The 54,965-nt window shown below is 67.1% G+C and carries 56 protein-coding genes and 2 tRNA genes; 33 read left to right on the forward strand and 25 right to left on the reverse strand.

What is annotated here, in order from left to right; all coding sequences use genetic code 11:
- Nucleotides 1-296: 296 nt before the first annotated feature.
- Both WDC87_RS07900 and WDC87_RS07905 read right to left on the reverse strand, forming a co-directional pair.
- Nucleotides 297-2,402: a phosphoglycerol transferase I gene (locus WDC87_RS07900; RefSeq protein WP_252744854.1), complete on the reverse strand. Its 2,106-nt coding sequence runs from the start codon at nt 2,400-2,402 to the stop codon at nt 297-299.
- A gap of 244 nt (nt 2,403-2,646) precedes the next feature.
- Complete coding sequence (locus tag WDC87_RS07905) at nt 2,647-4,338, reverse strand: AarF/UbiB family protein (protein ID WP_069138724.1); 1,692 nt, start codon at nt 4,336-4,338, stop codon at nt 2,647-2,649.
- A gap of 162 nt (nt 4,339-4,500) precedes the next feature.
- On the opposite strand from WDC87_RS07905, the gene WDC87_RS07910 reads away from it, so the two are divergent.
- The gene (locus WDC87_RS07910; protein WP_111008320.1) at nt 4,501-5,427 is read left to right on the forward strand and encodes a DUF808 domain-containing protein; all 927 of its coding nucleotides are present in this window, start codon (nt 4,501-4,503) and stop codon (nt 5,425-5,427) included.
- 95 nt (nt 5,428-5,522) lie between these two features.
- Here WDC87_RS07910 and WDC87_RS07915 read toward each other — a convergent pair whose 3' ends face one another.
- Complete coding sequence (locus WDC87_RS07915) at nt 5,523-7,061, reverse strand: GGDEF domain-containing protein (protein ID WP_072168894.1); 1,539 nt, start codon at nt 7,059-7,061, stop codon at nt 5,523-5,525.
- Nucleotides 7,062-7,166: 105 nt separating this feature from the next.
- Here WDC87_RS07915 and WDC87_RS07920 point away from each other — a divergent pair, with 105 nt between their 5' ends.
- From WDC87_RS07920 to WDC87_RS07930, 3 genes are all read left to right on the forward strand, one after another.
- Entirely contained in the window at nt 7,167-7,802 is a 636-nt protein-coding gene (locus WDC87_RS07920) for an NAD-dependent dehydratase (RefSeq protein WP_172412147.1), read from the forward strand.
- Entirely contained in the window at nt 7,802-8,509 is a 708-nt protein-coding gene (locus WDC87_RS07925; protein WP_072168896.1) for a YafY family protein, read from the forward strand. Before WDC87_RS07920 ends, WDC87_RS07925 begins: the two co-directional genes overlap by 1 nt.
- A gap of 117 nt (nt 8,510-8,626) precedes the next feature.
- Nucleotides 8,627-9,013: a VOC family protein gene (locus WDC87_RS07930; RefSeq protein ID WP_072168897.1), complete on the forward strand. Its 387-nt coding sequence runs from the start codon at nt 8,627-8,629 to the stop codon at nt 9,011-9,013.
- A gap of 170 nt (nt 9,014-9,183) precedes the next feature.
- On the opposite strand, the gene WDC87_RS07935 is transcribed toward WDC87_RS07930, so the two are convergent.
- The 4 genes from WDC87_RS07935 to pdhA are packed head-to-tail and all read right to left on the reverse strand — an operon-like array spanning nt 9,184 to nt 13,060.
- Nucleotides 9,184-10,566, reverse strand: coding sequence for a dihydrolipoamide acetyltransferase family protein (locus tag WDC87_RS07935; protein ID WP_111008322.1), 1,383 nt, complete (start codon nt 10,564-10,566; stop codon nt 9,184-9,186).
- The gene (locus tag WDC87_RS07940) at nt 10,563-10,916 is read right to left on the reverse strand and encodes an SH3 domain-containing protein (RefSeq protein WP_005411349.1); all 354 of its coding nucleotides are present in this window, start codon (nt 10,914-10,916) and stop codon (nt 10,563-10,565) included. The genes WDC87_RS07935 and WDC87_RS07940 overlap by 4 nt, the downstream gene beginning before the upstream one ends.
- Nucleotide 10,917: 1 nt before the next feature.
- Nucleotides 10,918-11,985: an alpha-ketoacid dehydrogenase subunit beta gene (locus WDC87_RS07945; RefSeq protein ID WP_005419896.1), complete on the reverse strand. Its 1,068-nt coding sequence runs from the start codon at nt 11,983-11,985 to the stop codon at nt 10,918-10,920.
- Nucleotides 11,978-13,060 carry a pyruvate dehydrogenase (acetyl-transferring) E1 component subunit alpha gene (gene pdhA / locus WDC87_RS07950; RefSeq protein ID WP_010482685.1) on the reverse strand — a complete coding sequence of 361 codons (1,083 nt, stop codon included), beginning with the start codon at nt 13,058-13,060 and terminating at the stop codon, nt 11,978-11,980. Before pdhA ends, WDC87_RS07945 begins: the two co-directional genes overlap by 8 nt.
- Nucleotides 13,061-13,397: 337 nt before the next feature.
- On the opposite strand from pdhA, the gene WDC87_RS07955 reads away from it, so the two are divergent.
- The 4 genes from WDC87_RS07955 to WDC87_RS07970 all read left to right on the forward strand — a co-directional run bounded on the left by WDC87_RS07955 (nt 13,398) and on the right by WDC87_RS07970 (nt 17,910).
- Nucleotides 13,398-14,273: a tryptophan 2,3-dioxygenase family protein gene (locus tag WDC87_RS07955; protein WP_061480234.1), complete on the forward strand. Its 876-nt coding sequence runs from the start codon at nt 13,398-13,400 to the stop codon at nt 14,271-14,273.
- 181 nt (nt 14,274-14,454) lie between these two features.
- On the forward strand, nt 14,455-15,954 hold the full coding sequence (locus WDC87_RS07960) for an oligopeptide:H+ symporter (protein ID WP_252744855.1): 1,500 nt from the start codon (nt 14,455-14,457) through the stop codon (nt 15,952-15,954).
- 19 nt (nt 15,955-15,973) lie between these two features.
- The gene (locus tag WDC87_RS07965; protein WP_252744856.1) at nt 15,974-16,573 is read left to right on the forward strand and encodes a thioredoxin family protein; all 600 of its coding nucleotides are present in this window, start codon (nt 15,974-15,976) and stop codon (nt 16,571-16,573) included.
- A gap of 197 nt (nt 16,574-16,770) precedes the next feature.
- Nucleotides 16,771-17,910: a hypothetical protein gene (locus WDC87_RS07970; protein WP_072168900.1), complete on the forward strand. Its 1,140-nt coding sequence runs from the start codon at nt 16,771-16,773 to the stop codon at nt 17,908-17,910.
- Nucleotides 17,911-17,991: 81 nt separating this feature from the next.
- On the opposite strand, the gene WDC87_RS07975 is transcribed toward WDC87_RS07970, so the two are convergent.
- Nucleotides 17,992-18,486 (reverse strand): MarR family winged helix-turn-helix transcriptional regulator, encoded by a 495-nt coding sequence (locus WDC87_RS07975; RefSeq protein WP_252744857.1) that lies wholly within the window; start codon nt 18,484-18,486, stop codon nt 17,992-17,994.
- Between the two features lie 129 nt (nt 18,487-18,615).
- Between WDC87_RS07975 and hppD the strand changes: the two genes are divergently transcribed.
- Both hppD and hmgA read left to right on the forward strand, forming a co-directional pair.
- A complete protein-coding gene (gene hppD / locus WDC87_RS07980; protein WP_172412146.1) occupies nt 18,616-19,728 on the forward strand; it encodes a 4-hydroxyphenylpyruvate dioxygenase in 1,113 nt (370 codons plus the stop codon).
- A 103-nt stretch (nt 19,729-19,831) separates the two neighbouring features.
- Nucleotides 19,832-21,130, forward strand: a complete 1,299-nt coding sequence (gene hmgA, locus WDC87_RS07985; protein WP_072168902.1) for a homogentisate 1,2-dioxygenase — start codon at nt 19,832-19,834, stop codon at nt 21,128-21,130.
- Between the two features lie 84 nt (nt 21,131-21,214).
- Here hmgA and WDC87_RS07990 read toward each other — a convergent pair whose 3' ends face one another.
- Entirely contained in the window at nt 21,215-21,748 is a 534-nt protein-coding gene (locus WDC87_RS07990; RefSeq protein WP_072168903.1) for a hypothetical protein, read from the reverse strand.
- Between the two features lie 125 nt (nt 21,749-21,873).
- Here WDC87_RS07990 and WDC87_RS07995 point away from each other — a divergent pair, with 125 nt between their 5' ends.
- Together WDC87_RS07995 and WDC87_RS08000 are read left to right on the forward strand one after the other, a co-directional pair.
- On the forward strand, nt 21,874-22,530 hold the full coding sequence (locus tag WDC87_RS07995) for a hypothetical protein (protein WP_072168904.1): 657 nt from the start codon (nt 21,874-21,876) through the stop codon (nt 22,528-22,530).
- 72 nt (nt 22,531-22,602) lie between these two features.
- Nucleotides 22,603-23,568, forward strand: coding sequence for a sodium:calcium antiporter (locus WDC87_RS08000; RefSeq protein WP_049415459.1), 966 nt, complete (start codon nt 22,603-22,605; stop codon nt 23,566-23,568).
- 83 nt (nt 23,569-23,651) lie between these two features.
- Here WDC87_RS08000 and WDC87_RS08005 read toward each other — a convergent pair whose 3' ends face one another.
- From WDC87_RS08005 to WDC87_RS08040, 8 genes are all read right to left on the reverse strand, one after another.
- Entirely contained in the window at nt 23,652-24,041 is a 390-nt protein-coding gene (locus tag WDC87_RS08005; RefSeq protein ID WP_005419868.1) for a Na+/H+ antiporter subunit G, read from the reverse strand.
- Complete coding sequence (locus WDC87_RS08010) at nt 24,038-24,322, reverse strand: K+/H+ antiporter subunit F (protein ID WP_005411334.1); 285 nt, start codon at nt 24,320-24,322, stop codon at nt 24,038-24,040. Before WDC87_RS08010 ends, WDC87_RS08005 begins: the two co-directional genes overlap by 4 nt.
- Entirely contained in the window at nt 24,319-24,825 is a 507-nt protein-coding gene (locus WDC87_RS08015; protein WP_005419867.1) for a Na+/H+ antiporter subunit E, read from the reverse strand. Before WDC87_RS08015 ends, WDC87_RS08010 begins: the two co-directional genes overlap by 4 nt.
- On the reverse strand, nt 24,822-26,357 hold the full coding sequence (locus WDC87_RS08020) for a monovalent cation/H+ antiporter subunit D (protein ID WP_072168905.1): 1,536 nt from the start codon (nt 26,355-26,357) through the stop codon (nt 24,822-24,824). Before WDC87_RS08020 ends, WDC87_RS08015 begins: the two co-directional genes overlap by 4 nt.
- The gene (locus WDC87_RS08025; RefSeq protein WP_005419863.1) at nt 26,354-26,746 is read right to left on the reverse strand and encodes a Na+/H+ antiporter subunit C; all 393 of its coding nucleotides are present in this window, start codon (nt 26,744-26,746) and stop codon (nt 26,354-26,356) included. Before WDC87_RS08025 ends, WDC87_RS08020 begins: the two co-directional genes overlap by 4 nt.
- Nucleotides 26,746-29,574: a monovalent cation/H+ antiporter subunit A gene (locus tag WDC87_RS08030; RefSeq protein WP_072168907.1), complete on the reverse strand. Its 2,829-nt coding sequence runs from the start codon at nt 29,572-29,574 to the stop codon at nt 26,746-26,748. The genes WDC87_RS08025 and WDC87_RS08030 overlap by 1 nt, the downstream gene beginning before the upstream one ends.
- A 331-nt stretch (nt 29,575-29,905) precedes the next feature.
- The gene (locus tag WDC87_RS08035) at nt 29,906-30,391 is read right to left on the reverse strand and encodes an Mpo1-like protein (RefSeq protein WP_053497697.1); all 486 of its coding nucleotides are present in this window, start codon (nt 30,389-30,391) and stop codon (nt 29,906-29,908) included.
- Nucleotides 30,392-30,590: 199 nt separating this feature from the next.
- Nucleotides 30,591-31,517, reverse strand: a complete 927-nt coding sequence (locus tag WDC87_RS08040) for a phosphoribosylaminoimidazolesuccinocarboxamide synthase (protein ID WP_171956169.1) — start codon at nt 31,515-31,517, stop codon at nt 30,591-30,593.
- 144 nt (nt 31,518-31,661) lie between these two features.
- Here WDC87_RS08040 and WDC87_RS08045 point away from each other — a divergent pair, with 144 nt between their 5' ends.
- The 10 genes from WDC87_RS08045 (at nt 31,662) to WDC87_RS08090 (ending at nt 40,127) form a co-directional block, all read left to right on the forward strand.
- Entirely contained in the window at nt 31,662-31,991 is a 330-nt protein-coding gene (locus WDC87_RS08045) for a DnaJ domain-containing protein (RefSeq protein WP_252744858.1), read from the forward strand.
- 30 nt (nt 31,992-32,021) lie between these two features.
- Nucleotides 32,022-32,699, forward strand: a complete 678-nt coding sequence (rpe, locus tag WDC87_RS08050) for a ribulose-phosphate 3-epimerase (RefSeq protein ID WP_072168909.1) — start codon at nt 32,022-32,024, stop codon at nt 32,697-32,699.
- 12 nt (nt 32,700-32,711) lie between these two features.
- Nucleotides 32,712-33,194: a GNAT family N-acetyltransferase gene (locus WDC87_RS08055; RefSeq protein ID WP_065178874.1), complete on the forward strand. Its 483-nt coding sequence runs from the start codon at nt 32,712-32,714 to the stop codon at nt 33,192-33,194.
- A gap of 254 nt (nt 33,195-33,448) precedes the next feature.
- Nucleotides 33,449-34,384, forward strand: coding sequence for a lipid kinase YegS (gene yegS, locus WDC87_RS08060; RefSeq protein WP_252744859.1), 936 nt, complete (start codon nt 33,449-33,451; stop codon nt 34,382-34,384).
- A gap of 200 nt (nt 34,385-34,584) precedes the next feature.
- Complete coding sequence (gene trpE, locus WDC87_RS08065) at nt 34,585-36,060, forward strand: anthranilate synthase component I (protein WP_065178876.1); 1,476 nt, start codon at nt 34,585-34,587, stop codon at nt 36,058-36,060.
- A gap of 67 nt (nt 36,061-36,127) precedes the next feature.
- Nucleotides 36,128-36,907 carry an SIMPL domain-containing protein gene (locus WDC87_RS08070; RefSeq protein ID WP_088497354.1) on the forward strand — a complete coding sequence of 260 codons (780 nt, stop codon included), beginning with the start codon at nt 36,128-36,130 and terminating at the stop codon, nt 36,905-36,907.
- Between the two features lie 2 nt (nt 36,908-36,909).
- Nucleotides 36,910-37,497 carry an aminodeoxychorismate/anthranilate synthase component II gene (locus WDC87_RS08075; RefSeq protein WP_005419831.1) on the forward strand — a complete coding sequence of 196 codons (588 nt, stop codon included), beginning with the start codon at nt 36,910-36,912 and terminating at the stop codon, nt 37,495-37,497.
- Nucleotides 37,498-37,513: 16 nt separating this feature from the next.
- Complete coding sequence (gene trpD / locus WDC87_RS08080) at nt 37,514-38,545, forward strand: anthranilate phosphoribosyltransferase (protein ID WP_049443905.1); 1,032 nt, start codon at nt 37,514-37,516, stop codon at nt 38,543-38,545.
- A 74-nt stretch (nt 38,546-38,619) separates the two neighbouring features.
- Complete coding sequence (gene trpC / locus WDC87_RS08085; protein WP_005419828.1) at nt 38,620-39,414, forward strand: indole-3-glycerol phosphate synthase TrpC; 795 nt, start codon at nt 38,620-38,622, stop codon at nt 39,412-39,414.
- Entirely contained in the window at nt 39,411-40,127 is a 717-nt protein-coding gene (locus tag WDC87_RS08090; protein WP_005419826.1) for a haloacid dehalogenase-like hydrolase, read from the forward strand. Before trpC ends, WDC87_RS08090 begins: the two co-directional genes overlap by 4 nt.
- A gap of 97 nt (nt 40,128-40,224) precedes the next feature.
- On the opposite strand, the gene WDC87_RS08095 is transcribed toward WDC87_RS08090, so the two are convergent.
- Both WDC87_RS08095 and crp read right to left on the reverse strand, forming a co-directional pair.
- Nucleotides 40,225-40,986, reverse strand: coding sequence for a sulfite exporter TauE/SafE family protein (locus tag WDC87_RS08095; protein ID WP_072168911.1), 762 nt, complete (start codon nt 40,984-40,986; stop codon nt 40,225-40,227).
- Nucleotides 40,987-41,120: 134 nt separating this feature from the next.
- Nucleotides 41,121-41,810 carry a cAMP-activated global transcriptional regulator CRP gene (crp, locus tag WDC87_RS08100; protein WP_010482649.1) on the reverse strand — a complete coding sequence of 230 codons (690 nt, stop codon included), beginning with the start codon at nt 41,808-41,810 and terminating at the stop codon, nt 41,121-41,123.
- 149 nt (nt 41,811-41,959) lie between these two features.
- On the opposite strand from crp, the gene speD reads away from it, so the two are divergent.
- A complete protein-coding gene (speD, locus tag WDC87_RS08105; protein WP_005411315.1) occupies nt 41,960-42,754 on the forward strand; it encodes an adenosylmethionine decarboxylase in 795 nt (264 codons plus the stop codon).
- Nucleotides 42,755-42,922: 168 nt separating this feature from the next.
- On the forward strand, nt 42,923-43,243 hold the full coding sequence (gene sugE, locus WDC87_RS08110) for a quaternary ammonium compound efflux SMR transporter SugE (RefSeq protein ID WP_005419816.1): 321 nt from the start codon (nt 42,923-42,925) through the stop codon (nt 43,241-43,243).
- 83 nt (nt 43,244-43,326) lie between these two features.
- On the opposite strand, the gene coq7 is transcribed toward sugE, so the two are convergent.
- Nucleotides 43,327-43,971, reverse strand: a complete 645-nt coding sequence (gene coq7, locus WDC87_RS08115; protein WP_111202298.1) for a 2-polyprenyl-3-methyl-6-methoxy-1,4-benzoquinone monooxygenase — start codon at nt 43,969-43,971, stop codon at nt 43,327-43,329.
- 196 nt (nt 43,972-44,167) lie between these two features.
- On the opposite strand from coq7, the gene rplM reads away from it, so the two are divergent.
- Entirely contained in the window at nt 44,168-44,596 is a 429-nt protein-coding gene (gene rplM, locus WDC87_RS08120) for a 50S ribosomal protein L13 (RefSeq protein ID WP_005414692.1), read from the forward strand.
- A 2-nt stretch (nt 44,597-44,598) separates the two neighbouring features.
- Nucleotides 44,599-44,991, forward strand: a complete 393-nt coding sequence (rpsI, locus tag WDC87_RS08125; RefSeq protein ID WP_005411311.1) for a 30S ribosomal protein S9 — start codon at nt 44,599-44,601, stop codon at nt 44,989-44,991.
- A 327-nt stretch (nt 44,992-45,318) separates the two neighbouring features.
- Here the strand turns inward: rpsI and WDC87_RS08130 are convergent.
- Nucleotides 45,319-45,393: transfer RNA gene (locus WDC87_RS08130), tRNA-Gln, on the reverse strand.
- Nucleotides 45,394-45,448: 55 nt separating this feature from the next.
- Nucleotides 45,449-45,525: transfer RNA gene (locus WDC87_RS08135), tRNA-Met, on the reverse strand.
- A gap of 121 nt (nt 45,526-45,646) precedes the next feature.
- Between WDC87_RS08135 and WDC87_RS08140 the strand changes: the two genes are divergently transcribed.
- The 3 genes from WDC87_RS08140 to bfr all read left to right on the forward strand — a co-directional run bounded on the left by WDC87_RS08140 (nt 45,647) and on the right by bfr (nt 47,296).
- Nucleotides 45,647-46,270: an RNA pyrophosphohydrolase gene (locus WDC87_RS08140; protein WP_252744860.1), complete on the forward strand. Its 624-nt coding sequence runs from the start codon at nt 45,647-45,649 to the stop codon at nt 46,268-46,270.
- A gap of 203 nt (nt 46,271-46,473) precedes the next feature.
- Nucleotides 46,474-46,683, forward strand: a complete 210-nt coding sequence (locus WDC87_RS08145) for a bacterioferritin-associated ferredoxin (RefSeq protein ID WP_005411309.1) — start codon at nt 46,474-46,476, stop codon at nt 46,681-46,683.
- A 142-nt stretch (nt 46,684-46,825) separates the two neighbouring features.
- Nucleotides 46,826-47,296 carry a bacterioferritin gene (bfr, locus tag WDC87_RS08150; RefSeq protein ID WP_005419804.1) on the forward strand — a complete coding sequence of 157 codons (471 nt, stop codon included), beginning with the start codon at nt 46,826-46,828 and terminating at the stop codon, nt 47,294-47,296.
- Between the two features lies 1 nt (nt 47,297).
- Here bfr and WDC87_RS08155 read toward each other — a convergent pair whose 3' ends face one another.
- From WDC87_RS08155 to WDC87_RS08165, 3 genes are read right to left on the reverse strand one after another with little or no spacing between them, the layout of a single operon-like run.
- Nucleotides 47,298-49,532, reverse strand: coding sequence for an ATP-binding protein (locus WDC87_RS08155; RefSeq protein WP_088497352.1), 2,235 nt, complete (start codon nt 49,530-49,532; stop codon nt 47,298-47,300).
- 1 nt (nt 49,533) lies between these two features.
- Entirely contained in the window at nt 49,534-51,423 is a 1,890-nt protein-coding gene (locus tag WDC87_RS08160) for an EAL domain-containing protein (RefSeq protein WP_252744861.1), read from the reverse strand.
- Nucleotides 51,424-51,467: 44 nt separating this feature from the next.
- Nucleotides 51,468-52,085: a DUF4126 domain-containing protein gene (locus WDC87_RS08165; RefSeq protein WP_252744862.1), complete on the reverse strand. Its 618-nt coding sequence runs from the start codon at nt 52,083-52,085 to the stop codon at nt 51,468-51,470.
- A 179-nt stretch (nt 52,086-52,264) separates the two neighbouring features.
- Between WDC87_RS08165 and WDC87_RS08170 the strand changes: the two genes are divergently transcribed.
- From WDC87_RS08170 to nudC, 4 genes are all read left to right on the forward strand, one after another.
- On the forward strand, nt 52,265-53,008 hold the full coding sequence (locus WDC87_RS08170) for a DUF6776 family protein (protein WP_005419791.1): 744 nt from the start codon (nt 52,265-52,267) through the stop codon (nt 53,006-53,008).
- A gap of 4 nt (nt 53,009-53,012) precedes the next feature.
- Nucleotides 53,013-53,477 (forward strand): polymer-forming cytoskeletal protein, encoded by a 465-nt coding sequence (locus WDC87_RS08175; protein ID WP_053497672.1) that lies wholly within the window; start codon nt 53,013-53,015, stop codon nt 53,475-53,477.
- A gap of 31 nt (nt 53,478-53,508) precedes the next feature.
- Nucleotides 53,509-53,901: an iron-sulfur cluster insertion protein ErpA gene (erpA, locus tag WDC87_RS08180; protein ID WP_252744863.1), complete on the forward strand. Its 393-nt coding sequence runs from the start codon at nt 53,509-53,511 to the stop codon at nt 53,899-53,901.
- Between the two features lie 119 nt (nt 53,902-54,020).
- Nucleotides 54,021-54,926, forward strand: coding sequence for an NAD(+) diphosphatase (gene nudC / locus WDC87_RS08185; protein ID WP_088497350.1), 906 nt, complete (start codon nt 54,021-54,023; stop codon nt 54,924-54,926).
- The last annotated feature ends 39 nt before the right edge of the window (nt 54,927-54,965 follow it).

Raw genomic sequence — 54,965 nt, forward strand, 5'->3', positions numbered from 1 at the left:
TTTTTTATTAATGTTTACTTAAATATAAATAATAAATATTTTTTATTTTTTATAATCATTATATATTATTGAGGACACGGGCCCCCCCACCCGGACCCCCGCAGACTGCGTCGGGGGGGGGGGGGGGGGGGGGGGGGGGGGGGGGGGCGGGGGGCGGGGGGCGCCCCCCCCACGCCGCGGGGCCGCCCCCCCCCCCCCCCCCCCCCCCCCCCCCCCCCCCCGCCCAACCACGGAATGCACGCTGTTGCCGTTGCTCCGGTTTGTAGCGGGTGCAGGGCGCAGCCCTGCAAATAGCCCTACCCCCGCGGTCGGCTGCGCGAGGGCACCAGTGCGAATGTATCCACCGCCAGCTTCTCGGCGTGGTTCAACCACGCGCGGATCTCCAGATCGTCCACTTCGTGATCCAGCCCGAACGACACATTGATCTTGCCGTTGGCATCGGGCTGCACCCACTGCTGGGCCAGCACCACCTTGCGCTGCGAGGACACCGCTTCGATCCAGAAGCCGCGGTCCGGGCGCGTGCTCGCCACCAGTTGCAGCATGTACTGGCCGGCACGCGTACGGCGTCCCTTCTGGGTGATCATGTGTGCCTGGCGTACGCTCGGGCGCGGGCCCTGGAGCGTATCCAGCGGTGCATCCACCGCGATGCCACCGCGCAGGTCGTTGTCGCGGTACAGCTTGATGCCATTGTCGCGGTTGACGAGCAGGGCGCACCAGTCGCCGTCGGCCGAGCCGTCCTCGAACGCGGTGCAACGGTCGACGTAGGCCAGGGTGTTGTCCGGGTTGGCATCATCGAACTGGCGCGAGGTGTTTTCCAGATACACGGACTTCAGGCCCCAATCCTTGTCGTACTCCAGCAGCACCGGCGGTTGCACGTGCTGCAGGCCAACGACCACCTGGTCATCGCCATCGATCTTCAGCTCGCGGGTCGGCTGGCCCAGCCACAGCGAACGGGCGAAGGCCAGGTACTGCGGGTAGTCGCGGCCATCATCGCGGCGTGCGGCCACGCTGGCGCTGGGCGCGCGCTGCGGGTCGATCAGCGAACGGCCAAAGCCCATCGTCTTCAGGTTCGGGTCCAGCAGGCTGAGCAGGGTCGCACCGGAATCCAGGGTGGTGCCAGCGTCGGCACTGAGCTGCTGCGGGGCAATGTCGTCGCCGAGGAACAGCAGCAGGTTCTCGCGCTTCTGCTTGGCCAGCACGTGGCTGAGATCGTTGGGCATCGCCAGGTGGTCGGAGGCGATCACGATCAGCGTGTCCTTCCCATACGGGCTGGCCTGGATTCGCTCGACCAGCTGTGAGATCAGGCGGTCGGTGCACTTGAGTGCATTGAGCAGGCCGATGTTGCCGTACCCGCTCCGGTAGCGCTCGCCCTTGCACGACACCGGCAGGTGGCCCGCCGGGTGGTGGGTGTCCATGGTCAGCGTGGTCAGCATGAACGGTGAACCGGCGCGCGAGAGCTGCTCGAAGCGCTGGTAGGCGGTGTCCAGCAGCACGTCGTCGTGCACGCCCCAGGCCGAGTAGTGGATGCGGCCGATCTTCTTCTGCTGCTTGAACCATGCCAGGTCATGCACTTCGTCAAAGCCATGGCTGGCCAGGAACTGGCCCTTGCCGGCGAACTGGCCGTTGGCGCCGCCCAGGTAATGGTTGGTGTAGCCCTGCTGCTTCAGGTAGTCGCCCAGGCACACCGCCTTGGGCAGGAAACTGCCCATGCGGTCCATGCTGTTCTCGTCGCCCTGCGAGGTGGTCAGCGGCACGCCGCACATTGACGACACCAGGCCGGCGATGGTCCAACCGCTGCCTTCGGCCGAGGCCAGGCCACGCACGTCAAGCGACTTGGACGCCAGGCGGTTGAGGTTGGGCATCAGGCCGGGAAACACGGCCTCGTCCAGATAGGTGCGTTCCAGGCTTTCACCGTAGATCCATACGATGTTGCGCGGGCGCTGCAGCGGTTGAGTCGGCACCTGGTACTCGGGGGCGATACGGGCGAAATCGACCGGGCGCAGCTGCTGGTAGAGGCGTTGGCCGTCACGGGCCAGCGGGCTGATCAGGATCGTGGCCACCCACACGGTCGCGAAGCCGGCGAACAGCGCGCCACCGTGGCCGGGCCGGCGCCAGCGCTTCACCCGCGTGGCAAACAGCGGCAGCAGCGAGACCAGCGCCAGCACGATGAAGCCGGCGATGTAGCCCTTGAAGTCGGAGACACCAGCGCCTTCCATGTCGGCGCCGAGGTGATAAAGCGTGGCGGCGTTGAGCCCATCACCGGACAGCTTGTCGATCAGCCACCACGCGCTGAGCATCAGCAACAGCAGCGAGAATGCACCGGCCTTCCACCACACCCACTTGTCGGACGCGAGGAACAGCCAGCACAGCAGCAACAACGACAACAGCAGTATCCAGAGCATAGGCAGCTTCGGCAGTGACGGGGTGGTGGCGATGGACGTCGTACCGACGCGTGTCCATCCGACCGGCGCTGCTGCAAGCACATCCACATGACAGGCCGATGACCCGATAGTGCATGCACGAAGCTGACTGAAATGTTTGTTGAAAGGATGCGCGTGCAATCACGCCGCGAAGGTAAAACGAGCGTGAAAGGCTTCGTTGGATTGCATTAAAAACCGCATGAATACGCGGCTTTTCGCCAATGCATCAGCGGTGCCCGCGTTCCTCGCGCGCCCGCGCGCGACGATCGAACAGCAATGCACTGGTAACGATGCCCAGCCCCAGCACCACGCCGATCAACAGCAGTATCAGTGCGATGAGGGGATAGCCAAACAGGTGCCAGCCGGTGTCGATCTTCATCATCATTGCCGCAGCCATGATCAACGCGGCGCTGATGATGCCGGCCGCCACGCGGTTGGCGATCTTCTGCAGGTTCTCCATCAGGCGTGATTCTTCCAGCCCGGTCACCTTCATCTGCAGGCGGTTCTCGGCCAGCAGCGCCATGATGTCCGACAGCTTGCGCGGCCCGTCGCGCAGCAGCTGCTGCAGCTCCATCGCCTCGCTGGCGATGTTGGCCGCCGACAGGGATTTCTTCAGGCGCGCGCGCATCACGTGCTGCAGTTGGCGCTCGACGATGCGGCGCGTGTCCAGCTCCGGCGCCAGCAGCCGGCACACGGTTTCCAGGTTGAGCAGGGCCTTGCCCAGCAGGCTCAGTTCCGGCGGCGTGCGCAGCCCGCAGGCAGTGGCGATGCGCACCATGTCCAGCACCACGCGGCCTTCGGAGAAACTGCCACTGGCGGCGTAGCGCGCGATCAGCTGGCCGGTCTCGCGCAGGTAGCGCTCTTCGTCGAAGGCCTCCAGCCGCGTACTGATGCTGATCAGATCGTCGGCCACTTCTTCGCCGCGGCCATCGACGGCGGCGAACAGGATCTTCAGCAGCCGCTCGCGCAGGCGCGGCGGCATGTGCGCGACCATGCCCAGGTCGAAGATCGCCAGCCGGCCATCGGGCATCACCCGCAGGTTGCCCGGGTGCGGGTCGGCATGGATCTCGCCATGCACGAAGATCTGGTCCAGGTAGCCGCGGATCAGCGCCGCTGCCAGCGGATCCATGTCCTGCTCGGTGCGGCGCACGCCAGAGATCGCATCCACACGCACGCCGGTGGCGAGCTCCATGGTCAGCACGCGCTGGCTGCTGTAGTCCCAGATCGGCTGCGGTACCCACAGGCGGCGGAAGGGCCGCAGATGCCGTCCGAAGCGGGCCAGGTTCTCGGCCTCGGTGTGGTAGTCCAGCTCCTGCATCAGGGTCTTGGCGAACTCGTTGAGCCAGTCGCGCAGGCGCACGCGGCGGCCCACCTGGGTCAGATGATCGGCGGCCAGCGCAAAGCTGCGCAGCGCTTCCAGGTCCGAGCGCAGCTGCGCGGCCACTTCAGGCTTCTGCACTTTCACTGCCACCTGGCGGCCATCGTGCAGCACCGCGCGATGTACCTGCGCGATCGACGCACAACCCAACGGCTCGGGATCGAACGAGGCAAACAGCTTGTTCACCCCCACCCCCAGCTCCTGCTCGATGATGGCGTGGATGCGCTCGACCGGGATCGGCGCCACCTTTTCCTGCATGCGTTCCAGGGCGGTGGCGAACTCCACCGGCACCATGTCCGGGCGGGTGGACAGCATCTGGCCCAGCTTGACGAAGGTCGGCCCCAGGGCCTCCAGGTCACTGACGAACTGTTCCGGGTTGCCATCGGCGGGCACGTCGGCCTGGTTGCTGGCGGCGTCCAGATTCATGCCGGAGAACACGCCCGAATGGCGGTAGCGCAGCAGCAGGCGCAGGATCTGGCTGCGCCGGTTCATGCCTTTGACCAGCGGAGGATTGCCATTGGCGGTGGGCGGATTGCTCAAGCGGAACTCCCATGCGGCAAGGACGGTAGTGCCGGCCGCTGGCCGGCTATGTCCGGATTCGGCAGTGTCGCCGGGGGAAGGTGGGCATGCGGTGAACCCCGCAGCTATCGCAGAGGCCGGCGGATCGGTCAGAATCCGCTCATTCCCATTCTTGGACGCCCCATGGCCGGTGCCAGCCTGTTTGCCCTGCTCGACGATATCGCCTCCCTGCTCGACGATGTCTCGGTCCTGACCAAGGTCGCGGCGAAGAAGACCGCCGGTGTGCTGGGCGACGATCTGGCGCTGAACGCGCAGCAGGTGACCGGAGTCAACGCCAACCGCGAACTGCCGGTGGTCTGGGCGGTGGCCAAGGGCTCGCTGGTCAACAAGGTCATCCTGGTGCCGGCGGCGCTGGCGATCAGTGCGCTGGAAGCCTGGCTGCACAGCCGCGGCTGGAACGTGCCGCTGATCGTGCCGCTGATGATGATCGGCGGTGCCTTCCTGTGCTTCGAAGGCGTGGAGAAGCTGGCGCACCGCTTCCTGCATTCCTCCGATGACGATGCCGAGCGCCAGGCCGAACGCCGCAAGGCGCTGGCTGACGCGCAGGTAGACATGGTCGCGTGGGAGAAGGACAAGGTGAAGGGCGCGATCCGCACCGACTTCATCCTTTCGGCCGAGATCATCGTGCTCACCCTGGGCGTGGTCGCCACTGCGTCGTTCACCAACCAGATCCTCACGCTGAGCGTGGTCGCACTGGCGATGACCCTGTTCGTCTATGGGCTGGTGGCGGGCATCGTCAAGCTCGATGACGTTGGGCTGTACCTGTCGCGCAAGGGCGGTGCCATTGCCGCCTTCGGTCGCGGGCTGGTGGCGTCGGCGCCGTGGCTGATGAAGTTCCTGTCGGTGGCCGGCACCATCGCCATGTTCCTGGTCGGCGGCGGCATCCTGGTGCACAACGTGCCGGCCCTGCACCACGCGGTGCAGGCGCTGGGCGGCGAAGGGCAGTGGGGCTGGCTGGTGAGCGCGGTGGGCAACATGGTGGTCGGCATCATCGCCGGCGCCATCGTGCTGGCAGCGGTGACCGGGTTCCAGAAGCTGCGCGGGAAATGATCTGTAGAGCCGAGCCCACGCTCGGCTGCTCTACGGCGCTGCGCGCCGCCGCCTGAGCATGGGCTCGGGCGCTACAGCGTCTGCACGCTGGATCATCAGCCCGCCTGCACGCGGTTCTTGCCCTGCCGCTTGGCCGCATACAGCGCGTCATCGGCGCGCCGCAGCAGGGTTTCGGTATCGTCACCGGGCTGCCACTGCGCCAGCCCGGCGCTGAAATGCACCGGCACGCGCTGCTCCTGCACGGTCAGCACGCGATGGGCCAGCGAGCGCTGCAGGCGCTGCACGGTGGCCATGCTGTCGGCGCCCTGGGTTTCCGGCAGCACCAGCACGAACTCGTCGCCGCCCAGCCGTGCGATGCCGTCGGTGGCGCGCAGCAGCAGCTTGCACACGGCCACCAGGTGCTGCAGCAACGCATCGCCACCGGCATGCCCGTGCGCGTCGTTGGTCTGGTGGAAATCATCCAGGTCGATCACCGCTACGCCCAGCGGTGAGTTGTTGCGCGCGGCTCGGGCTAGCTCGCGCTCCAGCAGTTCGTCCAGGCCACGGCGGTTCAGCGCCTGGGTCAGTGGATCGATGCGTGCCAGGTCACCAGCGGCGCGCAGTTCCTGCTCCAGCTCGGCAATGCGCTGCTCTGCACGCTCCACTTCCTGCCGCGCATTGGCCAGGTGATCGCGGGCCTGTGCGGCCTGCTGCTGCACTTTGCCGGTATCGCGCATCACCTCCTGCAGCAGCTGGTTGAGGTCGGCGATGCTGCGCGCCTCGCGCAGCTGCAATGCGTAGCTGCCAATGCGGTCGTGATACTCGCCGGTACTGGTCGCCATGCCGTCCATGCGCTCGATGAACTCGCCCATCAGCCCACGCATCGCCGCCTTCGAATCGTCGATGCCCTGGCGCAGCAGACCCTGCTTGTAGATCACTTCGCGCAACTCGGCGCGGGTGCGCTCGACTGCCTCGGCTTCCAACGGACCGTCCAGCAACTGGCGCACCGCCGCGATCTGGCCCTGCAGCCAGCTGCGGTCATCCAGCAGCTCGCTGACGTTCTCCAGCAGCAGCGCGAACAGCTCCAGCAGCAGCGCCTGCTGCTCCTGCCAGCTTTCGGCACGCACGCCGACCTGGTGGCCAAGTTCGCGCACGCCCTGTTCGATTGGTTCCAGGGCCGTGCCCGGCTGCCATTGGCGCAGGCGCAGGGCCAGCGCCTGCGCCTGCTCGCGCAGGTCCGGGTCGTGCTGCAGCAGGGCCACCACCGCACCGCCCAGCAGCAGCCGCAGCTGCTCGGACAGGCGCAGGCTTTCCGGCTGCCCGTCCGGCGAATGCTGCTCGATGGTACGGATGTACTTGTCGATCAGCTGCCGCATCGCGCGCCCATAGCGCGGCCAATCGGCGCTGGCCTGTGCCGACTGCAGGCGGTCGCCCATGTCGCCCAGTTCGCCGGGCAGGGTGGCCATGCCGTTGGCGAACGCTGCCAGCAGCGGTTCCGGCGCATCGGCGCCCGCGAACAGCTGCTGCAGGGCCACGCCACCGCCGCCCTGCAGCACCACGCGGTCACCCCGCCCATCGTCCACGACCGCGCGCACGCGTGCCGGCGGCCCAAGGGCGGTACCGGGGGCAGGGCGGTGGTCGGGCTGGTCCGTCATGGAGCGAATCCTGGGGCTGGCAGGGACTGGTTCGAGCATATCGGCGCGGCCGCCGAGGGCTTGAACGGCTAGGATGGGCGATAGGATGCCGCAGTGGAGGTGGTGATGCGCGTGATGTTGCTGGGGGCGACCGGCCTGGTCGGTGGGCTGACCCTGCGCAGGCTGCTGGACGACCCGCGCTGCGGCGCCGTGGTTGCCCCGACCCGCCGCCCCCTGGCGTTGACTCACGGGAAGCTGGAGAACCCGGTGCTGGCATTCGAAGCGTTGCCCACTTCGCCAGAATGGGCGCGCGTTGACGCGGTCATCTGCGCGCTGGGCAGCACCATCGCCCAGGCCGGCAGCCGCGAGGCCTTCCATCGCATCGATCATGACTACCCGTTGGCGTTCGCACGCCTGGCAAAAGCACAGGGGGCGCAGACCTATGTGCTGAATTCCGCAGCCGGCGCCAACCCACAGTCGTCGATCTTCTACAGCCGGGTGAAGGGGGAGCTGGAGCGGGACCTGCGCGCGCTGGGCTTCAATTCGTTGACCCTGGTCCGCCCAGGGCTGATCGGGGGCGAGCGCAACGAGGTGCGTCGTGGCGAGCGCCTGGCGCTGACGGTGCTGGGCGCTTTGGGGCCGGTCTTGCCGCGTGCGTGGCGGATCAATCCGGCCACCGAGATTGCCAGGGCGCTGGTCGAGGCTGCGTTGGCCCCGCAGCCGGGCGAGCACGTGGTGGCGTCGCGCACGCTGGTCGGCTGATGTCGCGAGCGCTGCGCCTGACCCAGCTGCTGCAGCTGCTGCGCCGTCATCGACGGCCGGTGGCCGGGCAGGCGCTGGCCGAAGCGCTGGGCATCAGCCTGCGCACGCTGTACCGCGATATCGAGACCCTGCGCGAGCAGGGCGCCGACCTGCGTGGCGAGGCCGGCGTCGGTTACCAGCTGGCACCCAGCGATACCTTGCCTCCCATGACCCTGCCACCGGCCGAGATCGACGCGCTGGTGCTGGGCCTGCGCTGGGTCGCCGCGCGCACCGAGCCGGCGCTGGCCGAGGCCGCACGTGATGCCCTGGCGCGTATCGCCCATGTGTTGCCTGCGGCACGCCGCGAGGCATTGCGTGACAGTGGCCTGCGCGTGGGACCTTCGCGTGCTGCGGCCAAGGTGCCGGCAGCACGCCTGCAGGCTGTGCGCGAAGCCGTGGGATCGCAGCAGCGCCTGAAGTTCGCTTACGAGGATGCGCACGGCCAGCGCAGCGCGCGCGTCGTCTGGCCGTTCGCGCTGGGCTACTTCGATGAGGTGCCGATGCTGGCGGCGTGGTGCGAGAGCCGCGAGGATTTCCGCCATTTCCGGCTGGATCGCATCCGCCAGGTGCGTGTGCTGGAGGACTGCTACCGCGTGCCGCGCGCCACCCTGCTGCGGCGCTGGCAGAAGGCCCAGGGCATCGCGCCGGACTGGCTGGATCGCTCATAACCACAGCAACAGCCGAGAGCGGGGGGTAGAGTCGACTCTACCGGTAGTCCCCTCTACTGACAGAATGTGTCAGCAGGCCCATACCACCATGAATGCTCCCAACAACGGAGCTTCCCCATGTTCACGCCCAGCACCCTGCTGCAGTACGTGCACGACGTCGCCACCAGCGCAACCTTCTACAGTGGCATCCTCGGCAAACCACCGGTTGAACAGTCGCCCGGCTTTGCGCTGTTCCTGCTCGGTGATGGTGCCGCACTCGGCCTGTGGCAGCGCGATGACGTGCAGCCTCCGGTGTCCGCGCAGGCCGGTGCCGCCGAACTGGCGATGGTGGTCTCCAACCCCGACGCCGTGCAGCAGATGCACGATGCGTGGCGCGCGCTGGGCGTGCAGATCCTGCAGGCACCAACAACGCTGGAATTCGGCCACACCTTCGTCGGCGCCGATCCGGATGGTCATCGCCTGCGTGTGTACAGCCGTGCCGAGGGTATGGTCGCGCGCGATTGATCGCAGGCGATCTGTAGCCGAGCCCATGCTCGGCTTGCTTCTTGCCTTCATCCACGCATGACGTGGATACATTGCAACGCAGCCGAGCATGGCTCGGCTCTACAGTAGAGCGGCACAAAAAAACGCCGGGCATTGCCCGGCGTTCCTTGTGCTTCAGAGGTGGTGGCCGATCAGCTGGCCAGCGCCAGGTCGTCCATCATCGCGCGCAGGAAGCGGGCGGCTTCGCCGCCGGTCGCCGCGCGGTGGTCGAAGGTGACCGACAGCGGGATTACCTTGTGCGCTTCCACGCCGCCCATCACCGGGGTCATCTGGTGGCGGGCACGGCCGGCACCGACGATGGCCACGCACGGCGGCACCACGACCGGGGTCGCGTAGCGGCCGGCGAACATGCCGAAGTTGGACAGCGAGATGGTGTAGCCGCTCAGTTCCGAGGCGGCGATCGAACGCGATTCCACCTGCTCGCGCAGGCGGTTGACGCCTTCGCGGATGCCGCGTGCGTCGAGCATGTCGGCATTGCGCAGGGCCGGCACGAACAGGCCGTCGTCGGTGTCCACGGCGATGCCGATGTCTACCTGCGCGTGCAGGGTGCGGGTCAGTGCTTCACCGTCGAACCAGGCGTTCATGGCCGGCACCTTCTGCGCGGCAACGACAATGGCGCGCACCAGGCGGGCGGTGACGTCGTTGCCCGGCAGCCAGGCGTGGATGTCGGCGTCGTCGTTCAGCGTGGTCGGCACGACCTTGCTGTGCGCATCGGCCATCACGCGGGCCATGTTGCGGCGCACGCCCTTCAGCGGTTCCGGCTGGCCCTTGGCGACCACGCCCGGCGGCTGGGTGCGCATCGGCTTGCCGGCGGCGGACAGCGGGGTGCGGGCTTCGCTCTGCACCGGAGCAGACACCTGCGCCGGGGCCGGCGCGGCATACGCGGCAGCAACCGGTGCCGGGGCGGCGCCGAGTTTGGCGGTGCCGTTGGCGGCGGCCTGCTTGACGTCGGCCATGGTCACCGCGCCATCGGTGCCGGTAGCGGCCACGCGGCTCAGGTCCACGCCCAGCTTGCGCGCCATCGCACGCACGGCCGGCACGGCCTTGACGCCACCGACGGCCAGTGCTTGTTCGGCGTGCACGGCGTTGGAGCTCTGCATCGCGCCGACCACGGTACCGGCGTCGTCACGCTCGGCAGCGGCGGGCTTGGCTTCTTCCGCGACCACCGGTGCGGCTGCGGCAGGCAGCGGCGGCGGGGTCGGCGCCGACGGTGCGGCGTGGCCATGGCTGTGGCCGGTGTCCTGGCCATCGGCACGCTGCGGCAGGTTCGGGTCCAGTTCGAAGCTGGCCAGCACCGAGCCGGTCGGGATGATGTCGCCGGCGCCGCCGGACAGCTTCAGCACCTTGCCGGAGAACGGCGAGGGCACTTCCACCACGGCCTTGGCGGTCTCCATCGACACCAGCGGCTCGTCCAGCTTGATCACATCGCCTTCCTTGACGAACCACTCGACGATGGTCGCGTCCGGCAGGCCTTCGCCCAGGTCGGGCAGGTTGAAGTTCTTGGTCTGGCTCATTTGCAGTTCTCTTCCAGCAGTTCCAGTTCGCGGGCCGGCAGCCAACCCGTCGCGCCATTGGCGCGCTCGGACCACCACCACCCGCCGTGTTCGTGATGAAGCTTCACCATCTCGCCGCTTTCCACATCCAGCTCGCGGGCGTCGTAGTCGCACAGGGCTTCGGCGCGACCCTCGTCCAGCAGCTGCAACCAGGCAATGGGCGCCCATCCAGCGCGCCCATCGTTGGTGCGTACCCAGGCAAACGCCGGCCATTCCTCGTCACGTACACCTACTTCGACGATCTGGCCGGTGTGGAACCGGAGCGGGTTGGGATACTGGCTGCGGTAAGCCCCCAGAAGGCGGGCCCGCATGTCAGCCGGCCGCCACCGCGCGCTTGGCCGCCGCCACGATCCGCTCAACGCTCGGCAGGTACTTCATTTCCAGGCGGAACAGCGGAATGTGGGTGTCGTAGCCAGTAACGCGCTCGACCGGGGCCAGCAGGTCGTAGATCGATTCCTCGGCCAGGCGCGCGGCGATCTCGGCGCCGAAGCCTGCGGTCTTCGGGGCCTCCTGCACGATCACGCAGCGGCCGGTCTTGGCCACCGATTCGGCGATGGTGGCGAAGTCCAGCGGGCGCAGCGTGGCCACGTCGATGACTTCGGCACTGATGCCTTCGCCGGCCAGCTTGTCGGCCGCCTCCAGGGCTTCCTTCACCTGCGCGCCCCAGGTCACCAGGGTCACGTCGGTGCCATCGCGCAGCACGAAGCAGACGTCCAGCGGCAACGCTTCGCCGTCGTTGACGACCACTTCCTTGTACTGGCGATAGATGCGCTTGGGCTCCATGTAGATCACCGGATCCGGCTCGCGGATCGCAGCCAGCAGCAGGCCGTAGGCACGCTGCGGCGACGACGGCAGCACCACGCGCAGGCCCGGCACGTTGGTGAAGATCGCCTCGTTGGCTTCGCTGTGGTGTTCCGGCGCGCGGATGCCACCGCCCCACGGCACGCGCAGCACCATCGGGCAGTGCAGACGGCCACGCGTGCGGTAACGCAGGCGTGCGGCATGGCAGACGATATGGTCGACCATCGGGTACATGAAGCCGTCGAACTGGGCTTCGGCCACCGGCTTCATGCCCTGTGCGGCCAGGCCGATGGTCAGGCCGGCGATGGTGGTTTCGTCCAGCGGGGTGTCGAGGATGCGGTCCGAGCCGAAGCGCTGCTGCAGGCCGGCAGTGGCGCGGAACACGCCGCCGTTGACGCCCACGTCTTCGCCCAGCACCAGCACCGACGGGTCGTGTTCCAGCTCCCAGGCCAGGGCCTGGGTGATGGCTTCGATGAGGGTGATCGGGGTGGTGGTCATGCTGTCATCTCCGCGCGCGACCGCAGCGCTGTCGGCGGCGTTGGTGTGCGCGCCGGGCGCGCCGTTCTTGATCTCATCCATGGCGCTTCTCCAGGGCGATCGCCTGGGCACGCTGGGCCAGCAGGTCCGGCGGCGGATCGGCATACAGGAAGTCGAACATCGCCTCGACCGGCTGCACCGGCGTGTTGAGGTACAGGTTCACTTCCTCGTCCACGCGCGTGCCGCACTCGGCGACCCAGGCGGTTTCCTCTTCTTCGCTCCACACACCGGCGTTGATCAGGTACTTGCGCAGGCGCAGCATCGGCTCGCGCTGCCAGGCATCCTTCACTTCGGCGTCGTCGCGGTAGCGGCGCGCGTCATCGGCGGTGGTGTGGTCGGACAGGCGGTAGGTCATCAGTTCCAGCACGGTGCCACCGTCGCCGGCCAGCGCACGTTCGCGCGCCTGTTCCATTGCCGCCAGCACCGCGATCAGGTCGTTGCCGTCCACCTGCAGGCAGTGCAGGCCGCCCGCCAGGCCCTTCTGCGCCAGCGTTTCGGCACCGGTCTGGGCCGAGCGCGGCACCGAGATGGCCCAGCCGTTGTTGACGATGCACAGAATCAGCGGCAGCTTGTAGGCGCCGGCCGAGTTCAGTGCCGCGTAGAAGTCGGTCTTGGAGCTGCCGCCGTCGCCGCACACCGCCACGGCGATCTGCGGTTCCTTGTTGAGCTTGAACTTCAGCGCAGCACCTGCCGCATGCAGGCACTGGGTGGAAATCGGCACGCAGAACGGGAAGTCCCTGGCCGCGTTGCCGCCGTAATCGTTGCCGCGTTCGTCGCCGCCCCAGTACATCAGCACGTCGTGCGGGCGTACGCCACGCATGAACATCGCGCCATACTCGCGGTACGAAGGCGCGAACACGTCGTCCTTCTGCATCGCCGCGCCGATACCCACGTGCGCGGCTTCATGGCCCAGGCAGGCGGCATACGTGCCGAGCTTGCCGGTGCGCTGCAGCGCGATGGATTTGCTGTCGAACGTACGTACGAACAGCATCTGCTTGAACAGCGGTACCAGCACCTTGGGGTCGCGCAGCGACGCGGGCAGGTCGTCACGGACGAGCGTGCCGTCCGTGTCCAGGTACTGCAGGTATTCGATCTTGAATTCAGCGGCAACCGTCATTGCGTACTGCACCTTCGACAGAGAAGTTACAAATGATATGAATCGCCATGTTAAGGAACGCGTACGGAATAGCCTTCCTGCGCCGCAACACGGAGATTCCCCGTTTTACCCCTGCCGGCGGGTGGGGGGCCAATAACAACAACGTATTCAGTCGTTGCTGCAAAGCATCAGAATACGCCTCTGGCTGACCGCTGGCGCAACGACCCGATCGGTTCCACGCGCAGGGCCCGCATCGGCCAATGCTCCACGGGGCACCGCACGCCCCGGTAATGGACGGCGCGGCTGCCCGCGCGGCTGGCAACGCGCTACCCTTGCCGCCCCCGATCTGGCCGCACCCATGTCCGTCGACAACAACCAACGCGATCTCGAAGCTGGTATCCACACCGACCTGCAGGGGCGCCTGACCTACGGCGGCTACCTGCGGCTGGACCAGCTGCTCAGCGCGCAGCAGCCGCTGTCCAGCCCGCCGCACCATGACGAGATGCTCTTCATCATCCAGCACCAGACCTCGGAGCTGTGGCTGAAGCTGCTGGGCCACGAACTGCGTGCCGCGATCGGCTTCCTGCAGCGCGATGAAGTCTGGCAGTGCCGCAAGGTGCTGGCGCGCAGCAAGCAGGTGCTGCGCCAGCTGACCGAGCAGTGGTCGGTGCTGGAAACGCTGACCCCGTCCGAATACATGGGCTTCCGCGACGTGCTGGGCCCGTCGTCGGGCTTCCAGTCGCTGCAGTACCGCTACATCGAGTTCCTGCTGGGCAACAAGAACGCGCAGATGCTGCAGGTGTTCGAGCACGACCCGGCCGGGCAGGCGCAGCTGCGCACCGTGCTGGAGGCGCCCAGCCTGTACGAGGAATTCCTGAAGTACCTGGCCCGCTTCGGCCATGCAGTGCCGGCGGTCTACGAGGCCCACGACTGGACCCAGCCGCACGTGGCCGACGACGCATTGCAGCCGGTCTTCGAGCGCATCTACCAGGACACCGACCGCTACTGGCGCGAGTACGCGCTGTGCGAGGACCTGGTGGACCTGGAGACGGCCTTCCAGCTGTGGCGATTCCGACACATGCGCACCGTGATGCGGGTGATCGGCTTCAAGCGCGGCACCGGCGGTTCGTCCGGCGTGGGCTTCCTGGCCAAGGCGCTGGAACTGACCTTCTTCCCCGAGCTGTTCCAGGTGCGCACCAGCCTGCAGGCCGTGCCCCCGGCAGCGCTGGGCTGATCCCCATTCAGCTTGGTTCCCGGCCCGCGGCTGGATCGTTTCAGATGCAAGTTCAGGGAGCAGGCTGCCACCTGCCTCAAACGGCGTGTATTTGACGTGAACGCCAGAAGTCGGTGATCCTCGCGCGTTGCTCCAACTGCACAGCGGACGTGCTCGTCATCCACCGAACCAGGAAATCCGCATGAGCGTAAACGCCACTGCGAACACCCCAGAGCCGGCACTGCCGGACTTCAAGACCACGCTGGGCCACCCGCGCCCGTTGTGGATGCTGTTCATGACCGAGTTCTGGGAACGCTTTGCGTTCTACGGCATCCGCTGGGCGTTGGTGCTCTACATCGTTGCCCAGTTCTACAACGGCAGCGCTGCCGGTGAAGGCGACGCCAGCCGCATCTATGGCGCCTACCTGGCCCTGGTGTACGCCGCGGCCATCTTCGGCGGCTACGTGGCCGACCGGGTACTGGGCTACCAGCGCTCGATCCTGACCGGCGCGATCATCATGGCCGCCGGCCTGTTCATGATCTCGCTGCCGCAGGAGCACATCTTCAAGCTCGGCCTGGCCACGATCATCGTCGGCAACGGCCTGTTCAAGCCCAACATCTCGACCATGGTCGGCAAGCTGTACGGCCTGAAGGACGAGCGCCGCGATTCGGGCTTCACCATCTTCTACATGGGCATCAACATCGGCGCGATGATCGCCCCGGTGCTGACCGAGTTCCTGGCCCGCAAGGTGTTCGGTACCGATGCGATGCCGTCCTACAAGGTCGTGTTCATCGCCTCGGGCGTGGGCATGCTGATCTCGCTGGTGTGGTTCTACATCGGTCGTGCCGGCCTGAAGGGCATCGGCGCACCGCCGGCCGGCGCTGAAGGCTTCGGCCGCATCATCATGGTGCTGGCCGGTGCCGTGGTCGCCATCCCGGTCGCGTACTTCCTGCTGGCCACCGGCGCCACCGCGCTGGCCTGGATCCTGGGCGCGATGTTCACGGCCCTGGCCGTGCTGCTGCTGGTCGAGGGCATCCGCGAGGGCAAGGTGCAGCGCGACCGCGTGATCGCGATGCTGATCATCTTCGCCTTCAACGTGATGTTCTGGATGTTCTTCGAACAGGCCGGCAGCTCGTTCACCTTCCTGGCCGAGAACATCGTCAACCGCCAGTTCGGCGACTGGACCTTCCCGACCGCGTGGTTCCAGTCGGTCAACTCGGTGGCCATCATCACCCTGGCCCCGGTCATCGCCTGGATCTGGGTGGCGATGGGCCGCGCCAATCCGTCCATTCCGCGCAAGTTCGGCCTGGGCCTGCTGTTCAACGGCGCCGCCTTCGCGCTGCTGATGTTCGCCCTGTCGCAGATGGTCGTGGACGGCAAGATCCCGTTCTGGACCCTGTTCATGGTCTACGTCATCCAGTCCGTGGGTGAGCTGTGCCTGTCGCCGATCGGCCTGTCGATGGTGACCAAGCTGGCCCCGGTGCGCCTGGTCGGCTTCGGCATGGGTGGCTGGTTCCTGTCCACCGGCATCGGCAACAACCTGTCGGGCATCTTCGCTGGCGTGGTCAGTGGTGAAGGCGGCATGACGGTCGAGTCGGCCCTGAAGGGGTATACCTTCGGGTTCTGGGCCCTGATCGGCTCCGGCGTGGTGCTGTTCCTGATCGCCCCGCTGATCAACAAGCTGATGCACGGCGTCAAGTAATGATCAGAGGGTAGAAGGCATGCGCAGCAAGCTCGGTGGTGCAATGGTGGTGGTCTGTGCGGCGCTGATCGGCGCCTGTTCCCAACCGCAACCGCCTGCCACCGCCGAGCCCACGCAGCCGCTGGATACCCGACCCACCGAGCCACCGGTCGCTGACCCCAGCGAACCGGTGGCCTCGGGCAACACCCCGGTGGCGGCAGATATCGCCGCCATCGCCGGGCTCGGTGCGCAGTTCGACCCGGCCCGCAACCCCGCCGATGACCTGGCCACCGCCAAGGTGGAAGCCCAGCGCGGCAAGAAGCGCATCCTGCTCGAGATCGGCAACGCCGCCTGCGATCGCTGCCGGGCGCTGGACGAAATGGTCGAGGGCAACGGAGACCTGCGCCGCTTCCGCGACGCCCATTACGTGTGGGTGAAGGTCAACGCCAGCGACGAACAGCCCAACACGGCCTTCTTCGCCCAGTTCCCGGTGATGGAGCGCGACTACCCGCACCTGCTGGTACTGGACGCCGATGGCAGCCTGCTGGTCTCGCAGGCCACTGCTGAGCTGCGCAAGGGCGAAGCCTTCCAGCCTGCGCGGGTGAGCACGTTCCTCAAGCAGTGGGCACCTGACCGGTAGTGCCGGCCGCTGGCCGGCAGGGTGGGGAGGGGCCGGCCGCTGGCCGGCACTGATGCCGGGTCGCATCCACGCATGGCGTGGCTCTACTGCGCGCGCCGTCACACTCCCTGAATCGGCATCTCAACTTCGCAACGCGCTCGCCGTTACCGGCAAGGACCTCAGTCGACATCCCGTCGATGCTACCTACCGGAACGCCCATGCACAGCGACCACGCCGAACGATTGCCCGAACCTGCCAGCCACCTGGCCGAGGGTGGGGCAGGCGAGGGCGTGACTTTGCCGGCGCAGGAAACCCTGTTGGACGACGCCGGCACCGGCGAGGACACCGTCGAACTGGCCCCGCCGCGCCATCGCCTGCCGCAGATCGCGCTGCCCGATAACGTGGTGCTGAAGGGTGCGGTGCAGAAACTGGTCGAGCAGAAGGCGCGGCTTGATGCGCTGGCCGCCGAAGGCCAGCTGGCCGGGCTGCTGCCGCCGGAATGGCAGGGCCATGGCGCGCGCGCGATCGAGCTGTCCACCTTCATCCAGGGCGTGCTGCCGTTCCTGCAGACCGGGGAGCGTGGCGAAACCGCGCCTGCCCGTCTGCCGGTGCGGCACGTGCTGGGGGATGACAGCCGATGGGGCCTGGAGGATGTCACCGAGCCGAAGTCGTTGGCGTGGTACCTGGCCAGTGACGAGCGCGCCACGGCGGGCAGCAAGGACGTGGCGGAGGCGTACCTGGTGGGTGCGCTGGGCCTGGCGTGGATGCAGGAAGGGCGCAGCCGCCCGGGCTTCCTGCGTGCGATGGGCCAGGACAGTCTGGCGGCGCGGGTGACCATGCTGGGTTATCCGCCCGCCAACGAACTGGCGCTGTACAACGTCACCGCGCAGGGACAGCCGCAGATCTGGTGCGTGCATGGCCGCCGCCGCATGCGCCCGCTGGTGGCGCCGTGGCTGAGCGTGCCGCTGCTGACCGCTTACGGCGTGCCGGCCCCGGTGGCGTGGCCGTCCAGCTTCCCACCGGTGGAGGCCGTGGCCGAACTGCTGGCGACCGCCCGCCTGGGGCGCGCGCTGCCGGAAGTGGATCTGGGCAAGGTGGTGGCGAAGATCGCCGAGGATGCCGCGTCCGACGCCTGGCAACCGGTCAGCCTGCTGCAGCTCAATACCTGGTCACCGCGCTGGCATTTCTTCCTGGGCACCTTCGTCGGCCTGCCGTCGCTGCTGCTGGTGGCTGCGGCGCTGGCGCTGCCCGGGGCCGTCGAAGCCGCCACGGTTGCCGCCTCGCTGGGCTTCGCCGGCGGCGCCATCGCAGCACTGGCCGTGCCGTGGATCCACGCACGGCGCAAGCACTTGAGCTGAAAAAAGGGGACGGAGGGGATTAAGTCGTTTCAGGCACACCTGTGCTCATTACGACTTAATCACCTCCGTCCCCTTTTTCGTTCAGACCCCTTCGCCCATCCGCTCCAGACCTTCGCCGGCCAGGCGCAGGATCAGCTTTTCCAGCAGTTGCTCTTCCTCGTCGCTCAGGACCGACATCAGCTTGCGGGTGATCTCGATCACCATCGGCGCGATGGTCTCGTACACTTCGAAACCGGCGGCCGACAGCGCCAATACCGAGCGGCGGCGGTCGTCGCCATGCGTCTCGCGCTTGATGAAGCCGCGCTCCAGCAGGCGGGCCACGGCGCGGCTGACCGCCACCTTGTCCATCGCCGTGCGGTCGGAGACCTCGCTGGCCGAGGAGCCCGGGTACAGCGCCAGGATGGTGATCACCCGCCACTCGGGGATCGACAGACCGTAACGATCGCCGTATAGCTTGGCGATGTTGCCGCTGACCCGGTTGGACAGCACGCTCAGCCGGTACGGCAGGAACTGTTCCAGGTCGAGCAGGACGTGCGAGGCACGCAGGCGGGTCGAGGCAGGATCGGCGGGGCTCATGTTGCGGTGCACCTTGCTGGTGGTTTCAAGTGTAACTATAAGGGGTGGGTCCAGACCCTGCATTCTCGCCGGGTCCCTACCTGCCCGCACCTGGTTTGTACCGATGCGGTACCGATTCGGAGCCACGCCATGAATACCGCAGTCCCGACCGCCTCGCATCCCAACCCCGGCATGCAGGTCACCACCTTCGAGAACCCGATGGGCATCGACGGCTTCGAGTTCGTCGAATTCGCCGCCCCGGCCGGCCGTGGCCAGGAGCTGCACGAGTACTTCCGGAAGATGGGCTTCAGCGCGGTGCTCAAGCACAAGCAGCGTCCGATTACCGTCTATCGCCAGGGCGACGTCAACTTCCTGGTCAATGAAGACCCCGCTTCGTTCGCCGCCGACTTCGCCGAAAAGCACGGTCCGTGCGCCTGCGGCTTCGCCATCCGCTTCAAGAAGCCGGGCCAGGAGGTCTACCAGGCCGCGCTGGGCAACGGCGCCGAAGCCATCGCCTTCAAGCCGGACAGCAAGGCGGTCAGCGCGCCGGTCATCAAGGGGATCGGCGATTGCATGCTGTACCTGGTCGATCGCTACGGCGCGGCCGGCAGCATCTACGACGGCGACTACGAGCCGATCGCCGGTGCCGACCTGCACCCGGTGGGCTTCGGCCTGACTTTCATCGACCACCTGACCCACAACCTGTACTTCGGCAACATGCAGCAGTGGTCGGACTACTACGAGCGCCTGTTCAACTTCCGCGAGATCCGCTACTTCGACATCAAGGGCCTGAAGACCGGCCTGGTGTCCAAGGCGATGACCGCGCCGGACGGCATCGTGCGCATCCCGCTGAACGAATCGTCCGACCCGAAGAGCCAGATCAACGAGTACCTGGACGCGTACAAGGGCGAGGGCATCCAGCACATCGCCTGCTTCACCGAGAACATCTACGACACGGTCGAAGCGATGCGCGCGCAGGGCGTGGACTTCCTCGACACGCCGGAGACCTACTTCGACGTGATCGACCAGCGCGTGCCAAACCACGGTGAAGACGTGCCGCGCCTGGCCAGGAACAAGATCCTGATCGATGCCGATCCGGAAACCCACCAGCGCAAGCTGCTGCAGATCTTCACCCAGAACTGCATCGGCCCGATCTTCTTCGAGATCATCCAGCGCAAGGGCAACGAGGGCTTCGGCGAAGGCAACTTCACCGCGCTGTTCGAGAGCATCGAGCGCGACCAGATCCGCCGCGGCGTGCTGTAAGGTCCTGGGCAGCGCCGGGTCACGCCCGGCGCCTGCTTGCCTGTAGAGCCGAGCCATGCTCGGCTGCTTTCCGTTCCGGTCTTGCCGTTTTTCAGGAGCCCCCATGTCCCCCGCCCTCACCGCCCGCGGCTACCAGTCCGGCTTCGGCAACGAATTCGCCACCGAGGCCGTCGCCGGCGCGCTGCCGGTCGGGCAGAACTCGCCGCAGAAGGTGGCCCACGGCCTGTACGCCGAACAGTTGACCGGCACCGCCTTCACCGCGCCGCGCGGCAGCAACCGCCGCAGCTGGCTGTACCGGATCCGTCCGGCGGTGACCCATGGCGAGTTCACCCCGTTCGCGCAGTCGCAGCTGCAATGTGATTTCGGCGCACAACCGGCCTCGCCGAACCAGCTGCGCTGGAGTCCGCTGCCGCTGCCGGAGCTGCCGACCGACTTCGTCGAAGGCCTGTACACGATGGGGGGCAACGGTTCGCCCGATGCGCATGCTGGCGTGGGCATCCACCTCTACGCTGCCAACCGCGACATGGTCGGCCGCTACTTCTACGATGCCGACGGTGAGCTGCTGATCGTGCCGCAGCTGGGCGCGCTGCGCCTGCTGACCGAGCTGGGCGTGATCGAGATCGAGCCGCAGCAGATCGCGGTGATCCCGCGCGGCGTGCGGTTCCGCGTTGAACTGCCCGATGGCCCGAGCCGCGGCTACATCTGCGAGAACTACGGTGCGCTGCTGAAGCTGCCCGACCTTGGCCCGATCGGTTCCAACGGCCTGGCCAATCCGCGCGACTTCGAAACCCCGCACGCGGCGTTCGAGGATGTCGATGGCGATTTCGAGCTGATCGCCAAATTCGAGGGCCGCCTGTGGCGTGCGCCGATCGACCATTCGCCGCTGGACGTGGTGGCCTGGCACGGCAACTACGCGCCGTACCGCTACGACCTGCGCCGCTTCAACACCATTGGCTCGATCAGCTACGACCACCCGGATCCGTCGATCTTCCTGGTGCTGCATTCGCCCAGCGACACGCCGGGAACCAGCAACATGGATTTTGCGATCTTCCCGCCGCGCTGGCTGGTGGCGCAGAACACGTTCCGCCCGCCGTGGTTCCACCGCAACATCGCCAGCGAATTCATGGGCCTGGTGCACGGTGCCTACGATGCCAAGGCCGAAGGCTTCGTGCCGGGCGGCGCATCGCTGCACAACTGCATGAGCGGCCACGGCCCGGACGCACCGACCTTCGACAAGGCGTCCAATGCCGATCTGTCCAAGGCGGACGTGATCAAGGACACGATGGCCTTCATGTTCGAGACCCGCGCGGTGATCCGCCCGACCGCACAGGCCCTGGCCGCCGGCCACCGTCAGGGCGACTACCAGCAGTGCTGGAACGGCCTGCGCAACAACTTCCGCTGACCCGAAAAAGGGGACGGAGGGGATTAAGTCGTTTCAAGCACACGTGTGCTGATTGCGACTTAATCCCCTCCGTCCCCTTTTTCTTCAGGCCACCTCGGCGAACGCGTCGCAGTGCTCCAACGGCAGCGCCTCCAGCAGGCGTTGGCGTACACGCTGGCAATAGCCCACCGAAGTCAGTCCGGGCAGCATCTGCATCGCCGAGTGCAGCACCTGTAGTACGTCGCTTTCCGCGCGGGCCTGCTGCAGGTCGCGGAACAAGGCCGCCGCCTGCGGGTGGCGTTGCATTTCCAGGATGCCCAGCACGTAGATGCGCGCAGCCACCAGCGAGCGGCGGCGTTCGACTGCTGTGGCCGCGGCTGCGGCAGGTGTTGCGGGCTGCGGCGCTACCGTGGCTGCCGGCGGCGGTGGCGGGGCTGCGGCACCGGTACCGGTGCTCAGGTAGCCGGCCTGCACCAGCTGGATGACCATCGCGGGCGCATCCTGGCCGAGCAGGCCGGTCAGGTCGGTGATGCTGCGTTGGCCGTCGCACAGGATCAGCAACCGGCGCTGGCGCATGTCCAGCGGCGCGCGATGGGCCTGCAGCGCGGTTCGGGCGAGTTCAGTCTTGCGCGGTTGCATGGAAGGGACAGCCAGGTCGGTGCACGCCGAGCCTGAACGAGGGCGATGAAACCGCGATGACAATGCAGCATCTGCACGCGCGCTGCGCTAGCGTGCAGCTACCTTCGTGCCAGGGAACCGCACCGATGAAGCACCTCCCGATTGCTGGTCTGTTGCTCCTTTCGCTCGCCGCCTGCAGTGGCGGCCCCGACAAGCAGGGCGCCGCCGGCAGCGGCAGCGACACCCCGGCGGAAACCGCCTCGGCGACCGGTCCGGCCCAATCGACGGATCCTGATCTGGCGGCCCGCCCGGCGAACGACCTCCGCAAGGACAGCCCGGCGCGCCTGGATGGCTTCGGCGGCGTCACGCTGGGCGCCAGCATCGCCGAGGTCCGCAGCGGCTTCGGCACGCCGCTGCAGGGGCTGGGCACCGATGCCGCCGGCAAGCCGCTGCCCGCGGACGACGGCAACGACGGCTGCTACTTCCTGCGCCCGCAGGATGCCGAGGACCCGCGGTTGATGATCGAAGGCCGCAAGCTGGTGCGCTACGACGTGCGCAGCGCCGCCATCACTGCACCGGGCGGCGGCAAGGTCGGCATGACCCTGGGCGAGCTGCAGGTGCTGTATCCCGAGCGCGCTGACGTCGGTCCCGACAAGTACGACGAGAAGGCCCAGCACCTGCGCGTGCGGCCGGTGCAGGAGGGCGGGGCAGTGATCGACTTCGCGCTCGGTGCCGATGGCCGGGTGGGGGCCTGGCGGGTCGGGCAGACCCCGCAGGTCGACTATGCGGAAGGCTGTGGCTGATCCTTGATCCACCGCCCAGCCATGCGCTCGGGCCAAGCGTAGAATCGCGCCACCACTGCTGGGAAGTGCTCGATGATCGCCATTGCCATTGCCTGGTTCCTGCTCGGCCTGCTGCTGCTGGCACTGGGCGGGGACTCCATCGTCAAGGCCGTCTCTGGCCTGGCCCAGCGCTTCGGGGCCAGCCCGTTCACTGCCGGGTTGCTGCTGCTCGGCGTGACCACCTCGTTGCCGGAACTGGCGGTCAACGCACGTGCGCTGGCGGTCGGCCAACCGGAGCTGGCGCTGGGCAATGCAGTGGGCAGCAGCATCGTCAATCTGGGCTTGACCCTGGCGGTGGCCGCCATCGCCGCCCCCCTGCTGCTGCGCGCGCGCCTGCAGGCGGTGCTGTGGTGGTCGCTGCTGGCGGCCGGCGTGCTGCTGATCCTGTTCGGCCTGGATGGTCGCCTGGTGCGCTGGGAAGGCGGCGTGCTGGTGGCGGGCTTCATCGTCATGCAGGTGCTGCTGCTGCGCCGCGGCCGCGTCGAGAGCGCCGAGGTGCAGGCAGCCATCGCCGAATCCGCGCTGAGCCGCACCAGCCTGCCGTTGAACGTGCTGCGCGTGCTGATCGCCGCACTGACCCTGTACTGGGGCGCGCGCCTGGTGGTGGGTGCTGCGGCCGACTTCGGTGCCGCACTGGGCTGGACGCCGTTGCTGGTCGGCCTGTTGCCGGTGGCGATCGGCACCGCACTGCCCGAGGTGGCCACCGCCATTGCCGCCTCGCGTCGCGGGCATGGTGACATGGTGCTCGGCCACGTACTGGGTTCCAGCGTGGTCAACCTGCTGCTGGTGATCGGTGCGATGGCGGTGTTGCAGCCGTTGGCCTTGCCGGCCTCGTTCGTGCGCCTGGAACTGCCGGCGCTGTTGGCGTTTGCGCTGGTGCTGTACCCGATGCTGCGCGGCGACCTGAAGATCAGTCGTGGCGAAGGCGGGATCCTGCTGGTCGCGTTCGTAGGCTGGTTCGTGCTGGAGCTGCTGCTGGTCGGCGCACCGGCGCTGTAGAGCCGAGCCCATGCTCGGCTGCTGTTCGTGCCGACCAGCGGTCGGCACCTACCGGGCGTCACATTGCCGGCCAGCGGCCGGCACTACCGGTTCTGCGTGGTTTCTTCTTCCCGCACCGGTTCCGGCGGCGGCAGCTGCTCCTCGGCGGCCGGCTCGTTGCCCGGCAGGCTGGGGCGGGTCTCCATCAGCAGCGACAACGCCGCCTTGGCCATCATGTGCGCGCTGATCGGTGCGGTGATGAACAGGAACACGGTGATCAGCAGCTCGCGTGGCTGCGGGTCCTGGCCGAGGAAGATGTGGTAGCACACCGAGCACACCAGCACGCAGCCCACGCCCAGCGTGCTGGCCTTGGTCGGTGCGTGCAGGCGCTTGAAGAAGGTGGACAGCTTCACCAGGCCCAGTGCGCCGACCAGGATGAAGAAGCAGCCGAACAGCAGCAGGATCGACAGGACGATCTGGATCGCGGTGATCATTCGACGATGTCCCGGCGCAGCACGAACTTGCTCAGCACCACGGTGCTGCCGAAGCCGAGCATGGCGATGATCAGCGCCGCCTCGAAGTAGATCGGTGAGTTGAGGTACATGCCGAACAGCATCAGCTCAGCGATCGCGGTCACCGACAGCGTGTCCAGCGCGAGGATGCGGTCGGGCACGGTCGGCCCGCGCAACAGCCGCCAGGTGGCCAGCAGCATCGCCAGGCCGACCACGTGCATGCACACCACCAGGGTGGTCTGGATGACTTCAAAACCGGTCATGGGAAGATCTCCATCAACGGCGCCTCGTAACGGCGCTTGATCGTATCGATCAGGTCCTGCGGGTCCTCCAGGTGCAGCACGTGCACCAGCAGGTACTTGCGGTCGTCGCTGAGCGCGGCCGAGACCGTGCCCGGGGTCAGCGTGATCATGCTGGTCAGCGCAGCGATGCCATGGATGTTGGCGATGTCCAGCGGCAGCCAGATGAAACCGGGGTGGATGTTCTTCTCCGGCCCCAGTACCTGCAGGGCGACACGGATGTTGGACATCAGGATGTCCCACAGGGTCACGCACAGCAGTTTCGGCAACGGGCGCAGGGTGCCGATGCGGGCGAACTCGCGGTCCAGGCGTGCGGCGAACAGCGGCACCACCACGCCCAGCAGCAGGCCCAGCACGATCTGGCCGAGGGTGAAGCTGTCGGACATCAGCAGCCAGAACGCCACCACCATGATGCTCAGCATCGGCGACGGAATCAGGCGACGGAACAGGGAGCGCTGGGCGGTCATGGCTGGCGGATCTCCGGTGCAGTCGCACGCAGCTGCTGCACGTACTCGCTGGGGTGCAGCAGCTGCGCGGCGGTGGCGTCGGTGTAGCGCATCAGCGGTGCTGCGGCCAGGGTCATGCCGATGCCGTAGGCCAGCAGGATGCAGGCCGCGTACAGCTCGACCCGGCGCAGCCGCGCCTTGCGCGGTACCGGCGCTTCCGGATCGACCGGCGGCACGCGCCAGAACAGGCGGATGCCCCCCCGGGTCAGGCCCATGATCACCAGCAGGCTGCTGACCAGCACAGCGGTCCAGACCGGGGCGGTGTACTGCACCGGCATGCCGGCCAGCAGCGCAGCCTTGGCCAGGAAGCCGGACAGCGGCGGCAGGCCGGCCACCGACACCGCGCCGATCAGGAACAACACGGCGGGCGTCTCCTTGCCCGGCATCGGCGCGACCACTTCCTTGCGGTCGCTGGCGCTACCGCGACGGCGGCGGATCAGATCGGCAACCAGGAACAGCGCGGCAGCGACGAAGCTGCTGTGCGGCAGGTAGTACAGGCCAGCCGAGAGCACCTGGGGCGTGCCCACCGAGAAGGCGATGAACAGCGTGGCCGCCGACACGATCACCAGGTAGGAGATCAGCACGCGCAGGCGGGTGGCGGCCAGTGCGCCGAGGCCGCCCAGCACCAGCGTCGCGACGCCCGCCCACAACATCCAGTCGCGGCCATAGCCGGCCATCGCGCCGGCATCGTCGCCGAACCACAGCATCTGGATGCGCAGCACCGAGTACAGGCCGACCTTGGTCATGATCGCGAACAGCGCAGCCACGGCCGCCGGTGCGCGCGAATAGGCTTCCGGCAGCCACAGGTACAGCGGCATCAGCGCGGCCTTGGCGCAGAACACCAGCAGCAACAGGCCCATGGTCGCCTTCACCAGGGTCAGCTGTGCCGGCGGTACCTCGGCGATGCGCTGCGACAGCTCGGCCATGTTCAATGAGCCCAGCGAGGCATACAGCAGGCCCAGCGCGACCAGGAACAGGGTCGAGGCGGTGACGTTGAACACCACGTAGTGCAGGCCGATGCGCATGCGCAGGCCGCGGCCGCCACTGAGCAGCAGGCCGTAGGAGGCGATCAGCATCACCTCGAAGAACACAAACAGGTTGAAGATGTCGCCGGTCAGGAACGCGCCGTTGAGGCCGACCAGCTGGAACTGGAACAGCGCATGGAAGTGCGGCGCGCGGCGGTCCCAGCCCGAGCAGGCGTGCAGCAGGCAGGGAATGGCCAGCAGCAGGGTGGTCAGCAGCATCCACGCCGACAGCCGGTCGGCCACCAGTGCGATGCCCAGCCGCGACGGCCAGTCGCCAAGCAGGTAGACGTTGATTTCACCGCTGGCCGTGGTGGCAAACAGCAGCCCGACCGCCAGCGCCAGCGCCGACAGCGCGGTCCAGGCCACCGCCCGCTGCACCCTGGGGCCATAGCGGCGGTGTTCGACGAACAGCGACAGCGCCGCACCCAGCAGCGGAATCAGGATCGGCAGGATCACCAGGTGGTTCATGCGCGGTCCTCGCCCTGGCGCGGCGGCACGCGCTCATCCTGCAGGTCGTCATCCGGCTCGTGGGCATCCACGTGGTCGCTGTGGTTGTCGCTGCGGCTGCGCATGGCCAGCACAATGCTCACCGCGGTCATCGCAAAGGCGATCACGATAGCGGTCAGCACCAGCGCCTGTGGCAGCGGGTCGGTGTAGTTGCCCAGGTGGCTGTCCACGCCTTCCTGCAGCACCGGCGCCTTGCCCAGTACCACGCGGCCGCCGGCGAAGATCAGCAGGTTGGTGGCGTAGGACAGGAAGGTCATGCCGAGGATCACATCGAAGCTGCGCGCACGCAGCAGCAGGTAGATGCCGATGGCGGTCAGCACGCCGATCGCGGTAGCCAGGGCCAGTTCCATCAGTGCATCTCCCCGGTGCGTGCCGAGCGGCGTTGCAGGTCGATCTCACCCTTGCGGGCGGTGCGGGTTCGCGACGGCTTGATCGTGCCCATCATCGACAGCATCAGCATGGCGCCGCCGAACACCACCAGATAGACGCCGATGTCAAAGCCGATCGCGCTGGCCAGCGGTACGTCGCCGATCAGCGGCAGGTGCAGGTCGAGATGGCCGCTGGTCAGGAACGGCACGCCGAACAGCATCGAGGCGCTGCCGCTGAGCAGGGCGATCAGCAGGCCCATGCCGATGCAGCGGATGTAGTCGAAGCCGAAGCGCGACTCCACCGATGCAGTGCCCTGGATCACGTACTGGATCAGCAGCGGCACTGCCAATACCAGGCCGGCGATGAAGCCGCCACCCGGTGCGTTGTGCCCGCGCAGGAACAGGAAGATCGACACGGTCAGCGTCAGCGGGAACATGATCTGCGCCAGGTCGGCCGGCACCGGCAGCTTGATCGGCGGGCCGGGCATGATCTGCTCCGGTGCCATCCGCGTACGCCGCAGCAGCGCATGCACCACCAGCGCGGCGATGCCGAACACGGTGATCTCGCCGAAGGTATCGAAGCCGCGGAAGTCGACCAGGATCACGTTGACCACGTTCTGGCCGTAGGCCTCGGGCAACGCGCGGGCGAGCAGCTCGCCGGCCATGGTGTTCGGCGGCAGGGTCATCGCCGAATAGGCCAGCGCGCCAAGCCCGGCACCGGCGATGATCGCGATCACCGCGTCGCGGCGCTTGCGCCAGCGCGGCCGCTCAGGCCCGGACTGCGCAGGCAGGTAGTTCATGCCCAGCAGCATCAGCACCAGCGTCACCATCTCCACCAGCAGCTGGGTGAGGGCCAGGTCGGGCGCGGACAGGAACACGAAGGTCAGCGCCACCATCAGGCCGACGCCGCCGACCAGCAGCACCGCCAGCAGGCGCTGCTTGTAGATGCGCAGGGTGGCGACCGCGCAGGCCATCATCACCAGCCACAGGGCCCAGCCCAGCAGCGGAATCGGCTGCGGCGCGGTCCAGTTCGGCGAGGCTGGGTTGGCCACGAACGGCGCAGCGGCAACCACGATCGCCACCAGCACCAGGCCCAGCAGCATGCGCTGCAGGCTGCCATTGGCGATGCCGCTGGTCAGGCGCATGGCCAGCGCGGACACGGCGTCCAGCTGGGCGTGGAACACATTGCGGCCCGTGCTGACATTGGTCACGGCATGCAGGTTGATCAGCCTGCGCAGGCCGAAGTACAGCGCCACGCCACCGACCACGCCGATCGCGCTCATCGCCAGCGGCAGGTTGAAGCCATGCCACACCGCCAGGCTGTATTCGGGCATGGCGGTGCCGAGGATCGAGGCCGCAGCGGCGTGCAGCACCGGCGCGACGGTCAGTGCGGGTGCCACGCCCACCGCCACACAGATCACCACCAGCAGCTCCACCGGCACCTTCATCCAGCGCGGCGGCTCGTGGGGCACGCGGTCCAGGTCGTGCGGGCCAGTGCCGAAGAAGGTGTCGTGCACGAAGCGCAGGCTGTACGCCACGCCGAACACGCCTGCCAGCAACGCAGCGATCGACACCGCCGTGCGCATGATGCCCGGGCCGCCGGCCGTAATCGCTTCGGCGAACAGCATTTCCTTGGACAGGAAGCCGTTGAGCAGCGGGATCCCGGCCATCGCCAGCGAGGCGATGATCGCCAGCGCGCTGGTGAACGGCATCAGCCTGCGCAGCCCCCCCAGCTTGCGCATGTCGCGGGTGCCGGTTTCGTGGTCGATGATGCCGGCGGCCATGAACAGCGAGGCCTTGAAGGTGGCGTGGTTGAGGATGTGGAACACGCCGGCGACCACCGCCATCGGCGTGGACAGGCCGAACAGCAGGGTGATCAGGCCCAGGTGGGAAATGGTCGAGTACGCCAGCAGGCCTTTCAGGTCGTGCTGGAAGATCGCGTTCCAGGCACCGATCAGCAGGGTCAGCGCGCCGATGCCGCTGACCGTATAGAAGAACAGGTCGCTGCCGGCCAGCGCCGGATGCAGCCGCGCCAGCAGGAACACGCCGGCCTTCACCATGGTGGCCGAGTGCAGGTAGGCCGAGACCGGGGTCGGCGCTGCCATCGCGTGCGGCAGCCAGAAGTGGAACGGGAACTGCGCGCTCTTGGTGAAGATGCCGGCCAGCACCAGGAACAGGGCGTACGGATACAGCGTGCTGGCGCGGATCTGCTCGCCGGCGGCCAGCACCACATCCAGGTCGAAGCTGCCGACGATACGGCCGATCAACAGCACGCCACCGAGCAGGGCCAGGCCGCCGCCGCCGGTGATCACCAGCGCCATGCGCGCGCCTTCGCGTGCGTCCTGGCGGTGCGACCAGAAGCCGATCAGCAGGAACGAGCTGATGCTGGTCATTTCCCAGAAGATCATCAGCAACAGCAGGTTGCCCGACAGCACCATCCCCAGCATCGCGCCCATGAACAGCAGCAGGTAGCAGTAGAAGCGGTGCGCGTTGTCCTGCTGGCTCAGGTAGTAGCGCGCATACAGCACCACCAGGGCGCCGATGCCCAGCACCAGCCCGGCGAACATCCAGGCCAGCCCGTCCAGGCGCAGGGTGAAGTCCAGGCCGATCTGTGGAAGCCAGGGGACCAGGGTGCGGACCACCTGGCCATCGAGCACCGCCGGGGTCAGCCAGCCGAGGATGGCCAGCCCGCCCAACGGCGCCAGTGCCGCCAGCCAGGCAGCAGCCGAGCGCGAACTACGGGGGAAGGCCGCAACAGCCGCTGCCATCAGGAACGGCAGGGCCAGCAGCAGGGGCAGGCTGGAGAGCATGCAGGGAATCCATGATTCACGAGCAGGTCAGGGAGAATAACAGGCTGCGAAATGTCGCCGAAACCCATCAAACAGCGATCAATTGCATGTAACGTTCGCTGATTCATTTTTTCTGCGCCGCAACATCACGTTCCTGCGGTCCCTTCCGGTTGCCCTCGGGGGACACCCTACGCCCACGAAGGGACACCGCAGGCCCTGTCGCACAGGGGCTGCCGTCAATGGACGGAAGGCGGGGAGCGGGTCACCGGCGCAGGCTGGCAGGGCCGCCGTGGAGTGTGGGTGATGGAATTCGCCCGTTCAGGAAACGACGGCCGCTGTCGGCCGCCGGCGATCAGTAGCGCCAGTCGAGCTTGCGATAGAACTTGGCCATCACCCAGGCCGGGCCGATCAGCAGGTAGGTCAGGTCGGTCAGGAAGCTGGGCTTGCGGCCCTCGAACGTGTGGCCGATGAACTGCGCGATCCAGGCCACCACGAACACGCCCACCGCCAGCCAGCGCAGCGCATGCAGGCCGATCTCGGCCTCCAGCAGGCGGCACAGGCAGCCGAATACGAAGAACTGGACGAGCATGCCGATGCCCAGGGGGCGCGACAGCTTGTTGTAGAAGCACCAGGCGCTGAACATCGCGAACGCCGACCAGATGCCGTACTGGAACCAGGTGATCAGCGGCGGCAGGCACCACAGCAGGGCCACCACCGACCACAGGATCGCCGGCACCGCCACCACGTGGATGCGCTGGTTGATCACGTTGCGGTGGTCGTCGGAGTAGCTGGCGAAATAGCGGTCGATCGGCCGCGCAAGCTCGGTGGATGTCTGCATGCTGCGTCGATTCCTCGGACAACGGTAGTGCCGCCCGCGGGCCGGCAAACCAGAGCATAGCCGAGTTCGCGACGTCGCCGGCCAGCGGCCGGCACTACCAGGACCAGGCCATGCCTGGTTGCAGGTTCACCGAAGCGCCGGCCAGCGGCCGGCACTACCGAACGCGCCCCCCGCCTTTCCGGCCAGGGGCGCAGGCGGATCAGTCGACGCTGATCCCGGCCAGGCGCTGCAGCGCCTCGGCGTACTTGGCGCGGGTGCGCTCGATGATGTCGGCCGGGATGTTCGGACCCGGGGCGGTCTTGCCCCAGTCCAGCGTCTCCAGGTAATCGCGCACGAACTGCTTGTCATAGCTCGGCGGGCTGGTGCCCACTTCGTACTCGTCGGCCGGCCAGTAACGCGAGGAATCCGGCGTCAGCATCTCGTCCATGATGTACAGCCGGCCATCGGCGTCGGTACCGAACTCGAACTTGGTGTCGGCCAGTATGATGCCGCGCTCGCGGGCGTAATCGGCGGCGAACTTGTAGATGCGCAGGGTGGCGTCGCGCACCCGCTCGGCCAGTTCCGCACCGACCTGCTTCACCATCGCGTCGAAATCGATGTTCTCGTCATGGTCGCCGACTGCGGCCTTGGTCGAGGGTGTGAAGATCGGCTCGGGCAGCTGTTCGGCCTGGCGCAGGCCGTCGGGCAGGTCGATGCCGCTGACCTTGCCGGTGCGCTGGTAATCCTTCCAGCCGCTGCCGATCAGGTAGCCGCGGGCGATCGCTTCCACCGGCACCGGCTTCAGCTTGCGGGTGACCACCGCGCGCTTGGCGTACAGCGCCGGGTCCACGCCTTCGGGCAGCACGTTGGCCACGTCGATGCCGGTCAGGTGGTTGGGCATCAGGTGCGCGGTCTTGGCAAACCAGAAGTTGGAGACCTGGCAGAGCATCTCGCCCTTGCCGGGGATCGGGTCGGGCAGGACCACGTCGAACGCCGACAGGCGATCGGTGGCCACCATCAGCAGGTAGTCGCCCGGCGGGGTTCCGGCTGGCAGCCGCTCGCGCGGGATATCGAACACATCACGCACCTTGCCGCGATGGCGCAAGGGCAGGCCGGGGAGATCGGATTGCAACAGCGTGGTTGGCACGGGCACTCCTGGGGCGTTGTCGATACGGCTGCTGCCCAACGGACCCGGCGGGCCCGCTGACCAGCGGGCGGCCTAGTGTAAAGCCGTCCGGGCCCGCTGTGACGTAAAATGAGCGTCCATTTCGTCGGTCGACCCCGGAGCGCCATGCGCTGGTACGGAAAACTGCTCGGATTCATCGCCGGCGCCCTGCTGTTCCGGCCCAATCCGCTGTTCGGCGCGGTGGTCGGCCTGCTGATTGGCCACGCCTTCGATTCGGACTGGTTCCGCCTGAACAAGGAGAACCCGTACCGGGAGCTGGGGCTGACCTCCGAGGCCACCGATGCCGAGACCGAGCGCGCCTACCGCAAGCTGATCTCGCAGTACCACCCCGACAAGCTTGGCGGCGCCGCCCCCGAGCTGCAGCAGCAGGCCGAGCAGAAGTCGCGGCGGATCAATGCCGCCTACGACCGCATCAAGACCCTGCGCAAGCGCTGACCCACTTTCCCCTCGTTGCAAGGCCCGGCCATGTCCCACTGCCTCATCGCCCCCTCCATCCTGTCCGCCAACTTCGCCCGCCTCGGCGAGGAAGTCGACAACGTCCTCGCTGCCGGTGCGGACTGGGTCCACTTCGACGTGATGGACAACCACTACGTGCCGAACCTGACCATCGGCCCGATGGTCTGCCAGGCCCTGCGCAAGCACGGCGTCACCGCGCCGATCGACGTGCACCTGATGGTCGAGCCGGTGGACCGCATCATCCCGGACTTCGCCGAGGCCGGTGCCACCTACATCAGCTTCCACCCGGAGGCGAGCCGGCACGTGCACCGCACCATCCAGCTGATCCGCTCGCTGGGCTGCAAGCCGGGCATCGTGCTCAATCCGGCCACCCCGGTGGACATCCTCGACTGGGTGCTGGATGACCTGGACCTGGTGCTGCTGATGTCGGTCAACCCGGGCTTCGGCGGCCAGGCCTTCATCCCCTCGGCGCTGGACAAGCTGAAGGTGGTGCGCAAGATGATCGATGCCAGCGGCAAGGACATCCGCCTGGAGATCGACGGTGGCGTGAAGGCCGACAACATCGGTGAGATCGCCGCCGCCGGCGCCGACACCTTCGTTGCCGGTTCGGCCATTTTCAACGCCAGGACCAGCTACCAGGACGTGATCGCGCAGATGCGCGCCAACGTCGCTGCGGCACGGGGCTGAGCCATGAGTACGGTGGCCGTGTTGAACATTCGCCCGGCCACCGTGGCCGATGCTGGCCTGATCCTGCATTTCATCCGCGAGCTGGCGATCTACGAGAAGGCCGAGCATTCGGTGCAGACCGATGAGATCGGCATCGCCGAGAGCCTGTTCGGCGCCGACGCCACCGCCCGCGCGCTGATCTGCGAGGCCGACGGCGAGGCCATCGGCTATGCGGTGTACTTCTACAACTACTCCACCTGGCTGGGCCGCAAGGGCATCTACCTGGAAGACCTGTACGTCAGCCAGGAAAAGCGCGGTGCCGGTGCCGGCAAAGCGTTGCTGAAGTACATCGCACGCCAGGCCGTGGCCGAAGGCTGCGGCCGTTTCGAATGGTCGGTGCTGGACTGGAACACTCCGGCCATCGAGTTCTACACCGCCGCCGGTGCCAAACCGCAGGACGAGTGGACCGTGTACCGGCTGCAGGGGCAGGCGCTGCACGATTTCGCCAACGGGTGAGGCGTGTGGTGGGTGCGAACCGCAACCCGGTGGGTGCGAACCCTGGTTCGCACTCCCTGCGCCCCCCCCCAAAAAAAAAAGCCACGCCAATCACTGGCGTGGCCTCGCTGCATGCGTGGGAGGCTGATCCTGCCTCCATCCGTCGTCCCTGCTATGGCCTTCCATTCTCCAGCAGCTGAATGACACCTGCGTGACATTCACTGCGGACAAACAGTGCATTGCTAGCCTGTGCCGCCCTGACCTGGAAGTACCGCATGACCACCTCGCGCTGGCGCCTGATCCTCAACGGCAAATCGGCTGGCAACGATGAACTGCGCGACGCCGTGGGCCATTGGCGCGGGCAGGGCGTGCAGCTGGAGGTGCGGGTGACCTGGGAAGACGGTGACGCTGAACGCTACGTTGCCGAGGCCATCAATCATGGCGTGGACGTGATCGTGGCGGCCGGTGGCGATGGCACGCTCAGCGCGGTGGCCGAGACGTTGGCCCATCGTGAGGAACCGGCAGAAGCGCTGCCTTCGCTGGCGTTGATTCCGATGGGGACCGCCAACGACTTCGCCACGTCGGCAGGCATTCCCACCGAGCCCGGCGATGCCCTCGCGCTGATCGGCCAGGTGCCGGCACGGCCCATCGACCTGTTGCGCGTGGATGCCGATGGCACGCCCTGGTGGTGCGCCAACCTCGCCAGTGGTGGCTTCGGCACGCAGGTGACGGTGGAGACCGATGCCGGCTTGAAGAAGATGCTCGGTGGGCTGGCCTACGTGATCACCGGCATCGCCAAGCTGGGCCGCATCGAGCCGATCGCCGCGCGGCTGTCCGGCCCGGATTTCGCGTGGGAAGGTGACTTCATCGCGCTCGGCATCGGCAACGGGCGGCACGCCGGCGGTGGCCAGCAGCTGTGCCCGCAGGCACTGATCGATGATGGACTGCTGGATGTGACCGTGCTTCCGGAACTGGAAGGGGAGGTCACCGCCACCCTCGGCCAGATGCTGAAGTCCGGTACCCAGGCCGCACTGGAACAGCTGGCCACACGGGCGCGGTTGCCGTGGCTGCAGGTGGAATCCGAGCGTCCGTTGACGCTCAACCTGGACGGCGAACCGGTGCAGGCCCGTCACTTCCTCGTCGAGTGCGTGCCGGGCAGGGTGCGGATGCACCTGCCGGTCGGTTGCCCGTTGCTGGACGGGCAGGGGTAGAGTCATCGGTCCCCGCGGCCGCTGCGGGCGTCCCGTGGTTCAGTTTCCCAGGGTTCCCCTGCCGCGCAAGCTGCGATACAGTCAAGGGGTGTCCAGCCTGACGACCCCGCATACTCTTTCTTCCGCACGCCGTTGGTGGCGATGGTGGCCCGTTGCCGTCGTCCGCCCCCATAACGCTGTGTCCCGGAAGGAAAGTCGTCTTGAACTCGCACGCTCAGTTTCAGCAGCAGGCCGCTGAAGGCCACACCCACATTCCCGTCGTCCGCGAAGTGCTGTCCGACCTGGACACGCCGCTCTCGGTCTATCTGAAGCTCGCCGACGGCCCCAATACCTACCTGTTTGAATCCGTCGAAGGCGGCGAGCGCTTTGGTCGTTACTCGATCATCGGCCTGCCGGCGCGCCGCGTGTATGCCTTCCACGGCCACACGCTGACCGTGCGCGAAGACGGCCAGGTGGTGGACACCCGCGAGGTAGCCGATCCCTTCGCCGAAGTCGAGGCGCTGCGCAGCGCCCACTCGGTGCCCAAGCTGGAAGGCCTGCCGGGCTTCACCGGCGGCCTGGTCGGCTGGTTTGGCTTCGAGTGCATCGGCTACATCGAGCCGCGCCTGGCCCCGCCGGCCGGCCGTGATGAGCTGGGCACGCCGGACATCCTGCTGCTGGACTCCAACGAGCTGGCGGTATTCGACAATCTCAAGGGCCGGCTGTACCTGATCGTGCACGCCGACCCGCGTGTCGACGGTGCCTTCGAACAGGCGCAGGCGCGCCTGGACGCACTGACTGCGAAGCTGCGTGCACCGGGCGCCGGCTATCCGGCACCGCTCAACAGCGACGTGCTGGACGAATCGGATTTCGTCTCCGGCTTCACCCGCGAAGGCTTCGTCGATGCGGTCCAGCGCAGCAAGGAATACATCCGCGCCGGTGACATCTTCCAGGTAGTGCTCAGCCAGCGCCTGAGCGTGCCGTTCAAGGCGCGCCCGGTGGATGTGTACCGCGCGCTGCGCGCGTTGAATCCCTCGCCGTACATGTATTTCCTCGATGTCGGCGACCTGCAGGTGGTCGGTTCCTCGCCGGAGATCCTGGTACGCCTTCAGGATGGCGAAGTCACCGTGCGCCCGATCGCCGGCACCCGCCCGCGTGGCGCCACGCCCGAGCTGGACCTGGCACTGGAAGCCGAGCTGCTGGCCGACCCCAAGGAACGCGCCGAGCACCTGATGCTGATCGACCTCGGCCGCAACGATGCCGGGCGCGTCTCCAGGGCCGGTACCGTGGAAGTGGGCGAGCAGTTCGTGATCGAACGCTACAGCCATGTCATGCACATCGTCAGCGAAGTGACCGGGCAGCTGCAGCCGGGCCTGAGCTATGCCGACGTGCTGCGCGCCACGTTCCCGGCCGGCACGGTCAGCGGCGCGCCAAAGATCCGCGCGCTGGAAGTGATCCGCGAACTGGAACCGATCAAGCGCAACGTCTACGCCGGCAGCATCGGCTACATCGGCTGGCACGGCGATGCCGATACCGCGATCGCGATCCGCACTGCGGTCATCAAGGATGGCCGCCTGTACGTGCAGGCCGGCGCCGGCATCGTCTACGACTCGGACCCGGACAAGGAATGGGACGAGACGATGAACAAGGGCCGTGCGCTGTTCCGCGCCGTCGCCCAGGCCGCCAAGGGCCTGTGACGCTCCCCGTGCCGTGGCCTGCGCCGCGGCATCTTCCGCTGTTCCCATTGAAGACAAGGAGTACCGCATGAAGCTGCTGAGCGCATTGCTGTGGTCGTCGCTGCTGGCCACGATGGCCCCGTCCGCGTGGGCGCAGGCCAATACCATCCCCTCGCAGCCGCATCTGCTGGTGAAGGGGCAGGGTACCCGCACGGTGATGCCCGACCGCTTCGGCCTGCAGTTGAACATCGAAGAGACCGACATGGACGCCGACGCCGCGCGCCGCCGCGTGCAGGACAACGTGGCGCGCGCGCTGGCGCTGTTCAAGCAGCACAAGGCGGTGGACGGCAGCGTGCGTGCGGACAACCTGCGGATCGGCCCGGCGACGCGCTATGAGCAGAACCGGCAGGTCTTCATCGGTACCCGCGTATCGCGCCAGCTGCGTGCGAGCTTCGCCAGCGTGAAGGCGATGCAGGATGTGCTGGGTGCGTTGAAGGCCGACGAGAACGTACAGGTGAGCAGCCTGGCGCCAACCTATTCGGGTGAAGTGGCGCTGCGCCGCGAACTCAAGGGTGAGGCGGCGGCCCGGACCCGCGAGTCCGCGCAGGGCCTGGCCAAGGCCTACGGCACCCGGCTGCGCGGCCTGTACAGCATTTCCGACGTAGCGCCGAACTTTGCTTATGGCATCCAGGCCGGCAGTTGGCCGAGCAGTGGGGATCTGGTGACGCCGCCTTCGCCGCCCGCGCCCGAGGCACCGATGAACAGCATCGAGACCACGGGCTCCCGCCTGCCCGAGTCGGTCGAAGCCGGCCCCATCACCTACACCGAAAACGTGTACGCCATTTTCCTGATAAGCGACGGAACCTGACCATGTTGTGGATGATCGACAACTACGACAGCTTCACCTACAACCTCGTGCAGTACCTGCAGACGCTGGGCGCCGAGGTGAAGGTGGTGCGCAACGATGCGATGAGCGTGGACGAGATCGCCGCGCAGAAGCCCGAGCGCATCGTCATCTCGCCCGGCCCGTGCACGCCCAACGAAGCGGGCGTGTCGCTGGAGCTGATCCAGCGGCTGGGCCCGACCACGCCGATCCTCGGCGTGTGCCTGGGCCACCAGGGCATCGGCCAGGTCTACGGCGGCACCGTGATCCGCGCCGGCAACATCATGCACGGCAAGACCTCGCCGATCCGCCACGAAGGCAAGGGCGTGTTCGCCGGCCTGCCGGACCGCTACCAGGCCACCCGCTACCACTCGCTGGTGGTGGACAAGAACAGTCTGCCGGACTGCCTGGAAGTGACCGCCTGGACCGAGAACGAGGACGGCTCGATCGAAGAGATCATGGGCCTGCGCCACCGCCAGTTCCCGGTGGAAGGCGTGCAGTTCCACCCCGAATCCATCCTCACCGAACACGGCCACGCCCTGCTGCGCAATTTCCTGCAGCGCCCGGCGGCCTGATCCAAGGAGCATTCCCATGAGCTTCTCCCCCCAGGAAGCCCTGCAACGCACCATCGAGCACCGCGAGATCTTCTTCGACGAGATGGTCGACCTGATGCGGCAGATCATGCGCGGCGACGTGTCGCCGATGATGACCGCCGCCATCCTCACCGGCCTGCGGGTGAAGAAGGAGACCATCGACGAGATCGCCGCCGCCGCCACGGTCATGCGCGAATTCGCGCTGGCGGTGCCGGTGGCCGACAGCACCCACCTGGTCGACATCGTCGGCACCGGTGGCGATGGCTCGCACACCTTCAACATCTCCACCTGCGCGATGTTCGTGGCGGCTGCGGCCGGTGCGCGCGTGGCCAAGCACGGCAACCGCAGCGTGTCGTCCAAGTCCGGCAGCGCCGATGCGGTCGAGGCGCTGGGCGCGGCCATCGAGCTGCAGCCAGCGCAGGTGGCCGCTGCCATCGAGCAGACCGGCATCGGCTTCATGTTCGCGCCGATCCATCATCCGTCGATGAAGGTCGTCGCGCCGGTCCGCCGCGAGATGGGCGTGCGCACCATCTTCAACATCCTTGGTCCGCTGACCAACCCCGCCAGCGCGCCGTCGGTGCTGATGGGCGTGTTCCATCCTGATCTGGTGGGTATCCAGGCGCGCGTGCTGCGCGAGCTGGGCACCGAGCGCGCCATGGTGGTCTGGGGCCGCGACAACATGGATGAGATCTCGCTCGGCGCCGGCACCCTGGTGGGCGAGTTGCGCGACGGCAAGGTGCGCGAGTACGAGATCCACCCGGAGGACTTCGGCATCGCCATGTCGGCCAGCCGCAACCTGCGCGTGGACAGCCCGGAGCAGTCCATCCAGATGCTGCGCGCGGTGCTGGACAACGAGCCCGGCCCGGCGCTGGACATCGTCGCGCTCAATGCCGGCGCCGCGCTGTATGTGGCCGGCGTGGCCAGCGACATCGGTGATGGCCTGGCCCGTGCCCGTGCTGCCATCGCCAATGGCAGCGCCCGCCAGCGCCTGCAACAGTATGTGGAGACCACCCGCGCGCTGGTTGCCTGAGCGCGCGGTTCAGCCTGACCCCGTCGATGGCCGATAATGGCCGTCCTCAGCGCCCCCGCACCGAATCGAAGACGATGAGCGACATCCTGCAGACGATCCTGGCCCGCAAGGCCGAAGAAGTGGCCCAGCGCCGCGCCCAGCGCCCGCTCGAGGAGCTGCAGGCCGCCGTGGCCAGCGCCCCGCCGGTACGTGGCTTCGTACGCGCGTTGCAGGCGGCCGTGGCCAACGGCGACCCGGCGGTGATTGCCGAGGTGAAGAAGGCCAGCCCGTCCAAGGGCGTCATCCGCCCCGATTTCCGGCCGGCTGACATCGCGGTCAGCTACGAGTTCGGTGGTGCCAGCTGCCTGTCGGTGCTGACCGACGTGGACTTCTTCCAGGGCGCCGATACCTACCTGCAGCAGGCCCGTGAAGCCTGCACGCTGCCGGTGCTGCGCAAGGACTTCGTGATCGACGCCTACCAGGTGTACGAGGCGCGCGTGCTGGGCGCCGACTGCATCCTGCTGATCGTCGCCGCGCTGGACGACACCCAGCTGGCCACGCTGTCGGAACTGGCGCTGTCGCTGGGCATGGACGTGCTGGTGGAAGTGCACGACATCGACGAGCTGGAGCGCGCGCTGCAGGTGCCGGCGCCGATGATCGGCATCAACAACCGCAACCTGCGCACCTTCGAGGTGTCGCTGCAGACCACGCTGGACATGCAGCAGGCGGTGCCGCGTGACCGCCTGCTGGTCACCGAGAGCGGCATCCTCGGCCCGCAGGACGTGGCGCTGATGCGCGATGCAGGCATCCATGCCTTCCTGGTCGGCGAGGCCTTCATGCGCGTGGAAGAGCCGGGCGAGGGCCTGCGTCAGCTATTCTTCGCAACATGACAACGCACTATCCGACGCCGCGCGAGGATGCGCCGCTGGTGGTCTTCGACTTCGACCACACCCTCTACGACGGCGATTCGGGTACCCACCTGTTCGCCTCGCTGATCAAGCGCAACCCGTTGCGCATGCTGGCGGCGCTGCTGGTCACGCCGATTGCCGGGCCGATGGTGGCGATGCTGCCGACCCGTCGCGCGGGCATCTCGGTCTATGTGTGGATCGGCAGCTTCGGCCTGCACCGTGCGCGCGATTTCAACAAGGTGATCGACGCCTACGTGCTGCGCAACCAGGCGCAGATGCGCGCCAAGCTGCTGCCGCAGGCGCTGGAGGTGTTCGCCGCGCACCGCGCCAAGGGCGATCGCGTGGTGGTTGCCACCGGCGCGCCGCCGGAGCTGGCCCGCGCGATCCTGGCCTTCGTCGCCCATCAGGACGTACCGGTGATCGGTACCGAGGTCGGCCCGCGGCTGGGCGGTGTTGGCCCGACCCGGCACTGCCACAACGAAGAGAAGATGCGCATGCTGCGCGAACGCGGCTATGGCGACATCGATATCGCCTACTCCGACAGCACCGCCGACCTTCCGCTGCTGCTGGCGGCCAAGGCGCCGGTGGTGGTGAACCCGAAGCCGGGGCGGGTGGCGTTTTTCCGCCGCGTGCTGCCGGCCGGCACCCGCATCCTCAACTGGGGATGCGTGGATCGCGGCGGCGACAAGGCCTGACCCGCGCCTGTTGTAGAGCCGAGCCATGCTCGGCTGCTCTTCGTTGCGGGATCCGTGCGTCCTCAGCCGAGCATGGCTCGGCTCTACAGGGGATGCTTCAGCGGTAGAGGTGCCCGTACACCGCATGCCCGATCTGGAACAGGCTGATGCCCAGCACCAGCACGCCGACGGCCACCAGCACCCAGCGCTCCTTCACCCGCTTGACCAGGATCGCCGCCACCGGCGCGGCCATCATGCCGCCGATCAGCAGGCCGGCGACGATCTGCAGATGCTGCACGCCCATCGACAACAGGAAGGTCGCTGACACCGTCAACGTGACCACGAACTCGGCTGCGTTGACTGTTCCGATGGTGGTGCGCGCCTGGCCGCCGCGGGCGAGCAGGGTGGACGTCGCGATCGGCCCCCAGCCACCGCCGCCGCTGGCGTCGAGCAGGCCGGCGAAGAAGCCCAGCACCGGCACCCGCCGGATCTCGCCCTTGGGCATAAAGCGCCCAGCGGCGCGGGCCAGGATGATGATCGCCAGCACCAGCAGGTACAGGTAGATCAGTGGCCGGATGATCTCGCCCGGGAGCTGCGTGAGCACGTACGCGCCCACGGCACCGCCCACTGCGCCGGGCAGGGCCAGGCGCACGAACAGGCGTTTATCGACATTTCCGGCTGCGAGGTGCGACACCCCCGAGGCGCCAGTGGTGAACACTTCAGCGGTGTGGATGCTGGCGCTGACCTGTGCCGGGGGCAGGCCCATGCTGAGCATCACCGACGAGGACACCAGGCCGAAGGCCATGCCCAATGCACCGTCCACCAGCTGTGCGCCGAGGCCGATGAGAATGAACCACCAGAATTCGCTGCTCAGCTCCATGTACCGAGCCTAGCTCAGCGGGCCGCGCAGGGGCCGTGTAGAGCCGAGCCCTTGCGCGGCTGCCTTTGACGTACCGCAGCCGAGCGTCGGCTCGGCTCTACAGGATGGCTCGGCAGCGTTGGGTTGCCTTGCAATCAACGGGTGCCGTACAGCACCACGGTCTTGCCGCGGGCATGCAGCAGGCCGTCGGTCTGCAGCTTCTTCAACACGCGGCCGGCCATTTCGCGCGAGCAGCCGACCAGTCGCGCCAGTTCCTGTCGCGAGACGCGCAGCTGGCTGCCCTGCGGGTGGCTCATCGCCTCCGGTTCCTGCGCCAGGTCGTGCAGGGTGCGCACGATCCGGTCGGTAACGTCCAGGAATGCCAGGCGGCTGGCCTTGCGGCTGGTGTCGAGCAGGCGCTTGGAAATCTGCTGGCCCAGCGCATACAGCAGGCGCGGGGCATCGGCCGACAGCGGGCCGAGGAACAGCTGATGCAGGCGCTCGTAGCTGATTTCAGCCAGCTCGCAGGCGGTACGGGTCCGCAGGATCACCTCGCGGCGGTCCGATTCGACGAACAGGCCCATCTCGCCGACGAACTCGCCGGCACCGAAGTAGCCCAGCACAAGCTCGCGATCGTCATCTTCCTCGGCCATGATCGAAACCGAGCCGCTGATGACGTAATACAGGGTTCCCGCCGGGTCTCCGGGCCGGAAGACGTCGGTACGGGTGGGATATCGCCGCCTGTGGCTGTGCGCCAGGAAACGATCGATTGTGGCGATATCCAGGGCCAGTGGACTGCTAGCTAGGCGCACGGTTGACACGATAGGAGCGCTCCCTCTGCGCATGAACGGATTCACGGGGTCGATAGCGGAGCTTAACCAGCGCAATTGTTAAGGGCAAACAGTGTGCCAGAACTCTTGCGTCTTCACGTTCCCCCCGGGGGCAGTTTGCCCCATAATTCCCCCTTTCCCTTCTTACACAGGAATCGACCGCCGTGGTCAAGCCGTTGCCTCGCCTGAGGCTGCAGGGTTTCAACAACCTCACCAAGGCGCTGAGCTTCAACATCTATGACGTGTGTTACGCGCGCACCGAAGAGGAGCGTCAGCGTTACATTGAATACATCGATGAAGAGTACAACGCCGACAGGCTGACTCAGATCTTGACCGATGTCGCCGAGATCATCGGCGCCAACATCCTGAACGTGGCCCGCCAGGACTACGATCCGCAGGGTGCCTCGGTGACCATCCTGATCTCCGAAGAACCGGTGATCGACAAGAAGCTGGCCGGCAAGGAGCTGATCTCCGACGCCGTGGTCGCGCACATGGACAAGAGCCACATCACGGTCCATACCTACCCGGAAACCCATCCGCAGGAAGGTATCGCCACGTTCCGCGCGGACATCGACGTGGCCACCTGTGGCGTCATTTCCCCGCTGAAGGCCCTGAACTACCTGATCGAGAGCCTCGAGTCGGACATCGTGATCATGGACTACCGCGTCCGTGGCTTCACCCGCGATGTGAAGGGCAAGAAGCACTTCATCGACCACAAGATCAACTCGATCCAGAACTTCCTGGCCAAGAACATCAAGTCGCGTTACGAGATGTTCGACGTCAACGTCTACCAGGAGAACATCTTCCACACGAAGATGCACCTGAAGGACTTCGACCTGGACCAGTACCTGTTCGAGGAAAAGGCCAAGAACCTCTCGTTCAAGGAACGCATGAAGATCGAAGCGCTGCTCAAGCGCGAGATCGAAGAGCTGTTCCACGGCCGGAACCTGTCCGAGTAAGTCCCATGTGCGATGCCCGCAGGCATCGCCACCCAGGCGGGACGACCCGCCCCGTGGAACCAGTGCCCCACACACGTTACAGTTCCACGGTGATGTACCGACCCACGGCCCGGTGTGAAAACACCGGGCCGTTTCGTTTTTCTCAAGAAAGGTAAGGAGCCCCCACCCATGCCCTGGATCTACCTGCTGCTGGCCGGCCTGTTCGAGATCGGTTTCGCCCTCGGAATGAAGTACTCCGAAGGCTTCAGCAAACCCCTGCCCACCGTTGCCACGGTGGTATCGGCCCTGATCAGCCTGTACCTGATGAGCCAGGCGATGAAGAGCATCCCGGTCGGTACGGCCTACGCGATCTGGACCGGCATCGGTGCCATGGGCGTGGCTGTGCTCGGCATCTACCTGTTCAATGACAGTGCGTCGCCGGCCCGCCTGGCCTGCGTGGGCCTGATCGTGGCCGGCGTGATCGGCCTGAAGCTGGTCTCGCCCAACTGATTGATGGCCCGACCAACGGTCGGGCCCCCACCGTCGCCCCCCGCACCTCCTGGTAGGCCCGCACCGTTGGTGCGGGCGACCCTTCAGATGCGGTAGGCGATGGTCTTCATCACCCTGGAGGCCAGCGCCATCACGCCCGGGATCGGGAACGGCAGGCGGCGTGCGCCGGCCTGCTCGGCGTGCTCCGCATGGCGGGCTTCGTCTTCCTTCATCACCTCGATGACCGCACGGCTGCGCAGGTCGCCGGCCGGCAGATCGACCAGGTGCTCGTCCAGATGGGCTTCCACCTGGCGCTCGGTTTCGACCACGAAGCCGAGGTTCCAGCCGTCGCCGCGCAGCCCGGCCAGGGTGCCGATGGTGTAGCTGCCGGCGTACCACAACGGGTTGAACAGGCTCGGGCGGCTGCCCAGCTCGCCCAGCCGGGTGGCGCACCACGCCAGGTGGTCGGTCTCTTCCTGGGCCGCTTCCAGCAGGTGTTCACGCGTGGCAGGGTCGCGGGCCACGGCGGCCTGGCCGAAATACAGGCCCTGTGCGCAGACTTCGCCGACGTGGTTGATCCGCATCAGCCCGGCCGCGTGGCGGCGTTCAGCGTTGTCCATGCCCGGCTCGCTGGTGTCCGCGGCCGGGTAGGGGCGGGCCGCCGGCGGGTTGCCGAACACCGTGTCCAAGGCGCGCTGCGCTTCGGTCAGCAGGTGGTCCAGCGGTGTGGTCTGGCGGAGCACGGTCATGGCGGTACGCGGTGGGACGGAAGACCCCTCGATTCTCCCCCGGCTCCGGCCCCCTGCCAACCCGGGACATGGCCGGCTTGCACCGGGGGCTTGACCTGCGTACAATCCCGCCTCTTACGCTTCACCTTTCACAACGCGTGGCAGAGTTCCGGCGAGCCGTTCGCCGCAATGAGCCCGACCTAACATAGAGTTCTTCATGAGCACTTTCACTGCCAAGAACGAGACCGTCCAGCGCGACTGGTACCTCGTCGACGCCGAGGGCAAGACCCTGGGCCGTCTCGCCACCGAGCTGGCCCGCCGTCTGCGTGGCAAGCACAAGCCGGTCTACACCCCGCACGTTGATACCGGCGACTACCTGGTCGTCATCAATGCAGAAAAGATTGCCGTCACCGGCAAGAAGCTGCAGGACAAGATGTATCACCGTTTCACCGGTTACATCGGCAACCTGAAGACCGAGTCCCTGGCCCAGGCGCTGGAGCGCCACCCGGAGCGCGTGATCGAGATCGCCGTCAAGGGCATGCTGCCGAAGGGCCCGCTGGGTCGCCAGATGTACCGCAAGCTCAAGGTCTACGCCGGCACTGAGCATCCGCACGCCGCACAGCAGCCGCAGGTTCTGGATATCTAATCATGGCTATCACTCAAAACTACGGCACTGGCCGCCGCAAGTCCTCCACCGCTCGCGTGTTCCTGCGCAAGGGTTCGGGCAACATCACCGTCAACGGTCGTCCGCTGGACGAGTTCTTTGGTCGTGAGACCGCGCGCATGATCGTGCGCCAGCCGCTCGAGCTGACCAAGAACACCGAAAGCTTTGACATCCTGGTCACCGCCGCTGGCGGCGGCACCACCGGCCAGGCCGGTGCGATCCGTCTGGGCATCGCCCGTGCTCTGGTCGAGTACGACGAAACCCTGAAGTCCGAGCTGCGCAAGGCTGGCTTCATGACCCGTGACGCCCGTGAAGTCGAGCGTAAGAAGGTTGGTCTGCACAAGGCCCGCCGCGCCACCCAGTTCTCCAAGCGCTGATCTACCGCGCCTGGTTGGGCTCCTTCAGGAGCCCGCTGGATGGGAAAGCAAAAGCCCGGCTTCGGCCGGGCTTTTGTCGTTTCGGGGGGGATGCATTTCCGGGTTGCCGGCCAGCGGCCGGCACTACCCATGGTTTCGCATCTCGGAAGGGGTGGGGTCAGAGCCCTTTCCTTGGGAAAAGGATCCGACCCCGGGCCTCTCTCTGGAGAAGAGCCCCCTTGTTGTTCAAGGGGGGGGCGCGCCGACAGGCGCGGGGATAAGGTGGAATGCGCGACCAAATCAAAAGCAAAAGGCCAGATCTTTCGATCTGGCCTTTTGCTTTTAATTTGGCTGCCCCGGATGGATTCGAACCACCGAATGCCTGAGTCAGAGTCAGGTGCCTTACCGCTTGGCGACGGGGCAAAACGTGCAACTATTTTCTCACTTTTCACACTGAAAAACAACTTGATTTTCAGCGTGGTGGCTATGGGTGGACTCGAACCACCGACCCCAGCATTATGAGTGCTGTGCTCTAACCGGCTGAGCTACATAGCCTTGGTGAGCCCGCTATTCTGCGGATGTGTATCGGCCCTGTCAACACTTTTGTGCCGCGCTTGTGGGCCGACAGAGGGCATGGGATAGTCCCGACCAGTAGATTTTCTTAGGAGTCCGCATCGTGATCGATCCGGACGGCTATCGACCGAACGTCGGCATCGTGCTGATGCGGCAGGACGGCCAGGTGTTCTGGGCACGACGCGTGCGCCGGGACGGCTGGCAGTTCCCGCAGGGTGGCATGAACACCGACGAGACGCCTGTCGAGGCCATGTATCGTGAACTGCAGGAAGAGACCGGCCTGCTGCCTGAGCACGTGGAAGTGCTCGGGGCGACGCCCGGCTGGCTGCGCTACAAGCTGCCGGCACGGGCCATCCGCCGCAATGAGCGGCAGGTCTGCATCGGGCAGAAGCAGGTCTGGTTCCTGCTGCGCCTGACCGGCGATGAATCGCATGTGCAGCTGGACCATACCGACTCGCCCGAGTTCGACCACTGGCGGTGGGTGGACTTCTGGTACCCGGTGGAGCACGTGGTGATGTTCAAGCGTGGCGTCTATGCGCGCGCGCTGCGACACCTGGCGCCGTTGGCGCGTGGGGTGGCCGGGCAGGGCGTCAGCGCCATGCCCAAGAGTGCCGCCGAGGCCTGGATGCCGGGCCACGCAGCCGGCCACGACAGGCCCCGGAAGCGCACGCCCAAGCGCGGCGGCTACTGGGCGCGCAAGGCCAAGGGGGAGTCCGGGGCGGTTTGAATGGGAGGCCACGCAGGCTGTGGGCCGATTCGTCACAACGCGTCCCCCCCGGCTGTTTCCAGCAGGACCTGGCTGCCCGCCGGGCCGGTCAATCCGACTCTGAACGGTATCGAGAATGGTTCAGGTCTCTGATTGACAACCATTCTCGTTTCCATTGGAATACGCAACAGGCCGCTTCTGGCCTGTCAGCCCGGTCCCCGCCTGTGTACGTCTGCATCTGCAACGGAGTCACCGACCACCAGATCCGCGAAGCCGCCAGCCATGGCGTCAGCACGGTGGCGGAACTGACCATGCGTACCGGTTGCGGTGCCACCTGCGGTTCGTGCCTGGACATGGCCGGCGACCTGCTGGCCAAGGCACGCGCGACGCACGATCTGCCGCTGCCGGTATTGGGCCTCGCCCAGGTCGCCTGATCGTTTCCTCGCGGCCTGTTGACGCCGCGCTTTCGCGTCCTTCACCTGCAACCGCGCAGGCCAATGCGCACGATTCGCGTTCCTTCACCACCGCACGCAAGGCGTTACAGTGCCTGCGTTTTCAGCGTGCAGGAGCATCCCCATGAAGGGCGACACCAAGGTCATCGAATTCCTCAACAAGGTCCTCTACAACGAGCTGACCGCGATCAACCAGTACTTCCTGCACGCCAAGATGCTGAAGAACTGGGGCATCAAGGAACTGGCCGAACACGAGTACAAGGAATCGATCGACGAGATGAAGCATGCCGACATGCTCGCCGACCGCATCCTGTTCCTCGAAGGCCTGCCGAACTTCCAGGCGCTGGGCAAGCTGCGCATCGGCGAGAACCCCACCGAAATCCTGCAGTGCGACCTGTCGCTGGAACGCGATGGCGTGGTCACCCTGCGCGAGGCGGTGGCCTATTCCGATTCGGTTGGCGACTATGTCAGCCGCCAGCTGTTCGTGAAGATCCTCGACTCGGAGGAAGAACACATCGACTGGCTGGAAACCCAGCTCGACCTGATCGAGCGTATCGGCGAGCCGAAGTACCTGCTGAGCAAGCTGGAAGAGTGAATCAGCGGTCCTGGCCGGCGCGATGCTGTGCCAGGTAGCCCGTCAGTGCAACGCGCGCCCGGGCGAATTCCGCAACCAGCAGCGCCACCGCCACTGCGGGGCGCTGCAGGCTGCCACTACGGGTCTCGTGCTCGATCCGCTGCGCGATCGCCGACAGCGACAACGCCCCCACGTTCGCGCTTGATGATTTCAGGCTGTGCGCGACGGCCTGCATGCGCGGTTCATCGCTGTTCCGCGCGGCCAGCTGCAACTGCTGCACCATCGCCGGCGCATCTTCAAGAAATGCCGTGACGATCTGGGTGGCAGCATCGCCGATCACCGCGTGCAGTTCATCCAGCACATCGCGGTCGAGCACCGGTTGTGGTGCTGGCGCCACCTGCTTTTCCGGATTCTGTAGAGCCGCGCCATGCTCGGCTGATGGCGTGCGACTGCAATTGGCCGTCAGGCGAGCATCACCCGGCTCCACAGAAGGCCGTGCAGGTGCTGCGGCTTTACCGCCACCCCAGCGCTGCAGCAGCGCATGCAGCGTTGCGCGCGCGATCGGCTTGGACAGGTAATCGTCCATGCCGGCCTGCAGGCAGCGCTCGCGGTCGCCGGCCATCGCATTGGCGGTCATCGCGATGATCGGCAGTCGCGCACGCCCGGTTTCCGCTTCTTCGGCGCGCCAGCGGTGCGTGGCGGCGTAGCCGTCCAGCACCGGCATCTGGCAATCCATCAGCACGATGTCCAGCCCGCCTTCGCGAAGGGCGGCCAGGGCCTGTTCGCCATCGGCGGCGTTGCGCACCTCGCACTGGAACACCCGCAGCAGCTGCTCGGCCACCATCCGGTTCACCGTATTGTCCTCCACCACCAGTACGCGCAGATGCAGCGGCGGCAGCGTGGCAGCCGGTTGCTCGTGTTCCGCGCTGGCCAGCAGCGCAGCGGGGCGGGCAGAGGCGACCGGTGCCGCCAGCAGTGCATGCAGGGCGGCGTCGTCGAAGTGGGAGGGCAGCTGGCGCTGGCGGGGGCGTTGCGCAATCGCATCCTCCTGCAGCCACAGTACCTGCAGTGCATCGTCGTCGTCGCGTTCCCCCAGTGCGAGCTGCAGCGTGGCCTCGCCGTTGCGGCGTGCGCGCGCATCGACCAGCAGCCAGGCGGGTGCCGGTTTTCCGGGCCGCGCGGGAGCGCGCAGGCGCTCGACCACGCTGTCCAGTTGCGCCAGCACCTCCACCTGCAGTCCATGGTGGGCAGCGATGCGCTCGATGCGTGCCTGCAGCGTTGCATCGGCACTGAACAGCAGCAGCGGTGCCGGCGCGCGCGTCATCGCCGGCAGGTCGCCAGGAACCTTCAGCAGCGGGATCTCGAACCAGAACGTAGCACCCTGGCCGGGCGTGGACTGCACACCAATACGCCCATGCATCAGGTCGATGATGCGCTTGCAGATGGCCAGGCCCAGGCCGGTGCCGCCGTAGATGCGCGTGGTGGATGCGTCGGCCTGGCTGAAAGACTGGAACAGGCGTGCCTGCAGCGCGTCGTCGATGCCGATGCCGGTATCGATGATCTCGAAGCGCAGCTGGTGCTGCGCGGCACCTTCGCCCAGGCGCAGCACACGCAGCTGCACCTGGCCGCGGGCGGTGAACTTGATCGCATTGGCCAGCAGGTTGCTCAGCACCTGGCGCAGGCGCACCGGGTCGCCGCGCACCGGCAGGCGCACCGATGGATCCAGCTGCAGGCCCAGTGCCAGGCCCTTGGCGTCGGCGGCGCGCTGCATCAGCTGCACCACGCCGTCGAGCAGATCGCGGAGGTTGAAGCTGGTGATTTCCAGCTCCAGCGCCTGTGCTTCCAGCCGGGAGTAGTCGAGGATGTCGTCGACGATGCGCAGCAGCTGCTGCGAGCTGGCCGAGGCGGTGGCCAGCATCTGCCGCTGGTCCTCGCCCAGTGGCCCGCGTGCGATCAGCTCCAGCATCGGCAGAATGCCATTGAGCGGGGTGCGGATCTCGTGGCTCATCGTGGCCAGGAACTCGCCCTTGGCAAGCACGGCCGCCTCGGCGGCCTGCTTGGCCTGCAGCAGCTGTTGTTCCAGCTGGCCCTGGCGTTCAGTGGTATGGCGTAGCTGGTCCCGTTCAGCGGCCAGCGCGCCGTGCGTGCGCTGCAGCTGCGCCAGCGCACGGTCGCGCGCACGAAGCCGCAGGCCCAGCGCCATCAGCGCGATGGTGGCCGCGGCGAGGGCAACCAGCAGCACGCCCCACAGCGGCACGTCAGAGCACCGCGTTGTGGAAGTCGAAGTTCAGGTCGCTGCCGGCCGACTGCACCATGTTGCCCTGGATGTAGTCGACGCCGCCGACCCACATCGCCGCCGCAGCCTGCGGATCCTCGATCTGCTGGCCGATGATCTGCAGCCCGGCGGCATGGGCCTGATCGATCGCCTTGCGCAGCTCCTCGCGCGTGGCCGGATTGGCATGGCTGCTGGAAAAGCGCGCAGCCATGCGCACGAACGACAGCGGCAGCTGGTTCAGCAGGGCATCGGCCTCGCCGCTGGGTTCGAACTGGCTCAGGCAGAAGCGCACCCCGGCACTGGCCATGCGCTGGCAGAACTGCTGCAGCGGCACGGTGTGGATCAGTGCGTCCGGCAGGCGCACGTCGATCACCAGTGCACTGCCCGGCAGGTCGCGCTGCTGCAGTGATTCCAGCAGCCAGTCGGCGAAGGCGTCGCGCTGCAGGGTGCGCAGCGACTGCGAGACGAACAGGTTCAGTGGCTGCGTCGCGTGGCGGTACAGGTCCAGCAGCCCCAGCGCGTGGTCCATCACCTGCTGATCGAGATCGGCGATGCGGCCTGCGGCTTCCGCGGCCGGGATTACCTGCCCGGCCGCCAGCACGGTGCCGTCGGCCTGGCGAAGGCGCAACAGCAACTGGTACTGCGCGGTGTTGCCGCCGGCAACAGCGACGATCGGCTGATAGGCCAGTTCCAGCTGTCCTTCCAGCAGCGCCAGGTGTTCCTGTTCGGTGACTGCCTGGCGGTGCACATGGCCGGCCACCCCGGCGCTGAGCAGGCGCGCCTGCAGGGTGGTGCGCTCGACGGCTTCCAACGCACTGCTGGCATCGTCGAAGCCTGGTGACAGCGGTGCATAGCCGACTACGCCGCGCAGGTGCACGGATTCGTCGTCGCGGATCACGAAGGCACGTGCCGACAGCTGCTCGCGCAGGCTGGCAGCGATGCTGTCAAGGGCGTCCTCGTCGGCGCTGCGGGCCAGCAGCAGGAAGCTGTTGTCGTTCAGGCGTGCCAGCAGGTGCGGATGGCCGGCTTCGGCCAGGCGCTGCCCGGCCTGCACCATCAGCCGTTCAAACGCGGCATAGCCATAGCGTTCGCGCAGGCCCAGCGCGCTGGCCACTTCGATGAAGAACACGCCGCCCTGATCGCGGTGGGCGAGTGCGGTGTTGAGCTGCTGCAGCACGTGGTGGCGCGTCGGCAGGCCGGTTTCCGGATTGCTGGTGGCCGGTGCGCCGGTGGCGCCGGGCAGGGTCGCGGCCTGGGCTCGTGCGCGGCGGATGCGGTTGGCCACCGCTGCGATCAGGTGGCGGGGCCGGATCGGCTTGCTCAGGTAGTCGTCCGCGCCGCTGTCGAGGACTTCGAACTGGCGCTCCGGATCCGGATCACCGCTGAGGAACACGATCGGAAGCAGCTGCAGGCCGGGCTGCTGGCGGATCAGCGCGGTCAGGCGCATGCCGTCCAGGCCGGGCAGGTGAAGATCCATCAGGATCAGGTCGGGGCGGTGCTCCTTGATGGCCTGCAGCGCGGCATCGGCATCGTTGTGGACGATCGCCTGCATGCCGGCGCCGTGCAGCACGCTCTGCGCGAACAGGGCCTGCGCGCGATCGTCTTCAACGATCAGCACGCGGTAGGGCGAGTCCGATGGCGACGGGGCCAGATCGTTGTTGTCGGCGTCGGCCAGTGCGACCGGGCCGGGCAGCGGCGGCGGCGCGCTGTTGGCCGGCGTGGACGCATCGGCCGCGACAGGGGATGGGCTCGCCGCCATCGGTGGGACCACGGCCGGAGACGCCGTCTCGGGGGCCCAGCGTTGCCAATGGTCGGCCGGAGGGGTTTCAGCGCGTCCCGGGCGGGCGCCCGCGGGGGATTCGTTTGCGGCCATCGGTGCTCCTGGTGTTCGCGTCCATTATGCGACAAGCCCGGCGCTCAGCCGGTACCGGTGTGCCCTGGCGGTGCTGCCGATGCACCGCGCGCCAGCCAGCGCACGCCCTTCCACAGGGCGCGCCAGACCAGCCACACCAGCAGCGCACCGGCCAGGCTGCAGGCCAGCACCACGACCAGCGCGATCCACGGGTGTGCCAGGGCGAGGGCCAGGCCACCGATCACGACGGTGTCTTCGGCCGCAGAGGCGACCCAGTTGCTGGCCGGTTCCGGCGAGGTGTTGAGCAGGGCGCGGGTACCGGCCTTCAGGCCATGGCTGGCCAGGGCGACGCCGGCACCGGCGGCGAGCGCACCGGTGCCCAGCTGGCCATCCGGCGACAGCGTGGCCGCCGCAAGGAATGCGCCGGCGGGTACGCGCGCGAGCGTCTGCACCAGGTCCCACACCGAATCCACGCCAGGGATCTTGTCGGCGAAGAACTCGGCCACCGCCAGCGCCGCCGAGGTGCCCAGCACCCACCATGATTCGGTGGCCTGCAGGGCGGGGGGCAGATCGACCCAGCCAAGCAGCCCGGCCAGGCCGACACCGAACACGGTGAGGTAGACGCGGATACCGGCCAGCCAGGCCAGCAGGATGCCGATCACGAACAGGTGGGCTTCGGTCATGGCGATGCTCCGGCGACGGAACTGTGCAGGGGGCCACACTATCGACGATGGCGTGCCTGAACGCCACCGACCGTGGCCGGCCACTGCGCAGGAAACCCACCCGTCCTGTCATACACTAGCCCGTCGTTTGCCACAGGGGCCGTACCGGTGTCGCCCTTGCGATACCCCGGAAACCACCCATGACCAACCGTCCTCCCATGCGCGTGCAGGTCCGCCTGCCCGGCGCGCCGCAACCGCCTGCCGACCGTCGCCGCCTGCTGGTGATCGGCGGCATCTGGCTGCTCAGCCTGGTGCTGGCGGTGCTTGGCGGCTGCTGGATGGCCACCCCGCGCGATGCCCAGGGCCAGCGCCTGCAGGCCGCCGAGAAGCGTGCCGAGGCGCTGCAGGCGCAGCTGACCGAGCTGCGCCAGAAGCAGGCCACGCTGGAAGCCTCCGACCGCATCAGCCGTGCCGCAAATACCGAGGTGCAGTCCTCGTTGGCCGAGCGCGATGAGGAAATCGCCGGGCTGCGCGCCGATGTTGCCTTCTATGAGCGGCTGGTCGGCTCGACCAGCCAGCGCAAGGGCCTGAACACCCATTCGATCGAGTTCAGCCCGGAAGCGGCCGGCACCTGGCAGTACACCGCCGTGCTGACCCAGAACCTCAACCGCGGGGCCATCAGCCAGGGGCAGATGCGCTTCACCGTGGAAGGCGTGAAGAACGGCAAGCTGGCCACGATCAGCTGGGATGATCTGCACCAGCGCAGCAAGGTGCCGGGACAGGACTACTCGTTCCGGTACTTCCAGCAGCTCACCGGCAGCGTGATGCTGCCGGCTGACTTCACCCCGCAACGCGTGCGGGTGACATTGGGGAGTGGTACGGGGGGTACCACCCAGGTATTCGACTGGAAACAGGCCGGTGCGCCGGCCAGCAAAGGGGAGTAGGCAGATGTTCGGAAGCAGCAAATCCAACCGTGAAGGCCAGCTGGTGGTGGATGCCCTGATCGGCAACCAGGTGGTGATCCGCGGTGATGTGGAATTCAGTGGGGGCCTGTATGTGGAAGGCCGCATCCACGGCAAGGTGATCGCCGCCGAAGGCGCCAGTGGTGCGACCCTGACGGTTGCCGAGCACGGCGTGATCGAAGGTGAGATCCGGGCCCAGGTGGTGGTCATCAGTGGCCGCCTGGACGGCGATGTACACGCTACCGAGAAGGTCGAGTTGACCCCGAGCGCACGGGTCAATGGCAACGTCCATTACCAGGTGGTGGAGATGAACGCGGGCGCGCAGCTGAACGGCCGCCTGATCCATGCCAGCGCCCCGATGGCAGCCTTGCCGGCGCCGGAAGGCGAAGACGCCCATGATGGCAAGGGCGATACCGCCGCGCGTCGCAAGCTGGCCGAGGCGATGGCTTGAAAGCCGTCGTCGGCACCCCCATGCTGGCAGCATGAGCACGCTAGTCTCCCTGCCCGGCGCCACCTCGGTTGCCGCGCCCGATTACCAATCGCTGGAGCGCCCGCTGAACTTCACCGAGTCGGCGGCCGCCAAGGTCAAATCCCTGATCCAGGAAGAGGGCAACCCCGACCTGGCCCTGCGTGTGTACATCGAGGGAGGCGGCTGTTCGGGCTTCCAGTACGGGTTCGAGTTCGACGAGAACCGTGCCGAGGATGACCTGGCGGTACAGACCAGCGGTGTGACCCTGCTGGTCGACCCGCTGAGCCTGCAGTACCTGATGGGCGCGGAGGTGGATTACACCGAGAGCCTGACGGGTGCCCAGTTCGTGATCCGCAACCCGAACGCAAAGACCACCTGCGGCTGCGGCAGCAGTTTCAGCATGTAAGCAGGGCGCGGGGCCTGTGTCCCGCGCGACAAGGTGTGTGGAGCAAGCTCCACACCCACAGACGGTTTCCGCAAAGCCTGCGGCTTGCCACCTGCATCGATTGGCGGCACGCTTGGCGGATGCCCAATACTCCTTCGCCGCTTTCCGGTTTTGCCTTCGTTGGCGAACCGTTGGAGCGCGCCGATGCCCTGCGCGAAGATGCCGATGCACTGGCGCGCCTGTGGCCGGGCGCGCGCATCCTCGTCCTCGATCACGATGGCAGTGCCTTCACCGGCGATGACGACCAGCCGCTGGCGCTGACCGGCGCCGACGTCGGCGGTGGCCCGGGCGCCGCAGTTTTCCTGGGGCTTCGCGGTGATCAGGCATGGTTCTCGGTCGAAGCCACCCATGTCACCGTGAGCGCGCCACGCCGACTCGATCTGCGCCAGGCTGCATTGTTGTGGCCGATGGCCGATGCCACCGCTTTCAGCTATGCCCGTGGCATGTCCTACTGGCACTCGCGCACCCGCTTCTGCGGCGTATGCGGCGGCGCGGTGGCGTTTGCCCGTGGCGGCTTCGTCGGCCGTTGCGCGCAGTGTTCCACCGAACACTATCCGCGCGTCGATCCGGCGGTGATCGTCGCCGTGGAAAACCAGGGCCGGCTGCTGCTGGGCCGACAGTCGAACTGGGCCCCGCGCCGTTACTCGGTGCTGGCCGGCTTCGTCGAACCTGGCGAGACCTTCGAGCAGACCGTGGTGCGCGAAGTCCATGAGGAGAGCAAGGTGCGGGTGACCGCCTGCCAGTACCTCGGTTCGCAGCCGTGGCCGTTCCCCGGCGCGCTGATGGTCGGCTTCCGTGCACAGGCGCATGACGACCTGCCGACCGTGGATGGCGAGCTGGAAGACGCGCGCTGGTTCAGTGCCGACGAGGTCGGCGCCGCGTTGGCGCGCGATGTGGAGGACGACGGCCAGGGCATCCGCCTGTCGCCACCGATCTCGATTTCGCGGAGCCTGATCGAACACTGGTACCGCCAGCAGCGGGGCTGAGCCGGCGTTTCGGCCGGGCCGATCGTGGCAGCTGTATTG

Origin of the sequence: Stenotrophomonas maltophilia group sp. Smal12 (assembly GCF_037079935.1) — a bacterium.
Lineage (GTDB): Bacteria > Pseudomonadota > Gammaproteobacteria > Xanthomonadales > Xanthomonadaceae > Stenotrophomonas > Stenotrophomonas sepilia.

Bases quoted from the DNA above. Each gene is read 5' to 3' on its own strand.
- WDC87_RS07900 (WP_252744854.1), bottom strand. From the start codon at position 2,402: ATGCTCTGGATACTGCTGTTGTCGTTGTTGCTGCTGTGCTGGCTGTTC.
- WDC87_RS07910 (WP_111008320.1), top strand. From the start codon at position 4,501: ATGGCCGGTGCCAGCCTGTTTGCCCTGCTCGACGATATCGCCTCCCTG.
- WDC87_RS07915 (WP_072168894.1), bottom strand. From the start codon at position 7,061: ATGACGGACCAGCCCGACCACCGCCCTGCCCCCGGTACCGCCCTTGGG.
- WDC87_RS07920 (WP_172412147.1), top strand. From the start codon at position 7,167: ATGCGCGTGATGTTGCTGGGGGCGACCGGCCTGGTCGGTGGGCTGACC.
- WDC87_RS07925 (WP_072168896.1), top strand. From the start codon at position 7,802: ATGTCGCGAGCGCTGCGCCTGACCCAGCTGCTGCAGCTGCTGCGCCGT.
- WDC87_RS07930 (WP_072168897.1), top strand. From the start codon at position 8,627: ATGTTCACGCCCAGCACCCTGCTGCAGTACGTGCACGACGTCGCCACC.
- WDC87_RS07935 (WP_111008322.1), bottom strand. From the start codon at position 10,566: ATGAGCCAGACCAAGAACTTCAACCTGCCCGACCTGGGCGAAGGCCTG.
- WDC87_RS07940 (WP_005411349.1), bottom strand. From the start codon at position 10,916: ATGCGGGCCCGCCTTCTGGGGGCTTACCGCAGCCAGTATCCCAACCCG.
- WDC87_RS07945 (WP_005419896.1), bottom strand. From the start codon at position 11,985: ATGGATGAGATCAAGAACGGCGCGCCCGGCGCGCACACCAACGCCGCC.
- pdhA (WP_010482685.1), bottom strand. From the start codon at position 13,060: ATGACGGTTGCCGCTGAATTCAAGATCGAATACCTGCAGTACCTGGAC.
- WDC87_RS07955 (WP_061480234.1), top strand. From the start codon at position 13,398: ATGTCCGTCGACAACAACCAACGCGATCTCGAAGCTGGTATCCACACC.
- WDC87_RS07960 (WP_252744855.1), top strand. From the start codon at position 14,455: ATGAGCGTAAACGCCACTGCGAACACCCCAGAGCCGGCACTGCCGGAC.
- WDC87_RS07965 (WP_252744856.1), top strand. From the start codon at position 15,974: ATGCGCAGCAAGCTCGGTGGTGCAATGGTGGTGGTCTGTGCGGCGCTG.
- WDC87_RS07970 (WP_072168900.1), top strand. From the start codon at position 16,771: ATGCACAGCGACCACGCCGAACGATTGCCCGAACCTGCCAGCCACCTG.
- WDC87_RS07975 (WP_252744857.1), bottom strand. From the start codon at position 18,486: ATGAGCCCCGCCGATCCTGCCTCGACCCGCCTGCGTGCCTCGCACGTC.
- hppD (WP_172412146.1), top strand. From the start codon at position 18,616: ATGAATACCGCAGTCCCGACCGCCTCGCATCCCAACCCCGGCATGCAG.
- hmgA (WP_072168902.1), top strand. From the start codon at position 19,832: ATGTCCCCCGCCCTCACCGCCCGCGGCTACCAGTCCGGCTTCGGCAAC.
- WDC87_RS07990 (WP_072168903.1), bottom strand. From the start codon at position 21,748: ATGCAACCGCGCAAGACTGAACTCGCCCGAACCGCGCTGCAGGCCCAT.
- WDC87_RS07995 (WP_072168904.1), top strand. From the start codon at position 21,874: ATGAAGCACCTCCCGATTGCTGGTCTGTTGCTCCTTTCGCTCGCCGCC.
- WDC87_RS08000 (WP_049415459.1), top strand. From the start codon at position 22,603: ATGATCGCCATTGCCATTGCCTGGTTCCTGCTCGGCCTGCTGCTGCTG.
- WDC87_RS08005 (WP_005419868.1), bottom strand. From the start codon at position 24,041: ATGATCACCGCGATCCAGATCGTCCTGTCGATCCTGCTGCTGTTCGGC.
- WDC87_RS08010 (WP_005411334.1), bottom strand. From the start codon at position 24,322: ATGACCGGTTTTGAAGTCATCCAGACCACCCTGGTGGTGTGCATGCAC.
- WDC87_RS08015 (WP_005419867.1), bottom strand. From the start codon at position 24,825: ATGACCGCCCAGCGCTCCCTGTTCCGTCGCCTGATTCCGTCGCCGATG.
- WDC87_RS08020 (WP_072168905.1), bottom strand. From the start codon at position 26,357: ATGAACCACCTGGTGATCCTGCCGATCCTGATTCCGCTGCTGGGTGCG.
- WDC87_RS08025 (WP_005419863.1), bottom strand. From the start codon at position 26,746: ATGGAACTGGCCCTGGCTACCGCGATCGGCGTGCTGACCGCCATCGGC.
- WDC87_RS08030 (WP_072168907.1), bottom strand. From the start codon at position 29,574: ATGCTCTCCAGCCTGCCCCTGCTGCTGGCCCTGCCGTTCCTGATGGCA.
- WDC87_RS08035 (WP_053497697.1), bottom strand. From the start codon at position 30,391: ATGCAGACATCCACCGAGCTTGCGCGGCCGATCGACCGCTATTTCGCC.
- WDC87_RS08045 (WP_252744858.1), top strand. From the start codon at position 31,662: ATGCGCTGGTACGGAAAACTGCTCGGATTCATCGCCGGCGCCCTGCTG.
- rpe (WP_072168909.1), top strand. From the start codon at position 32,022: ATGTCCCACTGCCTCATCGCCCCCTCCATCCTGTCCGCCAACTTCGCC.
- yegS (WP_252744859.1), top strand. From the start codon at position 33,449: ATGACCACCTCGCGCTGGCGCCTGATCCTCAACGGCAAATCGGCTGGC.
- WDC87_RS08070 (WP_088497354.1), top strand. From the start codon at position 36,128: ATGAAGCTGCTGAGCGCATTGCTGTGGTCGTCGCTGCTGGCCACGATG.
- WDC87_RS08075 (WP_005419831.1), top strand. From the start codon at position 36,910: ATGTTGTGGATGATCGACAACTACGACAGCTTCACCTACAACCTCGTG.
- trpD (WP_049443905.1), top strand. From the start codon at position 37,514: ATGAGCTTCTCCCCCCAGGAAGCCCTGCAACGCACCATCGAGCACCGC.
- trpC (WP_005419828.1), top strand. From the start codon at position 38,620: ATGAGCGACATCCTGCAGACGATCCTGGCCCGCAAGGCCGAAGAAGTG.
- WDC87_RS08090 (WP_005419826.1), top strand. From the start codon at position 39,411: ATGACAACGCACTATCCGACGCCGCGCGAGGATGCGCCGCTGGTGGTC.
- WDC87_RS08095 (WP_072168911.1), bottom strand. From the start codon at position 40,986: ATGGAGCTGAGCAGCGAATTCTGGTGGTTCATTCTCATCGGCCTCGGC.
- crp (WP_010482649.1), bottom strand. From the start codon at position 41,810: ATGCGCAGAGGGAGCGCTCCTATCGTGTCAACCGTGCGCCTAGCTAGC.
- sugE (WP_005419816.1), top strand. From the start codon at position 42,923: ATGCCCTGGATCTACCTGCTGCTGGCCGGCCTGTTCGAGATCGGTTTC.
- coq7 (WP_111202298.1), bottom strand. From the start codon at position 43,971: ATGACCGTGCTCCGCCAGACCACACCGCTGGACCACCTGCTGACCGAA.
- rplM (WP_005414692.1), top strand. From the start codon at position 44,168: ATGAGCACTTTCACTGCCAAGAACGAGACCGTCCAGCGCGACTGGTAC.
- rpsI (WP_005411311.1), top strand. From the start codon at position 44,599: ATGGCTATCACTCAAAACTACGGCACTGGCCGCCGCAAGTCCTCCACC.
- bfr (WP_005419804.1), top strand. From the start codon at position 46,826: ATGAAGGGCGACACCAAGGTCATCGAATTCCTCAACAAGGTCCTCTAC.
- WDC87_RS08160 (WP_252744861.1), bottom strand. From the start codon at position 51,423: ATGGCCGCAAACGAATCCCCCGCGGGCGCCCGCCCGGGACGCGCTGAA.
- WDC87_RS08165 (WP_252744862.1), bottom strand. From the start codon at position 52,085: ATGACCGAAGCCCACCTGTTCGTGATCGGCATCCTGCTGGCCTGGCTG.
- WDC87_RS08170 (WP_005419791.1), top strand. From the start codon at position 52,265: ATGACCAACCGTCCTCCCATGCGCGTGCAGGTCCGCCTGCCCGGCGCG.
- WDC87_RS08175 (WP_053497672.1), top strand. From the start codon at position 53,013: ATGTTCGGAAGCAGCAAATCCAACCGTGAAGGCCAGCTGGTGGTGGAT.
- erpA (WP_252744863.1), top strand. From the start codon at position 53,509: ATGAGCACGCTAGTCTCCCTGCCCGGCGCCACCTCGGTTGCCGCGCCC.
- nudC (WP_088497350.1), top strand. From the start codon at position 54,021: ATGCCCAATACTCCTTCGCCGCTTTCCGGTTTTGCCTTCGTTGGCGAA.